Origin of the sequence: Rhodococcus shunpengi, from assembly GCF_048381395.1 — a bacterium.
In the GTDB taxonomy this organism is placed as follows: domain Bacteria; phylum Actinomycetota; class Actinomycetes; order Mycobacteriales; family Mycobacteriaceae; genus Rhodococcus.
This window is the reverse complement of sequence record NZ_JBLWIU010000008.1, coordinates 361,902-417,116: the sequence shown is the minus strand read 5'-3', so window position 1 is coordinate 417,116 and position 55,215 is coordinate 361,902. Positions and strand designations below refer to the sequence as shown.

Sequence of the window (55,215 nt, the reverse complement as noted above, 5' to 3'; positions counted from 1 at the left end):
GGCACCGGTCACGCAATTCGGCGTACGTGCGGCGGACGTCGCCGTCCACCATTGCGAGGTCGTCACGGAAGACCCGGGCGGAACGGTCGAGAAATGCCGTGGGCGTGAGTGTTTCGAAACTGAATTGCTCGGTCACGTCTGTCGGTGCTCCTTCGGATTACGTCGCGCGCGCACTCCCCATCGCGAACGATGATGCGCACACCTCCCCGTGTGCTGTGAGGGCATTGCTCATTCTTCCAAGAGCCGTTACCGATCTTGAACAGGGTCCATCCCTTTGCGTACCGGGTGAACGCTCCGTCGGCCGTTGACCGGACCCGGAATCCGGCGTTCACTGAGAGGCACCGTGCCCGTCCACGAGAGAAGGCGAGCGGTATGAGTGCTCGGCAGAACGAAGCCCGCCGCACCTCCCGTCCGGCGCGGCGGCCGACCGCGACGCGCGCGAGGACCACGAGGACGGAGACTCCCGCCGAGCCTGCGCGGACGCGCAGCCGTCGACCTCGCGAGCCCGAGCCCACCGCGCGGCGCGGCACCCGCGAACCCGACAACACCGCGCGGCGTCGAGATCGCGACCCCGGAACCGGCTCGCGGCGCACCTCGACCCGAACCTCGTCCCGATCGACCACTCGGACATCGACCCGTTCGGACGCCTCGCCCCGCGCTCGTGCGAAGCCGGCGCCTCCGCAGGAGAGGCGACGATCGCGTCCGCCGGTGAACGACGCGCGGACAGGGAAACCGACCCGTCCCGCGCGTGAACGGACACGATCCGAGCAGACACGGCCCGAGCAGGCACCGCCGGAACCCACATCGCTCCTCGAGAGATTGAAGGATGCGCTGCGGGCCGGTGTCCGCACCGCGCTGGCCGGACTCCGGGGACTCGGGGCGAGACTGATCCGGAAGATCCGCGGATGGGTGGACTCGCTCCTCGGCGAGGTCACCAGCGGCGGCGTGGGACTGCAGGCGGTCCTCGCCGGCATCCGGGCGGCGCTGGAGGGTCGCAACCCGGCCCTCGCCGCGCTGGGCGGGCTGATCTCCGGACTCAGCACCAAGGCGAAGATCGGCCTGGCCGTCGTGATCGCGCTGGTGCTGCTGCTCGGACCCGTCCTGCTCGTGATCCTGCTGCTGGCCGTCCTCGTCGCAGCGGTGATCAGCGCCGTCCGGTCCGCGGGGGACTGACCTGCCGGAACGACCGGTCCGTCTGCCGTGAGCAGACGGACCGCCGATTCGCGCCCGCCGGGGGTCAGGCTGGCTGCATGACGACCACCGAACCACTCTCGTACCGGGACCAACTGGCCGACAGACTCTTCCGTCAGCGCATCCTGCGACTGACCGGAGAGGTGGACGACGAGATGGCCGAGCGCGTCTGCTCGGAACTCGTCCTGCTCGCCTCCGCCGACGACCGGCGCGATATCGTCCTGCACATCAACTCACCCGGCGGATCCGTCTTCGCCGGCCTCGCCATCTACGACACGATGCAACTCGTTCCCAACGACATCGTCACCGTGGCAGCGGGATTCGCCGCCAGTATGGGGCAGGTCCTGCTCGCGGCGGGCACCAAGGGCAAACGCGCGAGTCTTGCCCACAGCCGGATCATGATGCACCAACCCTCGGCCGGATTCTCGGGGACGGCCGTCGACATCGCGATCCAGGCCGAGAATCTCGAATACATGAAACTGCAGTCACAGCAGATCCTCTCGGACGCCACCGGACATTCACTCGAGGAGATCGAACGCGACAGCGACCGCGACCGGTGGTTCACCGCCGAAGAGGCACGCGAGTACGGCATCATCGACACCGTCGTCGGGTCGCTCGCCGAACTGGCGCCGTTCGCCACCGGACGGCAGATGGGACTGGGACGATGAGCACCTACACGATCCCCAACGTCATCGAACGCACACCGGCGGGGGAGCGGTCGTTCGACCTCTTCAGCCGGTTGCTCAACGAACGCATCGTCTTCCTCGGCACCGAGATCGACGACGGGGTCGCCAACGTCGTGATGGCGCAAATGCTGCATCTCGAGGCCGAATCCCCCGACCGGGAGATCGGCCTGTACATCAACTCTCCCGGCGGATCGTCCACCGCGATGCTCGCGATCTACGACACCATGCAGTTCCTGCGCCCGAAGGTCGCGACCTACTGCATGGGACAGGCCGCTTCGGCGGCCGCCGTGCTGCTCGCGGCCGGAGCGCCCGGTCGCCGGCACGTGCTCGCACATTCGCGGGTACTGCTGCATCAGCCGTCGGCGCAGGGGCAGGGCACCATCTCCGATCTGGCCCTGCAGGCAGCGGAGGTGATGAGGGTGCGGGCCCAGACCGAGGAGATCCTGGCCGCGCACACCGGACGCGACATCGAACAACTGCGCCGCGACACCGACCGCGACCGGATCCTCTCACCGACGGAGGCGGTGGCCTACGGTCTCGCCGATCACGTCGTCGTCGACCGGGACGGATGACCCGTCACACCGTCACGTGGTCATACCGTCATGCCGCGCACAACTCGACGCCGGCGTGACCCGTGGTCCGGAGTGTGCGGTGCGCGGTCATCCGGCGGATCCCGCGCGCGAGCAGTTGCTCCATCGGAAGCTCCAGCGCATCGCACACGGACCGCAGCATCTCGGACGAGGCCTCCTTGCGCCCACGCTCGACCTCCGACAGGTACTGCTTCGACATCCCGACCGTTCGGGCGACGTCCTCGAGGCTGCGGTCCTGATCGCGACGCTCGTCGCGCAGGATCTCCCCGTAGATCTGGCGGAGCAGCCGGGGCTCGGTGCTGTCGGCTCCCCGCTCAGGGGTCCGCGCAACTCGTGCCGCCCTAACGGCGGTCGCTCGTGCCGACTCCGCGGCGCTGACGAAATCGATCACGCGACCCTGCTCCGGCTCCATGCCGACCATTGTGCCGTCGATCCGGCGGCATCGGACCGGGTTCCGCCGAGGACGAACACCGCTCCGGCAGATGTGTAACGGGCCCGTAACCGCAGTTAACCGAACACATGACCTGGCGCCGATAACGTCGGCGCACCACGACGTATACAGCCGTGGATACAGGACAGGAGTTCGGGTGCCGACAGGATTGCACAGGCTTGCGGCTGCGCTCGACGCGCAGCTCGCGGACACCGACGCGGCATACGCCGCGACCTATCCCGGGACCGACGGTGCCCGCCAACCGGTGCACACCGTCTACGTCCCGGCCGACCGCTACGACGCCGGGATCGCAGCACGGTGGGGAGCCGACGCACTCGACGTCCTCGACACCCACATCGACGGTCCCGCGGACCTCGCCGCGGTCACCGGCATCGAACCCGAACTGGCCGACGCCGTCCTCCCGCTCGTGGAGGTCAAACTGCGCACCGAACCGATCGAGGATCTGCGCATCGACTTCGAGGACGGTTTCACTCGCCCCGGCATTCCCGAGCACGAACGCGACGCCGACGAGGACGCCCACGTCGCCCGTGCCGCCGTCGCGCTCGCGACCGATCCCACCGCGACACCCTTCGTCGGCATCCGGTTCAAGTCCTTCGAGGCCGCCACTCGGCGCCGCGGACTCCGCACGCTCGACGCCTTCGTCGGAGAACTCACCGGAAGGTGCGCTCTCCCGGACGGATTCGTCGTCACACTGCCCAAGGTCACCGCACCCGAACAGGTCGCCGCCATGGTGACGGCCTGCGAACATCTCGAGTCGACCTACCCGCTCGTCGCACCCCTGCGGTTCGAGATCCAGATCGAGACGCCGCAGGCGATCTGCGGACCCGACGGCACCGCGGCCGTCGCCACGATGATCCGAGAGGCCCGGGGGCGCTGTTCGGGGCTGCACTACGGCACCTACGACTACTCGGCCGCGTGCGACATCGCCGCGGAGTACCAGGCGATGGACCACCCCGTCGCCGACCACGCCAAGGCCACGATGCAGGTCGCGGCAGCGGGCACGGGGGTGCGGTTGTCCGATGGGTCCACCAATCGCCTTCCCGTCGGCACCCGCGACGAGATCCGCGCGGCCTGGGGACTGCACGCCCGCCTGATCGACCGGTCGCTGCGCCGCGGCTTCTACCAGGGGTGGGACCTGCACCCGGCGCAGCTGCCCACCCGCTACGCCGCGACCTTCGCGTTCTACCGCCGGTCGCTGTCCACCGCCGCGGGACGCATCGCGGCCTACATCGACCCGGCCCTGTCGTCGGGATATCTCGACGAACCCGCCACCGCCCGTGCTCTCGCCGCCTTCCTCCTGCGAGGAGCGAGTTGCGGAGCCCTCACCGAGAAAGAAGTATGCGATCGCACCGGCACGAATCTCGACCACCTGGCCCGACTTGCGGGTCGACCGACGGTGGTGACGCGATGACCACCGTGATCCGCGCGCGACGCGCCGTGGTGGGGGACGAGGAACGCAGCTGCGCCGTCCATGTGCGCGACGGCCGCATCGTCGCGATCGACGAGTACGACGGTGCCGCTCCGGCCGGTGCGCGGGAGATCGTCCTCGCCGACGACGAGGCGCTGCTCCCCGGCCTGGTGGATACGCACGTCCACGTCAACGAACCCGGCCGCACCGAATGGGAGGGTTTCGCGACGGCCACGCGTGCCGCCGCGGCCGGGGGAGTGACGACGATTGTCGACATGCCCCTCAACTCCATCCCGTCCACCGTCGACATAGCGGCCCTCGAGGTGAAGCAGGAGGTCGCGGCCGAGCAGGTCACCGTCGACGTCGGATTCTGGGGTGGTGCGATCCCCGGTAACCTCGCCGATCTCGAACCGCTCTGGGACGCAGGGGTGTACGGCTTCAAGTGCTTCCTCGCGTATTCGGGTCTCGACGAGTACCCCCCGCTGGACCGCGAGCAGATGATCGAGGCGATGCGCGTGATCGCCGGCTTCGGCGGTCTGCTCATCGTGCATGCGGAGGACGGACCGACCCTCGACGCGCAGGACCCGCCCGCCGGACCGCGCTACGACGACTTCCTGTACTCGCGACCACCGGTCGCCGAGTCCCGCGCTGTCGCCCAGGTCATCGACGGCGCGCGGCAGACCGGATGCCGCGTGCACATCCTGCACCTGTCGGATGCGGGAAGCCTTCCGCTCGTGGCCGCGGCGAAGGCCGAGGGTCTGCCCGTCACCGCGGAGACCTGCCCGCACTATCTGTCGCTGTTCAGTGAGGAGATTCTCGACGGCTCCACACATTTCAAGTGCTGCCCGCCGATTCGCGAGGCCCGTAACCGGGAAGCGTTGTGGCGTGGCCTGGCCGACGGCACGCTCGACTGCATCGTCTCCGATCACTCACCGTGCCTGCCGGAGCTGAAGAAGTTCGTCACCGGCGACTTCGGCGAGGCGTGGGGCGGTATCTCGTCGCTGCAACTCGGACTGCCCATCGTGTGGTCGGAGGCCCGCAAGCGCGGGCACACACTCGTCGACGTGGTGCGCTGGATGGCCGGTCGCACCGCAGACCTCGTGGGGCTGGCCGACCGCGGTGCCATCGCCGTGGGCAACAGTGCCGACCTGTGCGTCTTCGCACCCGACGACGCGTTCGTGGTCTTCCCGGAGCGGCTGCACCACCGCAACGCCGTGACGCCCTACGCCGAACGCGCGCTCGCCGGGGTCGTGCGGCAGACCTGGCTCGCCGGTGAACCGCTCACGGTCACCCTCGGCGCCACCGACCCCGCACCGCGTGGTGCGCTGCTCTCCCGAAAGGAAAACCGTTGACCGAAGCAGATTTCCTGCAACTGCCCGATCTCGTCGCGCGATCGCTGGGCGGGGCCGTCGTCTATGCGAACGACGAGTTCTTCGCGAGTCGCGAGAACCTGATCTCGCCGGGCGCACCCGATTTCGATCCGTCCGAGTTCGGGCACAAGGGAAAGGTCTACGACGGGTGGGAGACCCGGCGTCGCCGCGAACCAGGGCACGACTTCGCGGTGGTCCGGCTCGGCGTGCCCGGTGTCGTCGAGGGCGTGGTGATCGACACCGCCTGGTTCACGGGCAACTACCCGCCCTACGCGTCCGTCGACGGGGTGAACCTCGACGGCTACCCGACCGATCAGGAGTTGCTGGACGCGCCGTGGGAACCGGTCCTCGAGCGCGTGGCCCTGAAGGGCGATACCGCGAACGCCTTCGCGGTGGACGACGACCGGCGCTGGACGCATCTGCGCCTGAACATCTTTCCCGACGGCGGTGTGGCCCGATTCCGCGTGCACGGACATGCCCGCCCGGACCCGGCCTTCCTCACGGGCACGATCGATCTCGCGGCCCTCGAGAACGGTGGCGACGTCGTCGCGTGCTCGAACCGTTTCTATTCGTCGCCGCGCAACATCATCGGCCTCGGTCGCTCGCGGCACATGGGGGAGGGCTGGGAGAACGCCCGCCGCCGCGACGACGGCAACGACTACGTGGTGATCCGCCTCGCCGGGCAGGGCTGCGTCGACCACGTGGAGATCGACACCTCCTATTTCGTCGGCAACGCACCGGGAGCGGCACGCCTGAGCGGAATTCCCAGCGAGGACGCGATGTCCGACGAATCGTCCTGGGTCGAACTCGTGCCGCGGACCACACTGCTGCCGGACTGCCGGCATCGTTTCCGCGTCGATTCGCCGACGCCGGTGGAGTTCGTGCGGCTCGACGTCTATCCCGACGGCGGCATCGCCCGCCTGCGCGTGAACGGACGGCTGACCTAGCTCCGATGCGGGTGCGGTGAGCGGTTTCTTACGCGCACGAAACACGATGACTCGAGCCCGAAAACTTCGGCCCCCAAGCTGTATCCGGCACCGTATACAGCACTGCATCCGAAATGGGAGCGATCACATGACCTCACCGCACCCCGTCGACGCGCGACTGCCGTTCCTCCGGCAGTTCGCGTTCGGCCTCCAGCATGTCCTCATCATGTACACCGGATGCATCACCGTCCCGTTGGTCTTCGGCGCGGCCGTCGGACTCGACCGCGACACCATCGCGATGCTCATCAGCGCCGACCTGCTGATCGCCGGCCTGATCACCATCGTCCAGAGCCTCGGTGTCGGCAAACTCGTCGGCGTCCGCCTGCCCATCGTCTGCGGCGCGACCTTCGCCGGCCTGACGCCGATGATCCTCATCGCGAAGGAATACGGCCTGCAGGCCGTCTACGGCTCCATGCTGATCGGCGGCATCGTCGGTCTCGCCCTGGCCTGGCCGTTCGCCAGGATCATCCGGTTCTTCCCGCCGCTCGTCACCGGTGCCGTCCTCACCGTCGTCGGTATCTCGCTCATCGGCGTGGCAGGTGGGCTGATCGTCGGCACCGACCCGTCGTCTCCCACCTTCGCCTCGCCCACCAACATCGCCCTGGCCGTGCTGGTGATCGTCGTCGCCGTCGGCTTCCTGTGCCTCGGTCGCGGCATCTGGGCGCAGCTCGGGGTGTTGATCGCCCTCGCGGTCGGCACGGTCGTCGCGGTCCCGCTCGGCTTGATCGACCTCGGTGGCGTGGCCGGTTCGTCGTGGGTGGGTCTGCCCGCCCCCTTCCACTTCGGCGCACCCGAATTCCCGATCACCGCGGTCGTCGCCATGAGCATCGTCATGGCGGTGGTCTTCGCCGAATCCACCGCGAGCATGCTCGCCGTCGCCGAGATCACCGGCAAGCGCGTCAGCAAGGGTGACATCGCCCGCGGACTCGCCGGCGACGGAGCGTCCGCTGTGCTCGCCGGTGTCTTCAACGCCTTCGTCGACACCGTCTTCACTCAGAACGTCGGTGCGGTCGCCACCACCCGCGTGTACAGCCGCTACGTCACCGCCACGTCGGGTGTGATCCTCGTGGTCCTCGGGGCGTTGCCGAAGGTGAGCTCGGTGGTCGCGGCGCTGCCGAAGCCGGTCGTCGGCGGTGTCGGCCTGATCCTGTTCGCCACCGTCGCCCTCGTGGGCATCAACACACTGCGTTCGGTGGACCTGTCCGACCGCATCAACTCCACGATCGCCGCCGTCGCGGTGGGTGTGGGTCTGTTGCCGGAACTCGCCGAGGGCATGTTCGAGCACTTCCCGTCCGCCGCGCAGATCCTGCTCGGCAGCGGCATCACGCTCGCCGCAATCGCGGCGTTCTCGTTGAACCTGCTGTTCAACCACACTCGTCTCGGGACACTGGCTCGCGCGTCCCGGTCCGGCACGCCGGCCCCCGTCACCTCGGCCGGTACCACCTCTCCCCACGGAGTTGCCCATGAACCAGTCGCCGTCTGACGCCTTCGTCGTTCCCGCCGTCGACATCGGCCCGTACGTCCGGGCCGGCGGTGACATCGGCCCGGACGTCCGGGCCGGCGAGGATGCCGAACGCGCCCGTGTCGCCCGTGAGATCGACGAAGCCTGCAGCCGTGTGGGATTCGTCCAGATCCTCGGACACGGCATACCCGATCCGGTGGTCGACGGCCTCGCCGGCGCCCTCGACGACTTCTTCGGTCTGCCGATGGACGACAAGCAGCAGTACCGGGTGGTCGGCGCGAACCGCGGATACAGCCCGCCGAAGAGCGAGTCGCTGAGCCTGAGCCTCGGCGTCGAATCCGCCAGCCGCATGAACGATTTCTTCGAGGCATACAACGTCGGCGTGGAGGCCCGGTCGTTCCCCCACCTGGACCTGTCGGAGGACGACTACGGACTCAACGTCTGGCCCGACGTCCCCGGTTTCGAGGACCGCGTGCAGACCTACTTCACCGAGGCCTCGCGGGTCGCGCGGACCCTCACCCGGATCTTCGCCGACGCGCTCGGGCAGGCTCCCGACTACTTCGAACAGCTCACCGACCACTCGATCGACGTGTTGCGCATGAACAACTACGCGCTGCCCGAGGGCACCGTCGACCTCGACGGTGACCTCACCGGCATGGGTGAGCACACCGACTTCGGGATCGTCACCGTGCTGTGGGCCGACCGGGTCGCAGGGCTGCAAGTGCTCGGGTCCGACGGAATCTGGCACGACGTCGAACCGCTGCCCGGGGCTCTGCTCGTCAATCTCGGTGATCTCACCGCCCGCATCACCGACGACCGGTGGATGTCGACGCTGCACCGCGTCAAGCCACCGATCGTCGACGGTCGTATCCGACGCCGTCGTTCGGTGGCGTTCTTCCACGACGGCAACGTCGACGCGGTGGTCTCCACCCTGCCCGAGTATGCGGGCCCGGAACCTTACGAACCCATCCTGATCCGCGATCACATCAAGGCAAAGCTCGCCGGGTCGCGGCACGGCAAGGCCAATACCGCTGCTGTGCGCGAAGCCGCCCGTGTGCTGGCGGCGACGGGGGAGAACCGCGCGTGAGTCATGTCGTGCTCGTGCACGGCGCGTGGGCCGGAAGCTGGGTGTGGGACACGCTGCTCGAACCGCTCCGCCGGTCCGGGCACGTCCCACACCCGCTCGCGCTTCCCGGTGTCGGATCATGGGGCGCCGACGACGTGACGCTCGACGACGTCGCCGCAGTCGTGGCCGACCATGTTGCCGGATTGGATGGTCCGGTGCTCCTCGTCGGTCATTCCGGTGGTGGCATCGTCGTCACGCAGGTCGCGGATATGCTGCCGGAACGTGTCGCCGGGGTCGCCTACGTGGCGGGGATGATGCTCCCGTCCGGGGTCGGCTTCGGGGTGCTCTGTGACGGAATCGGTCTCGAGGCGCCGGTGGGTATCTCGCGGTGGCTCGAACCCACCGACGACGGTCGCGGCACGATCGTGCCCCCGGAGGCCGGCGCCGCGGTGTTCTTCCACGAGGCGGATGCGCCCGACGCGATCGGTGCCGCACGCCGACTCGTGCCGCAACTCGAAACCGCCCGGCTCATGGCACCCAACTGGACGCCGGAACGGTTCGGGCGCCTGCCGCGCCTGTACATCGAAGCGACACTGGACCGTTCGGTTCCCCTCGTCACCCAGCGGGCGATGCAACGCCTCACCCCGGGTGCGCAGGTCGTGTCGCTCGAGTCCGACCATGCACCACAGCTGTCCGCCCGCGACGACCTCGCGGCGGCACTGGTGGAGTGGTGCACCGAGCGCGTCCGGACATAGGCCGGATCTACGGAACGAGACCGACGTTGTGTGCGAAATCCGTTGGGAAATCGCACACAACGTCGGTCTCGTTCGTTCTACAGGAGATACTCCGGGTCAGTCGCCGCCCTTGTACTCGACCTCGAACTCACCGGCCATGATCTTCTCGCGGTACTCCTCGAACAGCGCCATCGCCTCGGGCGAGATCTTGTCGACGAAGGCCGGATTGATGACGACGTCCAGACCGCCCTCGGTGATGTCCACCTCGTAGTACTTCGCCGGGTCGACGTTGCCGGCCTCGACGTCGGCGATCATCGCGCGGAGGACCTCGTCGAGATTCCAGACCACGGAGGAGACGACGCTCTCGGGTGCCAGCGGGGTCTGATCCATCGTGTAACCGGCGACGCCGACTCCGCGCTGCTTGGCGCCCTCGATGGTGGCGGCGTCGACACCGCACGTGGAGAACTGGTCGGCGCCCTGGTCGACGAGGGCGTTGACGGCCTCGAGAGTCTGGGCCGCAGCGTCGGACCATCCGCCGATGTAGGACGGACGCAACTGGATCTCGCCGGGGCCCTTGTAGGTCAGGCGGGCACCGTCCGCGAACGCCTCGATCTGGGCCTTGCACACCGGGATCTCGAAACCGGCGGTGCCGGCGAGGATGCCGGTCTTCGTCAGGTCGCCGGCGAGAATGCCGGTGAGGAACGAACCCTGGTAGAACGGCTGGCTGTAGTCGGCGAGGTTGGCGGTGATGTCGCCGAAGCCCCCGGGATAGGCGAACAGCACGTCGGGGTAGTCGGCGATGATGCCCTTGATGGGTTCGCCGTAGTTGAACGAGTGACCGACGATGAGCTGGTTGCCGTCCTCCGCGAGATCGGTGACGATCTGGGCGATCTGCTCCGAGGTCGCGCCCGAATCCTGCTGTACCACGGTCAGATCGATGAGGCCCTCCGCTTCGAGCTTCTCGGCACCCTCGACCATGCCCTGATTCCAGCCGACGTCGTTGACCGGACCCGAGGTGATGATCGCGGCCTTGACGACCCCGTCGGCCGAGCCGCTCCCACCGGAGTCGGAACTCGAACATCCGGTCACGGCGGCTCCGACGACGGCGGCGGCCGCCACAGCGGTACCCAATTTCTTCACGTGATTCTCCTCGGGGAAGGGAGGGCTCGCGACTACGAGCCCCATGACTGACGGGAAAGCTGACGGAAGGCTATTTCGCGGGGACGAACGGGACGCCGAGCGCCTTCGGGGAAATGCTGCGCGAGAACCACACGGTGGTGGCGATGACCGCGAGCAGCGTCACGGCGTACGGCATGGCCTGGAACAGCTCGTACGGCACCGATGTCGCCTGCCCACCGGAGGCGGCCTGCACACGCAACTGGAAGGCGTCGACGAGACCGAACATGAAGCCACCGGCGATGGCGCCGAGGGGGTTCCACCGGGCGAGAATGACGACACCGAGCGCGATCCAGCCACGGCCACCGGTGATGCCGTCCTGGAAGAAACCCAGGCCGTCGATGACGAGCGCACCGGCCATACCTGCTGTGGCGCCGGAGATCAGCAGCGTGCTCCACCGGGTGCGGGGGACGGAGACGCCCACCGAGTCGGCGGCCTCGGGGCTCTCCCCGGCCGCGCGGATCGATAGGCCGAAAGCCGTGCGGGTGAGCACCCACCACAGGGCGACGACCAGCGCGAGCGCGAGGTAGACGAGCGGCGACTGCGAGAACACGATCGGGCCGAGCACCGGTAGGTCGGACAGCACCGGAAGATCGAGTGCAGTGGTGCCCTGGATGCGCGGCGGTGTGCCGGTCACGCCGAACACCTGCAGGTACAGGAAGGACGCGAGTCCGGTCCCGAGGATCACCACCGAGATGCCCGTGATGATCTGGTCGACGGCCATCGTGATCGTCAGATAGCCGACGAGCGCGGCGATCACCAGGCCCGCGGCGGCACCGGTGACGGCGCCGAGCATCGGTTGCCCGGTGTAGTAGACCGTCACGAACGCGATGATCGCGCCGACCATCATCTGCCCCTCGATACCGAGGTTCATCAGCCCGGAGCGCTCGGCGAGACACGCGCCGGCGGCGGCGAGGATGATCGGCACCGCCAGGCGCAGCGCGGCGGTGAACAACGGGACGAGCGCACCGGCGCCCAGGACGTCGGACCAGTTCATCGGGCACGCTCCACGATTCGGTTGGCGAGCAGCACCGTCACGATCATCACTGCCTGGACGACGGTGCCGATGGACGCGGGGATCTCCTGGGTGCGCTGCACCGCCTGGCTGCCGAGGGTGAGCCCGGAGACCAGCGCCGCGGCGAGGACGATGCCGAACGGATTGCGACGACCGAGCAGCGCCACCACGATCGCGGTGAACCCGATCCCGGACGAGATCGCCAGCGACAGTCGGAACTCGCTGCCCAGCAACATGATCGCTCCGGCGATACCGCCGAGGGCGCCGCTGATCAGAGCGGAAGTCACGACGGTGCGGGCGACGGAGATGCCGTTGGCCTCGGCGACGCTCGGGCTCTCGCCGACGATCTGCGACGCGAAGCCGAACCGGGTCGAGCGCATGAGCCACCACACGAGCGGAACCGCCGCGATCGCGACGAACACACCGATGTGGATGCGGGTGCCGGGGATGGTCGCGAGCGCCGCCCAGTCGGGAATGCGTTCGGACTCGGGGGTGAAACCGTTGGGGTTGGCGAGGGGTTTGCGCACCGCCCACGCCAGTGTGTAGAAGACAAGGTAGTTGAGCATGAGCGACGAGATGATCTCGTTGACCCCGAGCCGCGCCTTCAGCACACCCGCGATGCCGCCGATGCACGCACCTGCGGCCGCGGCGGTGACGGCGACGATGGGGATCGCGATCCAGCTCGTCCCCAGTGGCATGCTCAGCACCACGGCCGTCGCGGTGATGGCGCCGACGTCGTAGTGGCCCTGCGCGCCGATGGTGATGAAGCCCGTGCGGTACGCGATCGCGTAGCCGAGCCCTATGAGCACGAGCGGCGTCATACCGGTGAGCAGGCGGCCGAGCTGTGTGTCGCCGCCGAGCGCGGCGTCGAGCATCGTCGTGTAGGCCTGCCCGGGATTGCCGCCCGCGAGGACGATGAGGATCCCACCCGCCGCGAGACCGACGGCGACGGCGAGCAGCGGCACGCCGATGGTGGTCGCGAGGCCCCGCATCCGCGACGCAGTGGGCGGCTCGGGTGGTGTCGTCACCGGTGGACTGAGCGTGGCGGTCATGCTGCGGCCTCCTGGAATCCGCCCATGGCCGAGCCGAGGGCTTCGCGGTCGAACGGGCCTTCGTCGAATTCGGCGACGATCCGTCCGCGGTAGAGCACGACGATCCGGTCGGCGAGGCTGCAGATCTCGTCGAGATCGGACGAGATGAGCAGGATCGCAGCGCCCCGGGAGCGATGGTCGACGAGGGTGTCCCACACGAACTCGGTGGCACCGATGTCGAGACCGCGGGTGGGCTGGGCGACGACGAGGACGTCGGGCTCACCGTCGAGGACCCGACCGAGCACCACGCGCTGCGCGTGCCCACCGGACAGGGTGCCGGCGAGCGTGCGCGGGCTCTGGGCCTTGACCGACAGTGCGGCGATGATGCGCTCGGCGCGTTCACGAACGGCGGCCCGCGACAGGCGTCCCCAGCGACGCGCGAGCGGGGGATCGGTGTAGCTGTCGATCGCGAGATTGGTATCGATTCCCAGCGACTTGATCAGTCCTCGGGTGTAGCGGTCGGCGGGGACGACGCCGACACCGGCCTCGCGCATCGCGCGCGGCGACGAGGCGTCGATCTCCCGTTCGGCGACGACCACCGCGCCGGTGGAGTCGGGGGCGAGCCCGGACAGGACGTCCTCGAGGGCGGACTGACCGTTGCCCTCGACTCCGGCGACGGCGACGAGCTGCCCGGATGCGACCCGCAGGGTCACATCGTGCAACTGGCCGGGGACGGACACGCCGACCAGTTCGAGCATCCGGCTCCCGGCCGGTTCGGTGGCCGCACGACGGATACCGAGTCCGACCTCGCGGCCGACCATGTCGCGGGCGAGTTCGGCGGTGGTGACGCTCTCGGCGCCCTCCCCGCGGATGGGGCGTTCGGCGACGAGTTGCCCTCCTCGCAGCACACCGACCCGGTCGGCGGCCTCGAGGACCTCCTCCAGATGGTGGGTGATGAGCACGATCCCGACGCCTCGCTCGGTGGCGAGTCGGCGAACCTGTGCGAGCAGTGAATGCACCTCGGCCGGCGCCAGATTCGCGGTCGGTTCGTCGAGCAGCAGGTAGCCGGCGCCCAGGTGCAGGGCGCGCAGGATCTCGACGCGCTGTTGCTCGCCGACCGACAGGTTCTCCACGCGTGCGGTGGGGTCGCAGGCGAGGCCGGTGTCCTCCGCGAGGGCGGCGATCTCGGCCTCGGTGCGCCGCAGTCGTTTCCGGCCGACCACTCCGCGGGAGCGGCCGAGCAGGAAGTTCTCGGCGACCGTCATGCTCGGCACGAGCATGAAGTGCTGGTGGACCATGGCGATCCGCTCCCGGCCTCCGTCGGCGAGCGACTTACCATCCACGGCAATGGAACCGGAGTCCGGTGGGAGCAACCCGGTGAGGATGCGCATCAGCGTCGACTTGCCGGCGCCGTTCTCGCCGAGCAGCGCGTAGACCTCGCCGGGCCGCACATGCAACGACACGTCGCGCAGGACGGTGTTCTCACCGAACGACCGGTGGATACCGCGCATCACGACGCCCTCGGCGGGAACCGATTCTGTCGTTCCCGCAGCGGTGGTGATGCTCACGGGCGAAGTTGCTGTCACCATACGGTGGGACCTTCCGAGTAATCGCTATGTGTTAAGACGAGACGATCCAGGTTCGTAATTGAGCGGCCGTGTCCGATTCATGACGATTGTGTTTCGGGCGTCGGGAAGGGATGAAACTCGTGATGCCGACGGAGAACGCAGTGCCGGAACAGGATCGCGTCGCCCGGGTGGGCAGCGTCATCCGCGCCGTTCGCAGACAGGAGGGACTCACCGCGCGGGCGCTGGCCTCGCGCGCCGGGGTCAGTCAGGCGTTCCTCAGTCAGGTCGAACGGGGCCTCAACGCGCCCTCGCTCGCGACGCTGTACAGGATCGCCGAAGCGCTCGGACGGTCGCCGTCGGCCTTTCTCGATCCGGCCCCTGCCGACGACGTACTGGTGGTGCGTGCCCAGGGACGCCTCGCGCGGGCGGTGACGGGAACCCCTGCGGCACCGGTGACCTGGATGGCCCGCGGCAACGGGACGATCGCCGAGGTGTACCAGTACGAGATCGGTCCGGACGACGACATCGCCGGTTGGTTCCGCCGCTCGGACGATCTCGTGCTGGTGATGACCGGCGGACGGCTCGAGGTGGAGGTACGCGGACGCCCCGCGGTCGAACTCGCGGAGGGGGACTGCCTGTTCGCTGCGGCGGGGACCGAGATGCAGTGGCGCCATCGGGGTTCGGAGACGGCGCGTCTGGTGTTGTGCGTGGGTACGCGGTCCGAGAATCCGTAACACGGTCCTCACCGCATCGAGACGGATCCGCAGTATCGCAGGAATTAACTCATAGCGATCATCCGTCCGCTCTCTCCAGGAGTCACCCATGGAATCCCTGCCCCTCATCGATCTGCGTCCGCTGCGCGATGGGAGCGACCCGCATGCCGTCGCCGACGCGCTCGACGTCGCGTGTACCGACCTCGGCTTCTTCGTCGTCACCGGTCACGGACTCGACCCCGACCTCCGCGCGGCGACGATGGAGCAGGCGCGGCACTTCTTCGCGCTGCCCTTCGAGGAGAAGATGGAGATCGCCATCGCGAAATCCACCTGCCACAGCGGATACGTGCCGCCGAAGACCGAGACACTCGACCCCACCGTCGGAGCCGACGGTAAGGAGGCCTTCGACATCACCACCGACCGTGCGGACGATCATCCGGAGGTGATCGCGGGCACGCCGCTGCACGGTCCGGCACAGTGGCCGGCCTCGCTGATGCCCGGCTTCAAGAGCGTCGCCGACGAGTACGCGAAGGCATGCCTGAACATCAACGCTCACCTCATGCGCGGTCTCGCATTCGCTCTCGGCCTCGACGCCGACGCCTTCGTGCCGATGTTCACCGACCCGCTCGCGTCGCTCCGTATGCTGCACTACCCACCCGTTCCCGTCAGCGACACCGCACTCGGCATCGCGCCTCACACCGACTACGGCTCGTTGACGCTGCTCGCCCAGGACGACATCGGCGGGCTGCAGGTCGCCGCGCGGGGCGGCGGGTGGATCGACGTCGTGACCCCGCCCGACGCGTTGATCGTCAACCTCGGCGACATGATCGCCCGATGGACCAACCACCGCTACGTCTCCACCCGTCATCGCGTGCTCAATCCCACGCACGGACACCGCTATTCGCTGCCCTATTTCGTCACTCCGGACTACCACGCCGTGATCGAGGCGATCCCGACCTGTGTCGAACCGGGTGCGGAGCCGATCCATCCACCGATCGGGGCCGGCGAGTACCTGCAATCGCGGTTCGAAGCGACGCACGCGTACCTCGGGGCCCCGACCGACGGTCAGATCGACAAACACACCGTCTTGGTCTCCAAGTAGTTCTCCAGTCCGGCGGCGCCGTTCTCGTAACCCCAGCCGGACTGCTTGTGGCCGCCCTTGACCAGTTCGGGAGAGAAGTAGGAGTGGCAGTTGATCCACACGGTGCCGGCGCGGATCGCGTCGGCCACCCTGTGGGCCCGCGACAGATCCGACGTCCACACGCTCGCCGCGAGACCGTAGTCGGTGTCGTTGGCCCAGGCGATCACTTCGTCGGGATCGTCGAAGGGGGTCACCGTCACGACCGGACCGAAGATCTCCTCGCGCATCATCGGCAGATCCGGGGCGGCGTCGACCACCACGGTGGGCTCGTAGAAGCTGCCGGTCTCGCCCACCATGCGACCACCCGTCACGACCGTGGCACCCACACGGCCTCCGGCGTCGACGTAGGACGCCACCGTCTCGCGGTGCCGCAGACTGACCAGTGGGCCCAGATCGGTGTCGTCGTCGAGTCCGTGGCCGAGCCGCAGGGTGTCCGCAGCCGCGGCGAGACCGTCGACGACCTGCTCGTAGACGCGCCGCTCGGCGTAGATCCTGGAACCGGCGACGCAGACCTGACCGCAGTTGGCGAAGATGCCGCGCGCGAGACCGGGGATCGTCAGCGGCAGATCGGTGTCGCCGAAGACGACCGCCGGGGACTTGCCACCGAGTTCGAGGGTGAGTCGCGAGAGGTTGCGGGCCCCCGCCGAGGCGACGAGTTTCTTCCCGACCTCCGTGGACCCGGTGAACGTCACCTTGTCCACCCCCGCATGCTCGGCCAGCATGCGCCCGACCTCGCCGCCACCGGTGAGGATGTTGACGACCCCGTCGGGAATCCCGCTCTCCGCGAGCAGTTCACCGAACCGCAGGGCGGTCAGCGAGGTGTCCTCGGCCGGCTTGAGCACGACGGTGCATCCCGCGGCGAGCGCCGGCGCCAGTTTCATCGCAGCCATGAGCAGTGGTGAGTTCCACGGCACGATCGCAGCCACCACACCGACCGGTTCGCGCACGGTGTGCGCGACGACCTTCCGTCCCGGAGGTGCGTAGGTGATCGACGGCGTGACGGTGGTCCCTGTGATCTTCGTGGCCCATCCCGCGTAGTAGCGGAACTGTTCGGCCGCGGACGGGATCTCGGCGAATCGGGAGGTCGCCCAGGTCTTCCCCTGGTCGAGGGTCTCGAGTTCGGCGAGTTCGTCGGCATGGGCGTCGATGGTCTCGGCGATCCGCCACAACACGCGTGCGCGGGCCGCGGGTGTGCACGATGCCCACTCGTTCTGCAGGGCGCGGCGCGCGGCGGCGACCGCGGTGTCCACCTCGCCGGCTCCCGCCGACGCGAGCGTCGCGAGCGGCACACCGGTGGCCGGGTCGATCGTCTCGAAGGGCTCGCCGGAACCGGGAACCCACCGGCCGTCGACGAGCAGCGATTTCGTGCCGTCGCGGAGGAAGTCGGCACAGTACCGGGGGAGGGCGGCGGTGATCACGTGTCTGCTCCTCGGGTATGGACGGGACGGAACGGCAGGGCGCCCCAACGCAGCCCCTTGGCCTTGAGCCAGCGCCGGTAGGTGACCGACGAGGCATCGGCGCGGGTGGGGATCTCGTCGCGCGGATCGAGCGGCAGCAGCAGCGGACGCTGGTTCTCGACGATGATGCGGTCCTGTAGGAAGATCACCTGCTCGAACTGCACCAGTTCGGTGTGCGTGGAATCCGGGTCGACGAGGTACATCACCGGTTGTGCGCGGCACAGGGTTTCGTCGATCGGTTGGATGAACAGGGCGATCGCGTCGAGTCGGGTGGGATCGGAGGGCGAGACGCGGTAGAGCATCACCTGATAGGGATTCGGGACGCGGTAGGTCAGTTGTGCGAACGTGCCTTCGGACGCCGCGGAGATCTGCGGCTGGAAGAACGTGCAGTCGGTGGCCCACACCTCGTCGGTCTCCCGGCGGATCTCCCACGTGTAGCGTGCGACCTCCGTGGCGGCCTCGCCTCCGAGGATGCCGGTGTGCACGAACGGGAAGTGCGCCATGTCGAGGAAGTTCTCGACCACCCGGCCGGGGGACGACCGGAGTGTGACCCACCCGCACGGCACGTAGCGCCGGTCGGGTTCGTCGGCCTCGTCGATGGGGAAGACGTCCTTCTCGGGGGTGCCGAGCGTGGTCCACACGAACCCGTATCGGCGTTGCACGGGAAGCACGGCGTCGCCGTCGTGCACCGTCGGTTCGCCGTCGGCATCGACGCTGCACTCGATGTCGGCGCCGAGCAGGCGGGTGCGCACGACGCCCTCGGCTATCTCCTGTTCGGAACAGACCGGATACCACTGGTTCAGCACGACCGGGTCGTCGCAGCGTGTGGTGATGCTGGTCGTCACGACAGTTTCCTCTCGGTTCCGGTGATCAGCGCGGCCGCGCGCTCGGCGAGGGCGATCACGGGGGCGTTGGTGTTGCACGACGGGAGCACCGGGATGACGGAGGCGTCGACGACGCGCAATCCGTCCACGCCGTGGACGCGCAGGTCCGGGTCGACGACGGCGTCGGGTCCCACGCCCATCGCGCACGTGCCGCCCGTGTGGAAGAAGGTCGCGCAACTCGCGCGGACGAAGGCTTCGGCGTCGGCGCGGCCGAGACGACGGTCCGGTGCGGCGGGTGCTTCGACCAGATCCTGCAAGGCGGAGGTCTCGGCGAGGTCGAAGATGCGGCCGAGGCCGGCGACGAGGGCGTCGAGGTCGCGGGGGTCGGACAGATAGCGCGGGTCGATGATCGGTGCTGTGTCCGGGTCCGCGCACCGCAGCGTCAGTTGCCCGACGCTGTAGGAGCGCATGAGACCCGGGGAGATCGCGAAGACGTCGCCGGTGACGTCGTAGCGTGCGGCGACCTCCGGGGTGGCGTGCGTACCCTGGACGACGAAGGCGTGCAGGTCGGGCAGGTCCAGCGACGGGTCCGAGCGCCAGTTCAGGATCGCGCCGCCGCCGTTGTCGCGGGCCGGTCCGAGCGGGTTGCGGGCCCGGAAGTTCACGCCCATGAGCAGGGGATGGTCCTGGAGGTTGCGTCCGACACCGGGAAGTGCGGTGTGGACAGGGATTCCGTGTTCCTGCAGGTGTGCGGGATCGCCGATCCCGGAAAGCAGCAGCAGATGCGGGCTCGAGATCGCCCCGCCGCAGAGCAGGACTTCGGCGTCGGCACGGACCACGGTGTCTGTGCCGTCACCGCCGTACCGCACACCGACGCACCGGTCGCCGTCGAACATCAGGCCCGACACCGTGACGTCGGTGCGCACGGTGAGATTGGGCCGGGTCCGCGCCGGATCGAGATAGGCACGAGCCGTGCTGACGCGGTGGCCGTCGTCGATCGTGAGGTTCGCCAGAGAAGCGCCCTCGATGTCCGGTCCGTTGCAGTCGTCGAGCACGAACATGCCGAGTTCGGCTGCGGCGTCGAGCAATCCGGTGGCGATGGGATGCGGCTCGGCGGGTCGGGTGATGCGAATCGGGCCTCCGGCGCCGCGGAAGGCGGTGGCGCCGCCCTCCCAGTCCTCGGCGCGGCGGAACCAGGGGAGCAGCGACGCGAAGTTCCAGCCCTTCGCGCCGGCGGTCTCCCACGCGTCGTAGTCCGAGGGGTGCCCGCGATACCAGAGCATCGCGTTGATGCTGCTCGATCCGCCGAGGACCCGGCCGCGGGGGATGGGCACGGCGCGACCGTCGAGCAACGGGTTGGGCGCGTAACTGTGCCCCCAGTCGTAGTCGCCGCCGAGCAGTCCCGCCCAGGTCGCCGGCGCGTCGATCGAGGGGAGACCGGCGTGGTCCGGTCCTGCCTCGAGGAGCAGCACGGTGGTGTCGGGATCCTCGGTCAGGCGGGCGGCGAGGACGCACCCCGCCGACCCGCCGCCGACGACGACGTAGTCGAATCCGTCAGTTGTGTTCACTGGGACCCATGATGGTGATGCCCTCCGTCGCCTCCACGTGGCGAACGAAGATGTACTTGTCCTCCCGGCCGTCGCTGTGCTTGCGCTTGATGCCCGGCTGCACGACGCTCGAGACCTTCGCGACGAGCACGTACGGCTCGTCGGCGGACAGCCCTGCGACGCAGTGCTTGTCGAACTCTTCGAGGGTCTCCGCGGTGTAGGCCTTCTCGATTCCCGCTCCGCGGGCGATCGCGGCAATGTCGACCTTGCCCTTCGCCGTGTGGGTCGGCGGCCCACCGATGGACTGGTAGCACTCGTTGTCCCACACCACCGTGAACAGGTTGCGGGGCTGCTCGTTGGCAAGGGTTGCGAGGATGCCGAGGTTGAACAGCATGCCGCCGTCGGTGTCGAGCGAGACGATGCGGCGGTGCGGCAGGCCCACCGCGAGACCGAACGCCTGCGGGGTCACGCAGCCGAGCTGCTGCTGGAACAGGCTGGCCTCGCGCATGTGCGGGGCGGCGTTGTACCACTCGTCGACGCTCGCGCCGAGGGAGAGGATGACGAGTTCGTTCTCGAGCCGGGCGGCGAGTGCCTGCATGCACTCGAATCGGGTCATGCGCATGGTGGTCATCGGACGAGTCCTCCTCCGAGGGCGATGGCGGAATGGTGGTAGGCGGAATAGGACCACTCGAACGCGTCGTGGATGGCGCGTTCGATCGCGTCCTCCTCCCGCACGATGCGGTACGGGATGCGCAGGGCATCGAGGATCGGCTCCATCGTGATGCCGTGCGGCACGGCCCACCAGTTGTTCTCGCCGAGCTCGCCGCGGTAGCTCATGAGCATGATCACCGGGATGCCGGCACCGAGGCCCATGCGGGCGAGGGGTTCGACGGACGCACGCAGGCCGGAGTTCTCCATGATGAGCGCGGCACGCTTGCCGGACAGGAAGATTCCGCCGCAGATCGCGGCGCCCTCACCCTCGTTGGTGACCTGGATGGTGCGGATCGTGGGGTGCGCGTCGAGGGCGGGGTAGAGCTCCTTGAACAAGGAGTCGGGCAGGTAGCACACGGTGGTGACGCCGGCCTTCTCCAGGCCGCGGATCACCGCGTCGACGGTGGACTGTTGCATGTGGCGTCCTTTCGGAATGTGGGCGGTCGGAAAGATCACGGGAAGACGGGGATTCCGGGCATCTCCACGAAGCCGGGAAGTTGCTTGATGCGCCGGATCCAGCTGCGCAGGGCCGGGTAGCGGTCGTGGTCGATCCCGACGTCCCGGCTCAGGGCAGCGGCGGGGAACAGGGCGATGTCGGCGACGGTCGGCCGGTCGGCGGCCACCCACGCGTCGTCCGTCGTGCGGGACGCGAGGAGGTCGTCGAGCGACTGCGCCACCGCGCGAGCGGCCGTGGTGTCGACGGGATCCGTTGTGTACAGCGACTGTTCGCGGCAGGAGTAGAACAGTTCGAGCGGTCCGGTCATGAAGTCGATCCAGTCGCCGGACGGTGCGGCCCATGCGGTTCCGTCGGAGAGGTGAACGAGGACGTCTACGGATCCGACAAGGGTCGCCGTTCCGGTCTCGAACACCGGAAGTTCGCCGGTGGGGGTGAGCTCGCGGTAGGGCGGTTCGAGGTGGGCGCCACCGGGGAACACGTCGACCGGTTGCACCCGATGCTCGACGCCGAGCAGCGCCAGTGCCAGTCGTACGGAGTAGCACCGCGGATCGAGCGGAAAGTCGTGCAGGACGGGAATGCTCACGAGACCACTACCTCTCGTGCGGACGACACGGAGTCGCGGAACTCGTGCACTCGTAGGACGAGGGCGTTCACGGTGTCGGTCGGGACGACGCCGGCGGCGACGACGTGCACGGCCGTGGTGTGCGCGTCGATCGTCTGGATACCGGCGATCACGTCGGTTCCGTCGATCGTGCCGGTGACGAGGGCGCCGGTTCTGTCCGGGCTGAGGAGGGAAAGGACGGTGTCCCGGTCGCCGTCGATCCACACCGATCGCACCGGGGTGATCGCCGTGTCGGGAACGTCGGGTGTGCCGTCGGCATCGGTGGGTGCCACCCACACGAATCCGGCGCTCTCGACGGTCCGATACTGCTGCGGCCTAACGGTTTTCGGCGGTTCCATCCGTGGGTGGGCGGGGACGTGCCTGCACGCGCCGGCACCGTCGAACTGCCACCCGTGGTAGAGGCAGACGAGGCGGTCCTCGCGGACGAATCCGAAGGACAGGCGCATGCCGCGATGCGGGCAACGGTCTGCCCACGCGTGCACGGCGCCGTCGGTGCCACGCCACAGCGCGACGGAGTCCCCGTCGACGGTGGTGCCGGTCGCGGTGCCGGGCTCGATGTCGCGGGCGAGAGCGACGGGAGTCCAGACGGTCATGGGGTCGAGTTCCTCTCGGTCGAAGTGAGATCGAGGACGACATTGGTGCCGGGGGCGAGAGCGCAGGCCGTTTCGAGGGCGTCGACGAGGTCGGGTTCTCCCTCGGTGCGCAGTTCGACGAGATGCCGGGTCGCCGTGACGACGGTGGCGCGTACCTGCAGCAGATCGGCGCGGGCGGCGACGAAGTGCGCCATGGCTCCCGGATCGAATCGTCCTACCAGCGTGAGGGTGGACGAGATCGTGCCGCACATGTCAGCAGTGGGTGCGCCGGCCGTGGAAGGGGCTCGGTGTCGGGGAACATCGCATGGAAACCTCCGGGGACGTGGGGTGCTTCGTCTGCGACGGCCCTCGCGCCCGTCACCGGAGAGTCCTCCTCCGGAGGGGAGCTCCGGATCGTTCACCGGCCCTGGGCCGGACGGACATCATCGGTTCGATTCCCGATGTGGTTCAGTACTTTACACAGCGCGATGGGTCGAATCGACCCTGCTGCATCAACTTCGTGTTACGGCTGCGTTGCGTGTCCGGCCGTACAACGAACGAGACCGATGTCGTGTGCGAAATCCGGCCGGAAATCGCATACAACACCGGTCTCGGCGGGTCGGGGTCACTGCATGAGGCGCCAGATACGGTCGCGGGAGAGCGGCAGCTCGTGCGGTCGCACCCCGATGGCGTTGCGCACGGCGTTCGCCAACGCCGGGGCCACCGGATTGAACGGGGCCTCGCTCATCGACTTGGCGCCCATCGGCCCGAGTTCGTCGTAGGTGTCGGCGAAGTAGACCTCGGTACGCGGGACGTCCGCGAACTGCGGAATGTGGTAGTTGCGCAACACATCCGTCGTCACGCGACCCGCGTCGTCGGTGATGATCTCCTCGTACATCGACGCACCGAGCGCCTGCGCAGCGCCGCCTTCGATCTGCCCGCGGCACTGCTCGGGGTTGAGGACGGTGCCGGCATCGGCGGCCTGGACCGAGCGGAGGATCCGCACCTCGCCGGTACGGGTGTCGACGGCGACGCGGAATGCCTGCACGTTGAACGACAACGACCGCGGCAGACCGCCGTGCCGGCCCTCGGCGCGCAACAGGCCACCCGCGACCTGCAGCAGCTCACTGGGAGGGACGAGACGATCGCCGCACCGCACGCCGTCGGCCTGCAGTTCGGCCTGCTCCGGGTCGAGGCCGGTCAGCTCCGCAGCGGCCTTGGTCATCCGGCGTCGCAGTTCGTGGGAGGCCGCCAGCAGGGCCTTCGACGCGACGACCGTGCCCGACGACCCGAACGCGCCGGTGTCGTGGGTGGTGACGTCGGTGTCGGACTGGTGGACGACGATCCGGTCGGGGGTGGTGCCGAGCGCGGTAGCCGCGATCTGGGTGTGGACGGTAGTGGTGCCGTTGCCGAACTCCGCCGTGCCCACCCGGGCGAGATACCGGCCGTCGGGCAGAAGTTCGATCGACACCTCGGAGATGTGCCCGTTGGGTGGGTTGGTCGCGATCATCGCGAGCGCCATGCCCTCGCCGATCCGCCAGTGATCACCCGTCGGCGCGGGCCGGCCACCCGTGCGCGCCATCGCCCGTTCGGCAAGATCGAGGCACTCGTCGAGTCCGTAACTGCCGTACGTCAGGTCGGCGCCCTCGGGATGCGCGGCAACCAGCGGGTCTCCCGGCACGATGATGTTGCGGCGCCGGAACTCGTACGGATCGATGCCGAGTTTTCCGGCGAGTTCGTCCATGGCCGACTCCACGGCGAAGATCACCTGGCCGAGGCCGTAACCGCGGAAGGCACCCGACGGCCGGTTGTTCGTGTACACGGATTCGGCGTCGACCCGCTTGTTCGGGCACCGGTACACCGCGATCGACTCTGTGCAGCCGTGGAACATCACCCCGGGGCTGTGGTTGCCGTAGGCGCCCGCATCGGCGAGCACGTCGATCGCGAGGGCGGTGAGGACACCGTCGGCGTCGGCGGCGAGGGTGACGTCGACCCGCATGGGATGCCGGCACGGAGCGACGGTGAGCTGATCGGAGCGGGTGAACTCCCACTGCACCGGGCGCCCCGTCTTCAGGACCGCCGCCGCGACGACATCCTCGACCAGCATCTCCTGCTTGGCACCGAAACCGCCGCCCACCCGGGCCGTGTGCACGCGCACCCGATCCCGGTCGAGTCCGAAGATGTGGCACAACTCGTCGCGCACCAGGAAAGGCACCTGTGTGGAACTGCGGATGACGAGCCGACCGGTCTCGTCGAGATGCCCGATGGCTCCGTGTGTTTCGAGGTGGGTGTGTTGGACGCGGTGGGTCTGCCAGCGTCCCTGCACCACCGCCGCAGCGGAGGCGACCGCCGCGTCGACGTCCCCGCTGCTGCCGTGGATCGCGGCGACGACGTTGCGTCCGGGATCGGCGATGCGCGCGTCGGCGGACTTGTCGGCGTGCAGGAGGGGAGCCCCGGGTTGCCGGGCCTCGTCGGGATCGAGGACGAAGGGCAGTTCCTCGTACTCGACGTGGATCGACGCGAGCGCCTGGTGCGCGATCGCCGGGCTCTCAGCGACCACCGCGGCGACCCGCTGTCCCCGGAAGCGCACGACCCGGTCGAACAGGTAGGTGTCGTCGGGATCGTCGTTGCGGTTCTCGTGACGTGCGGTCGAATAGGCGGTGGTGGCCGGGGCGTCACGGTGGTACAGCACCGCGTGGACACCGGGGAGTGCCTCGGCGGCCGAGACGTCGACGGAGAGGATGCGCGCATGGGTGTGCGGGCTGCCGAGGACGGCGATGTGCAGCAGGCCCTCGACGGTGGTGTCGAGGGTGTACGGCTCGGTGCCGCTGACGACACGCGTCGCGGCCGGCGCGCGCTGCGAGCGACCGCACGAGGGGCCTTCGACCTGTTCGACGTTGGTGCGCGACCGCAGGGCGTCCTCGATCGAACGGTAGCCGGTGCACCGGCACAGGTTGCCCTTCAAACGTTTCGGCAGGTCGTCGAGATCCTCGTCGGTGAAGGTGGACGCGGTGACGATCATGCCTGCGGTGCAGAAGCCGCATTGGAAACCGGCGGCGTCGGCGAATCGCTGTTGGACGGGATGCAGGTCGTCGGGGGTGCCCAGTCCGGCGACCGTGGTGACCTCGCGGCCCTCGACCCGCACGGCCGGGACCACGCACGAGTGGACGGGTTCGCCGTCGAGCAGGACCGAGCACGCGCCGCAATCGCCGGCGTCGCAGCCCTTCTTGACCTCGAAGTGTTCGGTCTCGCGCAGCAGGGTGCGCAGGCACTGGCCGGGCCGGGGGTCGACGTCGCGTTCGCGGCCGTTGACGGTGAGTTTCACGGCTGGACCTCCGTATTCGACAGCGCAGCATTCGACAGCTCGGTGCGGATCTCTTCGGCGAGAATCGCGGTGACGGCACGTCGCCAGTCGGCGGCGCCATGCGCATCGGTGTAGTAGCTCGTTGCCGGGACGAGACGGGCCAGTGCGTCGGACAACGCCTGTGCCGACGGGATCTCCGTGAACCGCAGGAGACAGGGACGCACCGTCGACGCGGTGATCGACAGCGTGACACTGCCGTCGTCGTCGCGGCGCCCGATCACGACCGCTCCCGAGCGCCCCAGCGGCGACAGGGCGATCTTGCGGAAGGCCGTGCGGGAATTCAGAGCATGCAACGGGATCCGGATGCTCCGCAGGAGCTCTCCAGGTGCGAGGGCGTTGGAGGCGACTCCGAGAACGAAATCGGCCACCGGGATCCGCCGTTCGCCGCCGTCGATCGTCCAGATCACCGCGTCCGCGTCGAGCGCGGTCGCCAGCGAGATCATGGCGCCGGCGGGGAAGGACAGGCAGATGTTGCCACCGACCGTGGCGCGCTTCCAGATCTTCCACGACGCCAGCAACGCCTCGGCGCACTGCCGGAACAGCGGTGCCGCACACCATTCCGGTTCGTCCGAGAGTGCAGCCAGGCGTTCGACCGTGCAGGTCGCGGCGATCTCCAGGGCGTCGGGATGCCGGGTCACCGCGGGCCAGTCGAGGCCGGACAGATCCACGAGTCGGTGCAGGTGCGGTTGCGGTTCGGAGAACAGCCAGGTGCCGCCGCCGAGCGGGGCCGCGCCGTCCTCGAAGGTCAGATCGGCGCGGTCGCGGGCGATGTCGTAGGCGGTGATGTTGTGCAGATCCATCGCCTTCACCCCGCCTTGGCGACCAGCGCGGCGTGTTCCGCCGCGACCTGCCGTGCCACGACGTCCTCGTCGACGGTGCGGACCTCGTCACGGACGACCACCTCGCGACCGTTGATCAACAGCAGTTCGAGAGGCGGGGTGCTGCCGAGGACGAGGGCCGCGACCGGATCGGCGATGCCGGAGTGGGCGAGGCCGTCGATCCGCCACAGCGCCAGATCGGCGAGCTTGCCGGCCTCGATCGATCCGATCTCGTTCTCGCGCCCGAGGACCCGGGCACCGCCGATGGTGGCGAGTTCGAGACTCTGCCGCACCGTCATGGCGCGGGGGCCGCTGCGGGCACGGGCGAACAGGGCGGCGTGGTGGGCCTCTTCGAGCATGCAGCACGACTCGTTGCTCGCGGCACCGTCGACACCGAGGCCGAGCGGCACGCCCGCGGCGTAGAGGTCGGCGGCGCGGGCGATGCCGGCACCGAGCCGGGCGTTCGAGGTGGGGCAGTGGGCCGCACCCGTACCCGACGCGGCGAGCACACCGATGTCACGGTCGTCGAGGTGCACCGCGTGCGCGTACCAGACGTCGGGGCCGGTCCAGCCCAGCGACTCCATGTACTGCACGGGCTTGCATCCGAACTTCTCGAGGCAGAAGTCCTCCTCGTCGAGGGTCTCGGCGAGATGGGTGTGCAGCCGCACCCCGAGGTCGCGGGCGAGCAGCGCGGACTGCTTCAGCAGCTCGCCGGTCACCGAGAAGGGCGAGCACGGCGCGAGCGCGACCCGCAGCATCGAATCGAACGACGGATCGTGCCAGCGCTCGACGGTCTCGCGGCTGCCCTCGAGGATCGCGTCGATGTCCTCGACGATGTGATCGGGCGGCAGACCCCCGGCGCTCGCACCGAGGTCCATGGACCCGCGGCAGGGATGGAAGCGGATACCGACCTCGGCCGCTGCGGCGATCTCCGCGCCGAAGACGTCACCGCCCTCGCGGGGCACGACGTAGTGGTGGTCGGTGCTGGTCGTGCAGCCGGTGCGCACCAGATGCGCGAGTGCGCCCTTGGCCGCGACGTGCACGGCGTCGGCGTCGATGCCACCCCAGACGGGATAGAGGGTGGTGAGCCATTCGAACAGCGTGTGGTCGGCGGCGAGCCCACGCGTGATCCATTGGTACAGGTGGTGGTGGGTGTTGATCAGGCCGGGGGTGAGCACGCACCCGGTGCCGTCGACGATCTGCGCGTCGTCGTAGCCGGTCGGTTCGCCCGACCCGACCGCGACGATCCGGTTGCCGGAGACGACGACATATCCGTCGCGGTGTTCGGCGCGGGCGGCGTCCATGCTCACCACATGTGCGCCGCGGATGACGAGCGGCCGGGTGGTGGGATGCGCGTGCATAGTCGACTCCTCGGATCGTCGGGAGTCTTCAGTCAACTGCGGCGAACAGATGTACCTCTGCGGCAGCACGCACGAAACACCTCGGAAATCCGCGGCTCGTACTGTGCGATCGTCCAAGACCGTCACCAGGAGGTGAACATCGTGCTTCTTCGAGATGTGGTGGAGGCGCCGGGGCTCGGAATCGGTGTACTGCACGGCGACGCGGAGGCCCTGAGCCGTCCGGTGCTGCGCGCGTGCACCACCGACATGCCCGACCCCACACGCTATGTCAGCGCAGGCTCGCTCGTGTTCACCGGCCTGGTGTGGCGGCGCTCCGCCGAGGACTCCGACCTGTTCGTCAAACGGCTCGTCGGAGCGGGGGTGACGGCGATGGCGGCCGGCGAGGCCCTGCACGGCCGGGTACCCGACGACGTGGTCGAGGCGTGTGCACGACACCGCATGCCGCTGCTGGTCGTGCCCGACGAGGTGCCGTTCAGCCGGGTCATCGAATACATGACCGGGCGGATGGCCGGGGCCCGGATGGATCGTCTGCAGACGGGGCTGGCGCGGCAGCGGCAATGGCTCGCCGCCGTCGCCGACGGTCGAAGTGTGGGGGAGCTGCTCGACGGACTCGCGCAGCAGCTCGGGGTGGAATCGGCGCTGATCACCTCCACGGGAGTGACCGTCGCGGGAGGCGCCGAACTCGACGAGACCGAACTCGACCGGATCACCGCAGCAGCGCTGACCGCCGACCGCTTTCCACTGCGGCTCGCGGACGACCTCACCGTCCTGCCGGTAGGACGCGGACTGACGGACCGGATCGACGCGTGGTTCCTGGTGATCCGGCACGATGAGAGCGGACCGGAGTGCGTCGAGGCGTTCTCCGAGCTCGCCGCGGTGGTCGCTCTCGATCGGATCCGGCGCGACGAACGGCGCCGGGTGGCATGGGAGATCACCGACCGGACCACGACGGTGCGCGCTGCGGACTCGCGGGTCGCGGTGGTGGCCGAGGCCGAGGGCCGGATCTCGTCGGATGTCCTGCGCGGTCTCGTCGAGGACGTCCTGGACGGAGCGGTCACGTCGATCGACGCGGCGAACAGGGTGGTCGCCCCGGCGATCGGCAGCGACGTCGACGTGGCACGGCTGTTGAGCCGACGGCTCGGCCGTCTCGCGCCGGCACTGCGCGGCGACCGGATGTTCGTCGGTGTCGGCGGGCAGAGTTCCGACGACGACCCAGCGGGCGCGGTCCGCGCGGCAGCGTCGGCATGCGCTGCCGCACACAATGATCCGGGTCCGGTGTCGGTGCGGCGCGCCGAACTCGATTCGGCGCTCGACCTGCTGTCGACCCTGCCCGACGAACTGCGTCGCGCCTACGCCGACCGGCTGCTCGGGGACGTCGTCGAACACGACCGGCGCACCGATGCGGGTCTGCTCGCGACCCTCGAGGCATTCCTCGACTGCGACGGATCGTGGCGGCGCACGGCCGATCGACTGCACGTGCACCTGAACACGGTCCGCTACCGCATCGGGCGGGTCGAAGCGCTCACCGGGCGTTCCCTCGCGCGCACCGGTGACCGCTTCGACCTGTATCTCGCGTTGCGTTCCTTGGAACCCGCTCTCGCGTGAGCGGTATCCGTTGTCGTGCCGCGTGAGTGGTCACATGGCGCCGGTGTAGGGCTCCCAGGAGATGCCGGCATCGGGGGCGTCCTCGCGCAGCACGCTCGCCTGGATCAGTCCGTAGGGCCGGTCGTCGGCGTGGAAGACCTCACCGGCGTTCTCCACTCCGAAACGTGTCAGGTCGTAGAGGAAGTGGTGCTTGTTCGGTGCGGACAGGCGGATCTCGGCGATCGACGGGTAGCGCTCGAGCACGGCGCGGCCCATCTCGTACAGGCTCTGTTGCAGGGCCTTCGAATGCAGGTTCGCGAACACCTCGAGGAGGGTGGCGCGCACGCCCGCGTAGACGGCGTCCCAGTCGACGTCGGTCGACGCGAACCGCCAGCGTGCCTGGAGGCTCGTCGCCATGATGCGATCCTCTGCCGGTTCGAGGACCGTGTACGGGTCGGTGAGGAAGCCCTGGAACTCCGAGCCGGTGGACTTGAGGACGACGAGGTCCTTCAGGCCGCCGACCACCCATTCGCGGCGGTCGGTCCCGGTGTCCTCGACGGTGATCGCGGCGGTGCGGACCTCGGATCCCTTGCGGGTCCAGGTGTGGTCGTGCCCGGCGCCGTCGACGACGACCCGCTCCCAGGCGTACTCCTCGATCTCGATGCGTGCCGAGCGGACGGGTTCGACGTCGTCGACGAAATGCCGTGCGAGCGCGAGACCGTACTCCTCGACGAACTCGACGCCCTTCTCCTTGGCGTAGGAGTAGATGGTCTGCTTCTGGCTGTCGGTGGGCAGCACCGTGCCCTGATCACCCTCCAGGTGTGCGGCGTCGAAATCGCCGTGCAGGCAGGACGAGACGTTCAGGTCGCGGATCTCGTGCCGGTCGGTGTCACGCACGATGCGCACCACCCGGTTCTCGGCCTTGCCGTAGCGGTGCGGTCCGAGGACGATCTTGCCGGTCAGTTCGGTCATGGTGGTCAGCTCCCGCGGTAGGTGGAATACGAATAGGGCGACAGGAGGAGCGGCACGTGGAAGTGGCTGCTGCCTTTCGGGATACGGAAGGTGACGGTCACCTCCGGATAGAAGGACGCGACTCCACGGCTCGAGAACCAGTCGCCGGTGGCGAAGGTCAGGTGGTAGGTGCCCTCGGGCAGCGCGTCGGTGAAACCGGTGAGGCGGCCGTCGTCGTCGGTGACGCCGGCGCCCAGCGAGGTTCCGTGCGTGTCGGTGAGGGTGACGTGCAACCCCACCGCGGGTGCACCGGCCGTCGCGTCGAGCACGTGGGTACTCAGGGTGTTCATGCGCGGCTCCCTGCGGTCTCGGTGACGATCCGCTCGAGGCGGAGTCGGGTGATCTCGGCGAGCGCCGCTCGCATCTCGGCCTTCTCGGTCTCCGGGTCGTTGCCGAGGCGACGTTCGAGGATCTCCAGCAGTTCCGGTGCCGTGCGGCCGGCGGCGCGGACGAGGTAGACGTGCCCGAACCGTTCCTCGTATTCGCGGTTGCCGGCGGCGAGCCGGTCGAGGATGTCGGCGTCGGCCGTGGTGACGGCGGACTGCTCGCGGCGGGAAGCAGCGTGTTCGCTGCGTTCGCCGATGCGCGGGTGGCCGGCGAGGGCGTCGGCGAGGTCGTCACCGTCGAGGTTCTCGGCCGCCGCGGCAGCGGTGGTGAGCAGCACGGTGCGCGAACCGAACGGGCGCGCCGCGACGACGGAGTGCGCCCATGTCCGGCTCGAACAGCAGTCGAGCAACAGAGCGACGGCCTCGTCCTCGGGCATCGCATCGAACCGGGCCGTTGTGAGCTGCACGGACCCTCCTTTCGTCGGTGCATTCGATACTGTCCGGTGGGCGTGCGGCGGGGGAGGTGCAAGCGCTACAGAGTTCGGTTCGCCGCGGGTGCGTCGGTTGGATGATCGACCAACGAGGTGGTTGCGTCTCGAACGTTTTTCTGGAATAGTTCCAGTTATTGGATTTATTCCAGAAAAAGTGGGCGACCCGGATGGGGTCGCAGGGGTTGAAGGAGTGATCACATGTTCACCGCCGACCGTCCTCGAGCAGTGACGCTTCCGCCGGTCGTGCTCGGCGGACTGCGGCCTCTCTACCGGCAGATGGTCCGCAACAACGTTCCGGCCGCATCGTTCGAGCACACCGCCGGTCGGGCCGTCTTCGACGTCTGCCTGATCGCGGGGGAGCACGGTCCGCAGCTGCAGGTCCGCGCCCGCGACTTCGGGATCGACTTCACGCTCGCGATGACCACGCACTTCCGTATCGCGCCCGTGATGAGCGACGACCAGTACCGCGCACTGTGCTCGGTGCTCGCACCCGGCGCCGAACCGGCACCGGGCGTCGTCCTCGACTTCCTGCAGCAGGTGGTCGTGCAGTCGCCCGCGGTGCTCGCGCGGACGCACACCTGCGCTGCTTGAGTCCGAATTTGCTCGTCCTGTGGACATGAGCACACGCTTCGGCAGCGTGTTTCCGTCCGCACGGTGCGCACATCCACCCGAACGCGAACGGCCCGGCAGGAATCCTGCCGGGCCGTTCGGGGTAGTGCGTCTACAGCGAGTCGGGTCTACAGACCGGGGCGCTTGCCGACCGTGAGCGTGACCTCGCCGGTGTGCGCGAAGAAGTCGTTGCCCTTGTCGTCGACGACGATGAAGGCGGGGAAGTCCTCGACCTCGATCTTCCAGACCGCTTCCATGCCGAGCTCTTCGTACTCGACGATCTCGACGTTCTTGATGCAGTCGAGCGCCAGGCGCGCGGCCGGGCCGCCGATGGAACCGAGGTAGAAGCCGCCGTACTTGTGGCAGGCGTCGGTGACCTGCTTCGAGCGGTTGCCCTTCGCGAGCATCACCATCGAGCCGCCGGCGGCCTGGAACTGGTCGACGTAGGAGTCCATGCGACCGGCCGTCGTCGGGCCGAACGAACCCGACGCGAGGCCCTCGGGGGTCTTCGCCGGACCGGCGTAGTAGACCGGGTGATCCTTCAGGTACTGCGGCATCTCCTCCCCGCGGTCGAGGCGCTCCTTGATCTTCGCGTGCGCGATGTCGCGCGCGACGACCAGCGGACCGGTGAGCGACAGTCGCGTCTTGACCGGGTGCTTGGACAGCTCGGCGAGGATCTCCGGCATCGGCCGGGTGAGGTCGATCTTGACCGCGGCGCCCTTGCCGGTGCCCGAGACCCCCGACGTCTCGGAGTCGAGCTGGCTGTCGGTGACCTCGGGCAGGAACCGACCGGGGTTGAACTCGAGCTGCTCGAGGAAGACACCCTCGGGCGTGATCTTGGCCTTGGCCTGGCGGTCGGCCGAGCAGGAGACGGCGATCGCGACGGGCAGCGACGCGCCGTGGCGCGGCAGGCGGACGACGCGGACGTCGTGGCAGAAGTACTTGCCACCGAACTGCGCGCCGATGCCGATCTTCTGGGTGAGCTCGAAGACCTTCTTCTCGAGTTCGAGATCGCGGAAGCCACGGCCGGTGATGGCACCCTCGGTGGGCAGCTCGTCGAGGTAGTGCGCCGAGGCGTACTTGGCCGTCTTGAGCGCGAACTCGGCGGAGGTGCCGCCGACGACGATCGCGAGGTGGTAGGGCGGGCACGCCGCGGTGCCGAGCGACCGGATCTTGGCCTCGAGGAACTGCATCATCGAGTCCGGGTTCAGGATGGCCTTCGTCTCCTGGTACAGGTACGACTTGTTGGCCGATCCGCCGCCCTTGGCCATGAACAGGAACTTGTAGGCGTTCTCGTGGCCCTTCGCGGTGTCCGCGTACAGCTCGATCTGCGCCGGCAGGTTGTTGCCCGTGTTCTTCTCGTCCCACATCGTCAGCGGGGCGTTCTGCGAGTACCGCAGGTTCAGCTTCGTGTACGCGTCGTACACACCGCGCGCGATGGACTCCTCGTCGTCGCCCGGAGTGAGTACCTGCTGGCCGCGCTTGCCCATGACGATGGCGGTGCCGGTGTCCTGGCACATGGGCAGCACGCCGCCGGCGGCGATGTTCGCGTTCTTCAGGAGGTCGAGCGCAACGAACTTGTCGTTGTTCGACGCCTCGGGGTCCTCGAGGATGCTCGCCAGCTGCTTCAGGTGATCCGTGCGCAGGTAATGGGAGATGTCGTGCAGCGCGGTCTCGGTGAGCAGGCGCAGGGCCTCGGGCTCCACCTTCAGGAAGGTGCGGCCGTCGGGTCCTTCGACGGTGGACACCCCCTCGGTGGTCAGCAACCGATACTCGGTGGGGTCTTCCCCGATCGGCAGCAGGTCCTCGTAGAGGAAGTCGGCCATTGTTTCTCCTGGAAGAGGGCTGATGATCGCCGTACACGTTAGCGGCGCCGACGCAAGGCCTTGACAACGGGGCATGTGACGGACTCGACCTGCAGACTGAATGTGACCTGCGTCTCGGTACTTTCGGCGGCGTGTTTATGTCGCCGACGACCGGAAATCCCGGAAGGAAGTCGAGGCCGGAGTGTTCGCCGTCACGGCGGCCGGCAGGCCCCGATCCGTACACTTGACCGGATGTTCGAGAGTTTCCGGAGGGATCGCACGTGACCGTAGAAATCGAACGGTTGCCCTCGCCCGAGACCGGACGCCTGCCGTCGCTGGCCTGGCTTCCCCGTTTCCACGCCTGGATCGATCTTGCCGTCGTGATCGCGGTGCTCGTCACCACCAACCTGATCGCCCACTTCACCACCGCGTGGGCGTCGATCGCGACCGTGCCGATCGCAGCATGCGTGCTGGTCGCGATGATGCGTCGACGCGGCATGCGCTGGTCGGAACTCGGACTCTCACCTCGGCACTGGAAGAAGGGGACGCTCTACTCGGTAGCAGCCGTGGCCCTCGTCCTGGCGGTCGTCGCGATCGGTATCGCCCTGCCGTTCACCAGGCAGTTCTTCCTCTCCGAGCGCTACGCCACGATCTCCGGTGCCCTCGTCGCCTCGATGATCATCATCCCGCTCCAGACCGTCATCCCCGAGGAACTCGCCTTCCGCGGGGTGCTCCACGGAACCCTCGAGCGGGTGTGGGGCGCACGCGGGGTCTTCGCCGCGGGATCCCTGCTGTTCGGCCTGTGGCACGTCGCCTCGTCGTTCGGTCTCACGGCGGGCAACGCCGGCCTCAGCGCCTTCCTCGGCGCCGGACTGCTCGCGCAGATCGCCGGCATCGTCGGCGCGGTGATCGCGACCGCCGCCGCGGGCTTCGTGTTCACGTGGCTGCGTCGTCGCAGCGGCAGCATCCTCGCGCCCATCGCGCTGCACTGGTCGCTCAACGGCGCCGGTGCCCTCGCTGCCGCGCTCGTCTGGCACGCCACACTCAACTGATGGCGCTGGCGGTCTGTCTCCTGTTCGACACCGAGACCGACCGCGCGATCCGGCGACTGTGGGGCCGGCTCGAGGAGAGCGGCATCCCGACCCTGCTCACCCACACGCACCGCAAGCACGTGCCGCACCTGTCGTACGCGGTACTGCGGACCTACGATCTACCCGCCGTCGTCTCGGCCCTCGAGAACATGCCCGACGGGGGACCCGTCCCGGTCTACATCGACACGCTCGGGCTGTTCCGGCGCGGCCGGGCGTCGCTCGTGCCTGCCCCCTCGTCCGAACTCGTGCAGCGGCAGGACCGCGTCGTGCAGGTCGTGGAGACGACGGGTGCGGACCTGCACCGCTACTACGTCCCGGGACGCTGGACCCCGCACTGTTCGCTGAGTCCCCGAACCCGGCGCGAGGAACTCGACCGCCTGGGCGCGGTCGTCTACGACGTGCTGCCCATCGAAGCGACACTCGATCGCGCGGTGCTGATCGATACCGCCACCGGCGAGCACACGCCGCTACGGATGATCCCGTGAGGGAAACTCACTCCTCGGGGTTCTCCACCCACGGTCCGTACGGGGGTGGGCCCTCGCTCTGGATCTGCAGGCCGAAGTGCGGACAGTGCTTCCACACGTAGCCGTGCAGGACGTGTTCTTCCGACGTCGCGGTGTTCATCAGGACGAGGTCGCCGCTGGGGCGGTGTTCGAGGGCGAAGCCGGACTCCCGCTGATCGAGAACCCACCATTTCGCAGTGCTCATGTCGGTGTCCTCCGCATGATCCGCTCGGCAGACGCGCACCTCCCACGTTAGCGCGGAAACCGTTCGTGATCGGCCGATTCGGCGATCACGCTCCGCTCAGCGTCCGGGCCGTCGCCTCGTCGGCGGGATAGAACGCCTCGATCGCCAGTTCCGACACCGTCACGTCGAGCGGGGTCCCGAAGAGGGTCGTCGTGCTGAAGAACGACAACTCACCGGCCTCGGTCCGCAACCGCATCGGCACGACCAGCGAATGCGGTTCGACCTCGTCGACCGGATCGTCGCAGGGATACCCGGCGAGTTCGTCGTACAGGCGCAGCAGGACGGGGTCGGCGGTCGCACCGATCTGGTGTTGCAGCCGGGCGAGCAGATGACCGCGCCACTGCCCGAGATCGACGATGCGCGGCGCCAGTCCCCGCGGGTGCAGGGTCAGGCGCAGCACGTTGATCGGCGGTTCCAGCAGTTCCGGAGCGCACCCCTCGACGAACACCCCGACGGCGTCGTTGGAATCGACCATCGTCCAGTGCCGGTCGACGACAAGTGCGGGAAAGGGGTGGTGCGACGACAGGATTCGCGTGATCGCGTCGGAGATCGCCGCCATCGGCATGTCGCCGAGGTGATGCTCGGGGTAGACGGGCGCGTGGCCCGCCGCGACCAGGATGGTGTTGCGTTCGCGCAGCGGGATGTCCAGCCGGTCGCTCAGCTTCAGCACGGTCGCTCGTGACGGGCGGGACCGGCCGGTCTCGACGAAGCTGAGATGCCGCGACGAGATGCCGGCGGTGTGGGCCAGGGCGAGCTGGCTCAGGCCGCGGCGCTCGCGCCATGCCCGCAGCAGGGCTCCGGCGTGGGGAGTGTCGACCGTGGTCATGCACCCGACAGTAGAGCCGGCGGGGAACGGTCACCATTACTTCCGGGGTAATCGATTCCGTGCACGACGAGGCGCAGGGTGGTCCCCATGAACGCATACGCAGTGGCTCATCTCCGCAACGTCGACCTCAACGACGACATCGTCCGGTACATCGAGACCATCGACGACACCCTCGCCCCGTACGACGGACGCTTCCTCGTCCACGGCGTCGACCCCGAAGGGATGGAAGGACCCTTCGAGGGAAACCTCGTGATCATCGAATTCCCCGACGTCGACCGTGCCCGATCATGGTACGAATCCCCGGAGTACCAGGCGATCCTCCCGCTCCGCACCGAGAACTCCGAGGGATGGGCGGTCGTCGTGCAGGGCACACCGCCCGGCTACCGCGCCACACACTTCCTCGGCAAGGTGTTCGGCGCTCAGCGGTAGTTCAGGACAGGATGCCGGCCGCCCGGGCCGGTTCGGCGTAGGCCCGCGCCAGCGACTCCACCGTCTCGTGGGCGTTCAACCCGCTCGGATTGGGCACCACCCACAACGGGACGTCGCCGATCGTGTCGTCCTGCCGCCCGGCCTTCGCCTTGCGCCGGCCGAAGGCCGCGCGGTAGGCGGTGATGCCCGCGACCGCCACGGCACGAGGGCGGAACTCGGCCACCACGTTCGCCAGATGGCGTCCGCCCTCACGCAGTTCTTCGTCGGTGAGCTCGTCGGCGCGGGCCGTCGCGCGCGGCGCCAGGTTCGTGATGCCGATACCCCGCTCGAGCAGGTGATCGCGGTCGGCGTCGCTCATGCCGGACGACGCGTCGATCAGCCGGTCGACGATGCCGGCGCGGAACAGGGCGGGGTAGAAGCGATTTCCGGGCCGTGCGAAGTGGGCTCCCGTTGCCGCGGTCCACAGTCCCGGATTGATGCCGACGAACAACAGGCGGCAACCGGGCGCGACGAGATCGGGGATCACCGCATCGCGGAAGGACTCGAGTTCGGCTCGTGTGAAACCCATCCACCCAAACTAGCCGGAGCGACGCTCAGTCCGGCGGGAGCCAGGCTCCGTGCAGGCCGGCCGGGACACGGATCGGCAGACGGACCCGCGCGATCGGGCCCGACGCCGGGTCGGTCTCGGGGAAGACGAGGAACCAGCTCGTCATGTCCGCCCGGTCGGTCGCGATCGCGCCCCAGTAGCCGCCCGAATCACCCGAGAGATAGGCCGGTTCGCCGGGGGAGAGGGTCTCGTGCGCCCAGACCGATTCGGTTCCGGACGCCACATCGAACCAGAAGAGCGAATCGGCCGCTCCCGCAGGGAGTTTCTGCGACCTGCTGCGCCCGATGGTCGCGACGACGGAGTGGCCGAGGGTCATCGACCGATCGTCGATGCGGGGGAACTCGATGTCGCGTTCGTGCAGAGTCGTGCGGGTGATCCCGTGGCGACCGATCACGGCGCGTCGTAGGACGGACCGGTTCGGACCCGTTTTCTCGGTCAACGCGCCCGGATACGCCCACTCCACGTAGTCGAGTGCGACATCGTCGTCGGGCAGGTCGAACGCGTTGGCGGTGTGCCACATCCAGAAGGTGTCGGTCGAGAACCACCGCACCGCCCCGCCGTCGCGGGGGACGAGTGCGACACGCGTTCCGAGCTCCGGCTTCCAGTCGAGCGGCGACCCGCCGGAGAAGATCTGCGAGAGGTCGAACACGAGCGGGGCCAGGACCAGAACGACATAAGTCGGTGTCAGCGCCATGTCGTGGATCATCAACGGCCGGTCGACGCCGTCGATCGGGGTCGGCGCGCGCGTCACCGTCCCGTCCGGTGCGACCACCGACCAGGTCAGATACGGCGGGTCGAGCATATAGCAGAAGGCGACCATCTCGCCGGTGTGCGGATCGATCTTCGGGTGCGCCGTCAGCCCGACCGGCAGGGTTCCGTCGAAGGTCTCGCGTCCGAGCGTCTCGAGGTCGGAACCCAGGGTGTACGGCGGTGACGCCTCGGCCATCGCCATGAGCCGCCCGCCGTGCCGGACGATGTTGATGTCCGGCAGTTCGCGCATGGTGTTCGCGAGGTCGGGCCCGACCTCCTCTTCGGGAGGGAAGTACGGATCGGTGATGCCGGCCCACAGCGCGCGGCCGGCCTTCTCCTCCGCGACGACCTGCGGGGTCCGCACGAACCGGTTCGTGTAGCGGGCGGTGCCCTCGGAGATCTGCACGCGATGGACCATGCCGTCGCCGTCGATCGGGTAGACGTAGTGGCCGATCGGGTCGAAGCGCGGATTGGGTCCGTTGCGGAGATAGCTTCCGTGCAGATCTGCGGGAAGTTCCCCGTCGACCTCCAGCTCGCGGACGTCCACTTCCTCGCGTTGAGGCGCGAACAGGCCACTGAGATGCGGATGGTGTGCCAGATCGACAGGCGCCGGACGTTGCATGGCGACTCGCTTCGGTGGAGGCGAAATTCTTCCGTGGGGAAATCGTAGGACCGGGAAGGGCGATCGGTTCGTGATTCGGCGCGCCCGATCCGGCACCCGCGGACAGGGGCCGTGCATCGGATAGGGTTGTTGCCTACGTGCAGGACCGATAGTGCGGCCGCACGGCCGCGACGTTAGGGGAAGGTGTGCAGCGCCGGAACGCGATCGGAAACTCCGTCCGGAACACCGGAGGTGGCGAGGCCACGTTGCCGCCGTACACGGATCTTCTCTGGCCGACCGTGCAGGCGGTGATCGAGCTCGGCGGATCCGGCGTCATCGAGGAGATCGATTCCGCCGTGATCGCCCGGACCGGACTGTCCGAGGAAGCACGGGCAGTACTCCACGGCGACGGCCCCGGAACGGAGATCGAATACCGGCTGGCCTGGGCCCGGACGTACCTCAAGGGCATGGGCCTGCTGTCGAACACCCGCCGCGGTGTGTGGAGCGTGACCGACCGCGGCCGCGCTGTGCGCGAGTCGGAGATCAAGCCCATGCAGGTCGCGTACACGGCCGAGAAGCGCCGCAAGCGCATGGTGCGGAACGTCTCGCAGGGCGCCCAGGTCGTGCCGCTCGCAGCCGCCCCCGAGGATCCCGAACTGTGGCGCGAACCGGTCCTCGGCGCCGTCGCCGACCTGTCGGAGGACGGTTTCGAACGGCTCGCCACCGCGGTGCTGCGCGCGGCCGGATTCACCACCCTGACGATTCCGGCGCCGGGCGGATCCCACGCCCCCGAGGGCCACGTCGAGGGCACCGGAGTCCTGCGCGTGTCGCTGCTGAGCTTCTCGGTGTTCTTCCGTTTCCTGCGGGCACCGGAGAAGGCGGGTGCCGACGTGGTCCGCGAGTTCCGCGCCGCAATGGTCGGGCGGGGCGAGAAGGGCCTGCTCGTCACCACCGGATCGTTCACCGAGGACGCACGCGCCGAAGCCCACCGGCACGGTGCCCCGCCGATCGATCTCGTCGACGGCGACGGGTTGTGCGATCTGCTCAAGGAGCACGGTCTCGGTGTCCGCTCCACGGTGCGGACGATCGAGGACGTCTCCCTGGTGCCGGCCTTCTTCGCCGAACTGTCCGGCCGCTGACCTCGTAGCGCCGTCGCGATATCGGCTGCCGCGACCTGTCGAATTCCCCGTGTGGCCGGTGGGACACCTGTGATTGTGATGCAATACGGCGGACGTACGGACGGCAATACGAAGGACAGGTGGCGATGACCTTTTCGCGGCGGGACATGTTGCGGTACGCGACGCTCGGATCGGGCGTCGCGTTGATCTCTGCGCTCGGCGCGCCGGGCCTGGCCCAGGGACGCCCGGTGCTCGGGACGATCATCGACTACTCGGCCGCCGTGCCGTCGCCCTCGTCGATCCGCGCCGCCGGCCATATCGGCGCCATCCGGTACGTGTCCGACGCGCGGCCCGACGCGGCGTGGATGCGCGCCAAGCCGCTCACCGGACGGGAAGCGGACGCGCTGGTCGACAGCGGCCTCGAAGTGGTCTCGTGCTACCAGTACGGCAAGGCCGAGACCGCCGACTGGCTCGGTGGTTACGAGGCCGGTCTGAAGCACGCCCGGCGCGGCCTCGACCTCCACTACGCGGCCGGTGGCCCGGAGAACCGGCCGATCTACGCCTCGATCGACGACAACCCGACCTTCGAGCAGTTCACGCTCCAGGTCGTGCCGTACCTGCTGGGCTGGCAGGAAGTGGTCGGCGCCGGAAATCTCGGTGTGTACGCCAACTCGCCGACCATCGACTGGGCGTCGGCGGTCTCCCTCGGGTCCTTCTACTGGCAGCACGACTGGGGCACGCCCAAGGGGTACGTGCATCCGCGGGCGAACCTGCACCAGATCCCGGGCGAGGTCCGGATCGACGGCATCGGCGTCGACATCAACCACGTGCTCACGCCCGACTACGGCCAGTGGTCGCTCGCCGGCAGCGCACCGAGTTCCGCCCCGGGACTCCTGGGAAGTTAGCGCTCGGGTCGGGTCTCGTCGACGGGTCGCACGGAGCGGCCCGGCGGCGGGATGAGGATCGTGAAGACCAGCGCCACCACTGCCGCGCCCACCGCCACCAGGAAGCTGGCGCGGAACCCTTCCAGGGCGGGCACCACGGCGTCGCCGATGCGCTGGGTCATCGCCGCCAGCATCACACCTACCACCGCTGCGGCGCTCGTCGTGCCGATCGACCGCATCAGGGTGTTGAGGCTGTTGGCCGCGGCGGACTCGCGCAACGGCACGGCGCCCATGATGAGCGCGGGCATCGCGGCGTAGGCGAGACCCACACCGGCGCCGATGAGCATCGAGGCGCCGACGATGTGCCAGACCTCCTGGTACAGCACGTACGCCATCAGATAGCCGAGGCCCACCAGTACCGCGCCGCAACCGAGGGTCACGCGAGCCCCGAACCGCGTCGTGATGCGCGCCGAGACGGGGGACAGCGCCATCATGACGAGCCCCGCGGGAGCGAGCGCGATCCCGGCGGTGACCATCGTCTGCCCGAAACCGTAACCGGTCTCCGTCGGCGCCATCAGTAGCTGCGGGAACGCCAGGATGTTCGAGTACATCGAGAAGCCGAGTGCGACCGACGCGAGATTCGTCATGAGGATCGGCCGGCGGGCGGACAGCCGAAGGTCCACGAGCGGTCGCGGTATCCGCAGTTCGTACAGGCCCCAGCCGACGAACACCACGAGTGCCCCGGCGAGCATTCCGAGGGTGGCCGGGGCGGTCCATCCCCAGTCGTTGCCCTTGGTGACCGGCAGGAGCAACAACACGAGGGCGACGGAGAGCAACAGTGCCCCGGCGACGTCGAAGCGTCCCGGATTGCGTTGCGACGACTCGGGCACGACGAACAGGATCGCGGCGATCCCGATGAGTCCGAGGGCCAGCGAGGCGACGAAGAGCATATGCCAGTCGGTCGCCTGGGCGACGAAGGCCGCGGCGGGCAGGCCGATCGCGCCGCCGACACCCATCGTGGCGCTGATGGTGGCCATGGCGCCCGGGAGTCGCCGGGCGGGCAACTCGTCGCGCAGAATCGCGATACCGAGCGGGATCGCGCCCATCGCGGCGCCCTGGAGTGCCCGACCGACCACGAGCGGAACGAGGGTCGTCGCGAGCGCGCAGACCGCCGAACCGAGCACCATCAGCGACAGCGAGGCCAGCAGCATCCGGCGTTTGCCGAACATGTCGCCGAGGCGACCACTGATCGGAGTGACCACCGCGCCGGCGAGCAGAGTCGCCGTCACGGCCCAGGACGTGTTCTCGGGCGTCGCGCCGACGAGCACCGGCAACCGGGGGAGGAGCGGAACGATCAGGGTCTGCATGAGCGCGACGCTGATACCGACGGTCGCGAGGACCGGCACGATCCCGCGCGGGGCAGGAATCTCCCGGGTGGAGAGCGGTGTCTCTACGGCCATGCGGCTCCTCGGTCCGGGGCCGGGGTGACGCGGCCTACGACGACAATTTGTGCGCAATACGAACGACGCTGCCATCGTGTCTAACATGACGGGCCCGTCGATCCCTAGTGACCTTCCGCCTTCCGGTCCTGCGTGGTCGTTCGACCGGCTCCCGGTGTCAGGACTGACAGTGCTTGTCGGGCTCGGATTCGTCGACGGTGATCGAGAGCGGCGGATGCTCGTCGGGTGCGGAATGATCGCCCCGCCACGCCAGCAGCGACCAGCGCGACAGTCCGGACAGCGCCGAGCCGAGACTCGCGAACGACAGTGACGACAACGCCGAACCGAACGATCCGACGGAGCCGATGGACAGGACCGACCCGCAGCTACCGATCGACAGGATCGAGTACGAGGAACCGATCGACAGGATCGACCGCTCCGAGGCGATCGACAGGATCGAGCGGTGGGAGAGGAGCGAACGGCGGGAATTCACGGACGCGGCGCCGGCTCGGTGCCGCAGACGACGCTGCTTCGACGGGATGCGCGACGCGGGGAAGGCCATGCTCCGGTCTATCACGCCCGACAGCGACGGGGGAAGAGACGCGAAGGCCGCCGGGAGAAACTCCCCGGCGGCCTTCGGTACGTTCGACGTGATCTGCGTTCGACGTGATCAGGGCACGGCGACGAGACCCACGGTGGGCAGGAAGGTGCACGAACGCGGATCGGCGCCCTCGTCCTGCGTGGTGATTCCACCGGAGATCACGGCGAGGACCTGACCCGAACCGGTGTCGGCGATCGCGCTCAGCGTGGTCGGGCCGTCGGGGTTGATCTTCGCGTCGTTGGTGAGCGGCTGCGTTCCCGTGCGTCCGTTGGAGACGTTGACCCAGCTCAGGGTGAGCGGCTGCTGCTGTTCGCCGGCGGCGGGGGCGGTGCCCAGCGCGGTGAAGACGAAGCCGGTCTGGCCTGCGGCCGGTCCGGGAGGGGGAAGGTGGGACGGACCCGCGACCGCGAGGGCGGTGCCCACGGAGTCCTGGCTGTCGCCGATGCAACCCTTGCCGATCGTCGGGTAGAGGAACTGCGAGATCACCACGGCGCCGGGCTCGGGGATCTCGGGTCCGCCACCGCCGCTGCCGTCGAGGAAGGTGATGACGCGCTGGAGGGTGCTCTTCACGGACTCGGGGAGCTCGGAGTTCGCGAGCAGTTCCTTGGCCTGCGCCAGCAGGTCGTTCTTGCCGTCGGCCGCGTCGGCGACATCGGCGGGGCCTGCGGCCGCACCGATGATCGCGGGCGCGAGGGAAGCCAGGGCCTCGACCTCTTCGGGGTTCGCCCGGACCCCGGCGAGGAGGTCGGTCAACGACTCGACGGAAAGATCGGCGGGAATCTCGAACCGGGGCAGTTCGACGAGCCCTGCCAGATCCGGCAGCGCGGGTGGCGCCGGTTGCGCGACGGCCTGCGTAGGCACGGCCAATCCCGCGGTGGCGGCGAGTGCGCACAGCGTGAGCACCCGTCGCATTCCTCGAGTACGAAGCACTGTTCCCCATCCTTGTCGTTGAAGCATCCGGTTGTTCGGGACGAACGACCGGATGCTGACGGCTCGAGGGGACACTCTATGGACCCCCCGCACACGGGACAAGCCTGCCGTTTCGGAACGGCGCGCCCATCGCTGGTTCGGGATTCTAACCACGGGGTGTTCCGTCCCTCGGTTCCTGTCGAACATAACGCGTCCGACCTGAGAAGATTGTGACTGTAGATGAAATCGTTACGGGAGTGAACTCCGGTTCGTTTGCATGCCTATCGGAACGGTAATCTCCTTCGCCGGGTCCGGTTCACCGGACGGACGTTCGACGGGAGAGGCCGCACCGTAGTGCCACGAGGGTTTCCTTCGCACCGGATGTGGTGGTGCGCGGCGTTACTGGCGCTGTCCGTCGTCGTCCGGCTCGCCTGGGGATTCATCACTCCCAACGGCATGAACCTCGTCGACCTGCACGTCTACGTCGAGGGATCGGCCGCTCTGCTGCAGGGCGACCTCTACGGGTTCACCTATTCGGAGGACACCCCCGACTTCCCGCTGCCGTTCACCTATCCACCCTTCGCCGCCCTCGTCTTCCTGCCCCTGCACCTGATCCCGTTCGGGGTCCTGGGCGTGGCCTGGCAGCTGCTGACGGTCGCGGCGCTGTTCGCCGTCGTGTGGATCTCCCTCGAACTCGTCGTGGGCGCGCGGGCGCGGAACCGGTCGTGGATCGGTATCGCGATGCTGTGGACGGCTGCGGGCATATGGACCGAGCCGGTACGCACGACCCTCGACTACGGCCAGATCAACGTCTTCCTCGTCCTCGGCGTGATGCTCGCGGCCCGCAGTTCCCGATGGTGGCTGTCGGGTGGACTCGTCGGCGTACTCGCCGGGATCAAGCTCACGCCCGCCATCACCGGGCTCTACTTCCTCGCGCAGAGGCGCCGGCGGGAGGCGGTGTTCTCCGCGGTCGTCTTCGTAGGGACCGTCCTGGTGAGCCTGCTGGTGCTCGGCTCCCAGGCCGCCACCTACTTCGGGTCTCTCTTCGGCGACGCGGACCGGATCGGACCTGTCGTCTCGGTGTGGAACCAGTCGCTGCGCGGAGCGCTGGGTCGTCTCGCGGGTGAGGACGTCGGGCTCGGTCCGGTGTGGCTGGTCGGCGTCGTCGTCTGCGCGGTCCTCGCGTTCGCGGCGTGGCGGTCGCTGGGACCGCTGCCCGACGGAACGCACGACCGTCTCGGCACGCTGCTGATCGTGCAGCTGTTCGGTCTGCTCGTCTCGCCCATCTCGTGGGTCCACCACTGGGTGTGGGTCGTCCCGTTGCTGCTGTGGCTCGTCTACGGGCCACTCGTGCGGTCGCTCGGAGCCCGCATCGTGGCCGCGTGCTGGGCCGCGGTCACGCTGATCGGCGTTCCGTGGGTGCTGAGTACGGCGCAGAACTCGATCTGGGACGTCGAACGTCCCGCTCCGCTCGCCTGGCTCGGCGCCGTCAACGTGGTCGGTGTCCTCGCCGTCTACGTCGTCGTGATCCTCGCCGCCCGGGGGCGCGAGGAGCAGGACGAACGGGCGACTACAGACCCGAGCGCCGTGCCTCCTCGTCGATCCGACGCGCAAGAGCCGGATCCGACTCCGTGATGCCACCGGCGGAATGCGTGCTCAACGCGAAGGTCACCTTCCGCCACCTGATGTCGATGTCCGGATGGTGATTCGCCTCCTCGGCGACGACGGCCACCCGGTCGACGAGCGCGATCGCGTCGGGGAAGGTGGGCGCCTCGATGGTGCGGACCAGCGACTGTCCCGCGCGGTGCCAGTGCGGCAACTCGGCGAGCGCGGCGTCGATCTCTCCGTCCGTCAGCAGCTGGGACATGACTCATTCTGGGACGATGCAGGTCATGTCTGCAAGCGCATCGTCTGCGAGTACACCGGCGCCCGATGGGCACGTCGTGGCCGGCGCCGTCATCCGGGACGGACGCGTGCTGCTCGCCCAGCGCACGCGGCCCGTCGACCTCGCGGGCCTGTGGGAGTTGCCCGGCGGCAAGGCGGAACCGGGGGAGAGCGTGGAAGCGGCGCTCGTGCGGGAGCTGAGGGAAGAACTCGGTGTCGAGGTGCGCGGTGCGGAGCGGCTCGGGGTCGCGGTGCCGTTGGCCGGAGGCCGCGAGTTGTGTGCCTACAGGGTCGAACTCGTCTCGGGTGATCCCGAGCCGCTGGACCATGCGGCGTTGCGGTGGGTCGACGCGGACGAACTCGAGCAGGTCGATCTCGTGCCGGCCGATCGTGCGTGGATCCCGGACCTACGCGAACATCTGCGGCGCTGAGGTCATACGGCGCATGCCTTGTGGTCAGGCGGCGCGTGCCTTGTCGAGATACTTACGCAGTTCCTTCTTGCTCAGGCCGTCGTTCTCGACCTTCCTCATGCGCATGACGACGACGGGGCATTTGAGGCACCGCGTCTTCTTGCGGCAGCACTTCTTCTTCGGCTTCAGGCCTGCGACCTTGCTCGCCTTCACCTTCCCCATACGTTCCGCCTGCCTTCCACGGTCCTGCGTGCGGCGAATCCACCGGCGGGCGAAGGTTAGCATCCCCTTACTTGTGAGCCAAGGGGTGCATGTGGTGCCGGATTCGGTGCTTACGTCTCCCGTGGGAGTGTCGAGCGTCACCCCGATCGTCGCCGACCTGCGGGTATCGGATGAGGTAGAAGCGGCGACCGACAAACGGCCTGTAAAGTGTATTGACGGCCGCAGTGCCTGCACGCCGAGAATCGGACGGGGCAGGTAGCTCGCAATCTCGCGTCGCGGCCATCGAGACGAACGCCGTACGGGCGAGGTGCCGACCGGGTCCAGTGCCGTGTGGCCGGACTACAGCCAGGAGAGCTATCGCGTGAGCACCGCTGATTTTCGGAACGTCGCCATCGTGGCGCACGTCGACCATGGAAAGACCACTCTCGTCGACGCCATGTTGCGCCAGTCGGGCGCGTTCGCCGAACGTGCGGAACTCGTCGACCGGGTCATGGACTCGGGCGACCTCGAGCGCGAGAAGGGCATCACCATTCTCGCGAAGAACACCGCGGTGCACCGTCACCACCCGGACGGCACCGTCACTGTCATCAACGTCATCGACACCCCCGGCCACGCCGACTTCGGCGGTGAGGTCGAACGCGGCCTGTCCATGGTCGACGGCGTCGTCCTGCTGGTCGACTCCTCCGAGGGCCCGTTGCCGCAGACCCGCTTCGTGCTCCGCAAGGCGCTCGCCGCGTCGCTGCCGGTGATCCTCGTGGTCAACAAGACCGACCGCCCGGACGCCCGCATCGCCGAGGTCGTCGAGGAGAGCCAGACCCTGCTGCTCGACCTCGCGTCCGACCTCGACGACGAGGCCGCGGAAGCTGCCGAGCTCGCTCTCGAGCTGCCCGTCCTCTACGCCTCCGGTCGTGAGGGCAAGGCGTCGAAGAAGCAGCCCGAGAACGGCCAGGTCCCCGACGCCGAGAACCTCGACGAGCTCTTCGAGGTCCTCATGGAGTGCATCCCCGCACCCAAGGGTGATCCGTCGGCGCCGCTGCAGGCGCACGTCACCAACCTCGACGCCTCCGAGTTCCTCGGTCGTCTCGCGCTGCTGCGCATCCACCAGGGTGAGCTGCGCAAGGGCCAGACCGTCGCGTGGATGCACGCCGACGGCGTCAAGAACGTCAAGATCACCGAGCTGCTCAAGACCGTCGGTGTCGAGCGGCAGCCGGGCGAGGTCGCGGTCGCCGGCGACATCGTCGCCGTGGCCGGTATCCCGGAGATCATGATCGGCGACACGCTCGCCGATCCGGAGAACCCGGTGGCGCTGCCGCGCATCACCGTCGACGAGCCGGCCATCTCGATGGTCATCGGCACCAACACCTCGCCGCTCGTCGGCCGGGTCAAGGGCCACAAGCTCACCGCCCGCATGGTGAAGACGCGGCTCGACTCCGAGCTCGTCGGCAACGTCTCGCTGCGCGTCCTCGACATCGGACGCCCCGACGCGTGGGAGGTGCAGGGCCGAGGCGAACTCGCCCTGGCCATCCTCGTCGAGCAGATGCGCCGTGAAGGCTTCGAGCTGACCGTCGGCAAGCCGCAGGTGGTCACCCGCACCATCGACGGCAAGCTGCACGAGCCCTACGAGGAGCTGACCATCGACAGCCCCGAGGAGCACCTCGGCGCCATCACCCAGCTGCTCGCGAACCGCAAGGGCAAGATGGTCCAGATGACCAACCAGGGCACCGGTTGGGTTCGTATGGAGTTCATCATCCCGTCGCGCGGTCTGATCGGTTTCCGTACCGACTTCCTCACGGAGACCCGCGGCACCGGCATCTCGAACGCCATCTTCCACGGTTACGCGCCGTGGGCCGGCGAGATCCGCGCCCGCCACACGGGTTCGCTCGTCTCCGACCGTGCCGGTTCGGTCACCCCGTTCGCGATGATCCAGCTCGCCGACCGCGGCACCTTCTTCGTCGAACCGGGCAGCGACACCTACGAGGGCCACGTCGTGGGCATCAACCCGCGCGCCGAGGACCTCGACATCAACGTCACCCGCGAGAAGAAGCTCACCAACATGCGCTCTTCGACCGCCGACGTGATGGAGACCCTCGCCAAGCCGATCGAGCTGACCCTCGAGGCAGCGCTCGAGTTCTGTGCTGCGGACGAGTGCGTCGAGGTCACGCCGGAGGACGTGCGCGTGCGCAAGCTGCACCTCTCGCAGACCGACCGTGCGCGTGCGCGGTCGCGGGAGAAGGCCCGTAACAAGTAGTCCAGGTGTGGGGTGGCCCCGGCGAGCGCATGCTGGCCGGGGCCACCCACGTACCACCTGCCTCACGGAAGGAGCCCGAGTGTCGCGTACGCGCGCTCGTCGCCGACTGATCGGGGCGACGGCCGGCCTGGCCGTGGCTGCGCTGGTCCTCACCGGTTGCACCGCCGACCCGCCGCCGCCCATCGAGCAGACGGAGCCGACCACGACCCCGGCTCCCGCTCCGAAGCGCAGCACGGTGGTGGTCGCGATCGACGAGGTCGGTTCGGGCTTCAACCCCCACCTGCTCGCAGACCAGTCGCCCGTCGCGAACGCCGTCGCCGAACTCGTGCTCCCGAGTGCTTTCCGAGCCGTGCCCGATCCGGAGAATCCCGCTGCAGCACTGTGGGTTCCGGACGACTCGCTGCTGCTGTCCGCCGAGGTCACCGACGAGGCGCCGTTCACCATCACCTACCGCCTGCGCGACGAGGCCCAGTGGTCGGACGGAGCGCCGATCGCCGCCGAGGACTTCCGGTATCTGTGGCGGCAGATGGTCACCCAGCCCGGCGTGGTCGATCCCGCCGGCTACCGCCTCATCGACGACATCCGATCGTCGGGCGGAGGCAAGACCGTCACCGTCACCCTGCGCGAGCCGTATCCGGCCTGGCGCGAACTGTTCACGAATCTCCTGCCCGCGCACCTGGTCAAGGACACTCCGGGTGGCTTTTCCACCGGCCTGTCCGAGACGATTCCCGTGTCCGGCGCGCGATTCCACGTCGACAACGTCGACCGAGGGCGCGCCGAGGTGCTGCTCGAACGCAACGACCGGTTCTGGGGCACCCCGGCCGGACCCGACGAACTGATCATGCGCCGCGCCGGCACCGACGCTCAGGTGACCGAATCGGTGCGCAGCGACGACGCCCAGGTGGTCCAGAGCGCGGGCGGTGTCGCTCTCGAGGCGCAGCTCGCCGCCGTGCCGGGTGTGCGGACCGGCGTCCAGCTCCAGCCGCGCACCCTCGAGCTGACCCTCAACACACGCACCGCCGAACTCGCCGACCCCGGAGTCCGACGAGGCGTTATAGACCTGCTCGATCCCGAGCTGCTCGGGCTCGTCGCGACGGCCGACAGCACCGAGGTCGTGCGAGCCCGTGCCCAGGTGCTCGCGCCGTCCGATCCGGGATACACCGACACGATGCCGGCGCGTCTGCCCCGGGAGCAGGCCCTCGGACGTCTCGCCGAGGCCGGATATCTGCCCGTCCCGCCTGTCGTGCCCCCGGTGTCGGCAGACCCTGACGCACCCGGCCCCGAAGCACCGGAGGCCGCTGCACCGGAGACCGAGGCATCCGCGACGGAGGCATCCGAGACGGGGGCATCCGAGACGGGGGCATCCGAGACGGCGGCGCCGACGAGCGCGACTCCCGGACCGAGAACCCCCGACGGACCGGCCCTGCCCGAGGGCGCCCTGGCCCGGGCCGGCGTGCCGTTGACGCTGGTCGTGGGCGTGCCGGAGGGCGACGAGACCGCCCGCGCCGTCGCACGCACCGCCGTCGACGTGTGGCGTGGCGCCGGGATCGATGCGTCGGTCGACGCACTGCCTCCCGACGAGCTGTACGGCGAAGCCCTCGTCGAGGGCAGTGTGCACGCGGTCGTCGGCTGGATGCGTGCCGGTGGAGACCCTGCCACCGCCGCGCTGTCCCGATTCGGATGCGTCCCGGTGGCCGCAGCACCCACGGCAGCGGGGGAGGATCTGCCGACCGCGCCCGGGCCCGACCTGCCGGCGCAGCCCGACGCCGCCGGGACGACGGAGGCTGCCCGACCCTCGGACTCCGCGACCACCACGCTCGACGAGGACGACGTCGAGGAACGTGAGGACGCGCTCGCAGCGCAACTCGAGGCTCCGAGCAACCTCTCGGGAGCGTGCGATCCGGGTCTCGAACCCGATCTGCTGGCAGCGCTGAACGGCACCACCGACCCGGCGAAGGTCGTCGCCGACGCGCAGGCCAGGCTGTGGGATCTCGCGGTGAACCTGCCGATCCTGCAGGACCGGGCCGTCGTCGCCGCCGGTCCGGGCGTCGAGAACGTCTCGCTGACAGCCGCTGTCGCCACCGGTATTCTCGGCGACGCCCATCTGTGGGGAAGGACCACACCGTGACCGATGCTCCGGGAGCTCTCCCCGACGTTGCGGATCGACGACTTCTGCTCGTCCACGCCCATCCCGACGACGAGACCCTCACGACCGGCGGCACCATCGCCCGGTACGTCGCCGAGGGCGCCGAGGTCACCGTCGTGACCTGCACGCTCGGCGAGGAGGGCGAAGTGATCGGCGACGAGTGGGCCCAGCTCACCGCCGACCGCGCCGATCAGCTCGGCGGATACCGCATCCTCGAACTCACCCGGGCGCTCGACGCGCTCGGCGTCGACCGACCGCGTTTCCTCGGCGGTGCCGGGCACTGGCGCGACTCCGGGATGGCGGGCACACCGTCCGCCGACAATCCTCGTGCCTGGGTCAACGCCGACCACGATGAGGCGGTCGAAGCGCTCGTCGCCGTGATCCGCGAGACGCGTCCGCACGTGGTCGTCACCTACGACCCGTTCGGTGGCTACGGGCATCCCGACCACATCGCGGTGCACGAACGGGTGACCGCGGCCGTCGAAGCGGCCGGCACCGAGGACTATCCGTCCGCCGGGGCGGCGTGGACCCCCGCGAAGGTGTACTGGACCGTCACCGAACGATCCGCGCTCGAACGCGGCATCGCCGCCATGGGCACGCTGCCCGAGGGCTGGCGCCGACCGGATGCCGGCGAACTGCCGAGCGTGCCCGACGACGAGGTCACCACCGTCGTCGACGTCCGCTCGGTTCTCGACGCGAAGCGGACCGCGATGGCCGCGCACGCGACCCAGGTGCTGGTCGCGGAGGACGGCGAGCAGTTCGTGCTCTCCAACCTCGTCGCCCAGCCCGTCTTCGACCAGGAGCACTTCGTGCTCGTGCGCGGGCAGCTCGGCCTGACCGACTCCACGGGACGAGAGGACGACCTCTTCTCCGGCATCGGCTAGTGTGATCCGAGTCATCAACGAGGCTGTAGGTGGTTCGCGTCACCCGGCCTCGCGCATCACGCAGGCACACCGTGCAGGGGGTTGTCGATGTACAACTGGTCCGTCCAGAACCAGATCGTCGCGTTCGTGGATTCGTTGAGGCCGTACGCCGACGAGATCCGGGCCGACTACTGGCACGCCCTGTACTCCTTCGCCGACCAGCAGAGCGCGCTGCTCACGATGCTCGGATACCCGCCGGTTCCCTGACGTCCCGTGCGTGGGTCGCGGATGGTTCCGCGGACCCCGGTTGCGCTCGGGCGCGTCCGGTAGCGCACCATCGAAGCATGACGGTCGATCCAGCAACCGCTGCACCCCTCGCGTCACCGGCGGACATCCAGCCCCGCCGGGGGCTCGTCGCGCTGCTCGTGCTCGACGGTGCGCTGTGCGCCCTGTTGTCGGTCTTCTATCTCGGCGTGTACATCGCCGGGGTGCCCTTCCCGATCACCATCCTGCTGGCCGGCGTCGTCAACCTGCTCCTCGTGATGGCGGTTCGCGCCGAGACCGGATCCCTGCGCAGCGCGGCTCTGCCGCTGCTGGCCTGGGCCGTCGTCTTCCTCGTCTGCCTCGTGGGTGGGCCGGGCGGCGACCAGCTCGCGCTCGGCGACTGGCGGACCCTGCTGCTGCCCGTGGCCGCGCTCGCCCCCGCCGGCGGGTACCTGTTCTCGGCCCGCATCAAGGAGATCACCCGGGCAGTGGGAGGGACGCAGCCCGCGCCGCGTCCCTGAGCACCTCGGTCACCATCTCCTTCGTCAACCGGCCGGTGAAGGTGTTCTGCTGGCTGACGTGATAGCAACCGAACAGGTGCAGCGGGTGCTCCCGTGCCTCGGTGGAGGCCAGCAGCGCATGCGCGCCGTGCCCGAACTTCGGGCGGGGAACCGGGATCGTCCACCCCGCCGCCGACAGGACCGGTAGCAGCGCCTGCCACCCGAATCCGCCGAGCACGACGACCGACCGCAACGTGGGGGAGAGCAGGTCCAGTTCCTGTTCGAGCCAGTGCCGGCAGGTGTCGCGTTCGACGACCGTGGGGCGATTGGCCGGTGGCGCGCAGTGCACCGGCGACGTGATGCGCGTGCCGAACAGCTCGAGGCCGTCGCCGATGTGCGTCGCGGTCGGTTGCGACGCGAGTCCCGCGTCGTACAGGGCCGCGTACAGCACGTCACCCGACCGGTCTCCCGTGAACATCCGTCCCGTGCGGTTCCCGCCGTGCGCGGCGGGCGCCAGCCCGACGATCAGCAGCGACGCATCGGCCGGGCCGAAGCCGGGGACGGGCCGGCCCCAGTACTCCTCGTCGCGGAAGGCTGCTCGTTTCTCCCGCGCGACCTGCTCACGCCATGCGACCAGCCGCGGACACGCGTGGCAGTCGACGAGTGCGTCGTCGAGTTCGGCCAGCGTCGCCGGGGGAGTGCCGTGCAGGGGGCCTTTGCCGGAAGAGGGCTTCATCGGTCGATCCATGCTTCTCCCATACCCGGTGTGACCTCCTGGACAAGCGCCCACGCCTCGTCCACGGGGATGTCGATCACCTCGTAGCGTCCCGCACCCGCCGGGGTCGCCGCGACGACGGTCGCGAGACCCGCACGGCGCTGGAAGAAGGTCTGCCGCACCGTCCAGCCGATCACACCGTCCGCGTCGAGGCAGATGCGCTGCCGGTCGATCGAGCCGCTGCGGGCGACGAGATGCCCGTCGACGACGGCGTGGCCGAGACCCCGGTAGCGGTCCTGCGCCAGCGAGCACGCCCCCGCGACCAGCACCACGACCACCGTGGCGATCACAGCGAACGGCACGTGCCGGTCGGTGACGGACAGGGCGACGAGCCCGGCGGCGACCACGACGGCCACCGGCCACAGCGTCCGCGTGTAACGGCGACGACGTGCACGGGGGCCGTGGCTGCGCAGCGGAACCTCGAGTGGCAGCCGTCCGGTGAGCACCTCGGCCGCGACCCGCCGGACCTCCTCGTCGGGCGCCGACGGCAGGACCAGCGACGAACCGCCCTGCTGCGCGGTCCTGCCCGTCATGACGGCGTCGAGCCGTGCGGCGCCGACGAGTCGCAGCGCCAGCGGTTCGTGCAGCGCGACCCCGCGCAGCCGCGCCCGGTCGAGGGTGGTGTGACGGGTGGTGAGCAGGCCGTGCGCGATGCGCAGGACCCGGTGGTCGTCGGTCACCCGCAGATCGCCGTAGAGCAGCAGATACCGCACGCACGCGGCCGGGCTGGCGACGAGCACGACGACCAGCACGAGGATCACGAGCGCGACCACCAGGCCGAGGTCCTCCGCGGTCTCCACCGCGCGGCGGACGACCTGCGATTCGGCGATCCACCGGCCGAGCCCGAACTGGAAGGCGGCACCGGCGATGGCCGCGACGGCGAGCAGTCCCGTCGTGGAGAACGGCGCGTAGCGCACCCAGGCCGGGTCGAATCGTGCCAGCTGACGCTCGGCGACGGCAGCAGTCGAGGTCGTCTCGGCCGGCATGTCGTCCTGCTGCCCACCCCTCAGGAGAACGGCACGGAGCTCGGGGACTGCTGCGATCGGGAGGCCGTTGAGTTCGAACCGGTTGCGATCGGCGCCCCCGCTCTGGCCCGTGCCGATCTTCACGACCGCGAGGCCCAGCACGCGATGCAGGAGGCGCTGCTCGACGTCCACCGACCGGATGCGGCTGCGGGGGATCGACAACTCGCGTCGTTGCAGCAGGCCGCGGCGGAGTTCGACGTGCTGCGGTCCCACGCGGTAGGTGGTGGTGAACCAGCGCAGCAGACCGACCAGCACGAGCACGCCCGTCGCTGCGAGGCCCCACACGGGATTGCCGCTGGTGGTCCCGATGACGAACGAGCCGGCGAGGACGGGCAGCAGACGCAGGATCTCCTCGATCGGGTGGATCAGCAGCATCCGGCGATCGAGGCGCGACCACGGCACCTCCTCGTCCGTCCCGGTCCCGGGTGCGACGGCCTCGTTCATGTCGCGTCCGCCTCCGAGCTTGCGGCGAGCGTGGTCAGACGGGCGACGGTCTCGTCGGCGACCCGGCTGTCGAGCCCGACGATCTCCACCGCACCCGCCGCTGAGGCGGTGGTGACGGTGACGGTGGTCAGGTCGAGCCACCGGTCGAGCGGACCCCGCTCGGTGTCGACGGTCTGGATCCGGGAGATCGGTGCGATGCGGTGTTCCTGCGTCCACCAGCCCGAACGCGTGTAGACCGCGGTCTCGTCCATCTCCCAGCGATGGACGCGGTATCGCCAGACCGGC

At 68.9% G+C, this 55,215-nt stretch carries 58 protein-coding genes and 1 pseudogene (2 of these 59 running past the window's edge); 25 read left to right on the top strand and 34 right to left on the bottom strand.

The window, feature by feature from the left end:
* A protein-coding gene (locus ACNJ7K_RS02790) for an acyl--CoA ligase family protein (protein ID WP_487041160.1) crosses the window boundary here: on the bottom strand, window positions 1-136 show its start. 1,391 nt of this gene lie to the left of the window's left edge; the window shows 136 of its 1,527 coding nt (coding positions 1-136); the start codon lies at window positions 134-136; the stop codon falls past the left edge of the window.
* A gap of 683 nt (window positions 137-819) precedes the next feature.
* Here ACNJ7K_RS02790 and ACNJ7K_RS02785 point away from each other — a divergent pair.
* The 3 genes from ACNJ7K_RS02785 (at window position 820) to ACNJ7K_RS02775 (ending at window position 2,449) form a co-directional block, all read left to right on the top strand.
* Entirely contained in the window at window positions 820-1,173 is a 354-nt protein-coding gene (locus ACNJ7K_RS02785) for a hypothetical protein (RefSeq protein ID WP_120284048.1), read from the top strand.
* 77 nt (window positions 1,174-1,250) lie between these two features.
* Window positions 1,251-1,859: a ClpP family protease gene (locus ACNJ7K_RS02780; protein WP_120281821.1), complete on the top strand. Its 609-nt coding sequence runs from the start codon at window positions 1,251-1,253 to the stop codon at window positions 1,857-1,859.
* Window positions 1,856-2,449, top strand: coding sequence for an ATP-dependent Clp protease proteolytic subunit (locus ACNJ7K_RS02775; protein ID WP_487041159.1), 594 nt, complete (start codon window positions 1,856-1,858; stop codon window positions 2,447-2,449). The genes ACNJ7K_RS02780 and ACNJ7K_RS02775 overlap by 4 nt, the downstream gene beginning before the upstream one ends.
* 28 nt (window positions 2,450-2,477) lie before the next feature.
* On the opposite strand, the gene ACNJ7K_RS02770 is transcribed toward ACNJ7K_RS02775, so the two are convergent.
* Entirely contained in the window at window positions 2,478-2,888 is a 411-nt protein-coding gene (locus tag ACNJ7K_RS02770) for a helix-turn-helix domain-containing protein (protein WP_120281823.1), read from the bottom strand.
* 166 nt (window positions 2,889-3,054) lie between these two features.
* Here ACNJ7K_RS02770 and ACNJ7K_RS02765 point away from each other — a divergent pair, with 166 nt between their 5' ends.
* From ACNJ7K_RS02765 to ACNJ7K_RS02740, 6 genes are all read left to right on the top strand, one after another.
* Entirely contained in the window at window positions 3,055-4,329 is a 1,275-nt protein-coding gene (locus tag ACNJ7K_RS02765; protein WP_487041158.1) for a DUF6986 family protein, read from the top strand.
* On the top strand, window positions 4,326-5,678 hold the full coding sequence (gene allB / locus ACNJ7K_RS02760) for an allantoinase AllB (protein ID WP_301847521.1): 1,353 nt from the start codon (window positions 4,326-4,328) through the stop codon (window positions 5,676-5,678). Before ACNJ7K_RS02765 ends, allB begins: the two co-directional genes overlap by 4 nt.
* The gene (gene alc, locus ACNJ7K_RS02755; RefSeq protein WP_487041157.1) at window positions 5,675-6,643 is read left to right on the top strand and encodes an allantoicase; all 969 of its coding nucleotides are present in this window, start codon (window positions 5,675-5,677) and stop codon (window positions 6,641-6,643) included. Before allB ends, alc begins: the two co-directional genes overlap by 4 nt.
* Before the next feature lie 127 nt (window positions 6,644-6,770).
* A complete protein-coding gene (locus tag ACNJ7K_RS02750) occupies window positions 6,771-8,165 on the top strand; it encodes a uracil-xanthine permease family protein (RefSeq protein ID WP_230790862.1) in 1,395 nt (464 codons plus the stop codon).
* Window positions 8,146-9,231, top strand: a complete 1,086-nt coding sequence (locus ACNJ7K_RS02745; protein ID WP_487041156.1) for an isopenicillin N synthase family dioxygenase — start codon at window positions 8,146-8,148, stop codon at window positions 9,229-9,231. Before ACNJ7K_RS02750 ends, ACNJ7K_RS02745 begins: the two co-directional genes overlap by 20 nt.
* On the top strand, window positions 9,228-9,965 hold the full coding sequence (locus tag ACNJ7K_RS02740) for an alpha/beta fold hydrolase (RefSeq protein WP_487041155.1): 738 nt from the start codon (window positions 9,228-9,230) through the stop codon (window positions 9,963-9,965). Before ACNJ7K_RS02745 ends, ACNJ7K_RS02740 begins: the two co-directional genes overlap by 4 nt.
* 96 nt (window positions 9,966-10,061) lie before the next feature.
* On the opposite strand, the gene ACNJ7K_RS02735 is transcribed toward ACNJ7K_RS02740, so the two are convergent.
* From ACNJ7K_RS02735 to ACNJ7K_RS02715, 5 genes and pseudogenes are all read right to left on the bottom strand, one after another.
* Window positions 10,062-11,084 (bottom strand): BMP family protein, encoded by a 1,023-nt coding sequence (locus ACNJ7K_RS02735; protein WP_230790858.1) that lies wholly within the window; start codon window positions 11,082-11,084, stop codon window positions 10,062-10,064.
* A gap of 70 nt (window positions 11,085-11,154) precedes the next feature.
* Window positions 11,155-12,117, bottom strand: coding sequence for an ABC transporter permease (locus tag ACNJ7K_RS02730; protein ID WP_487041154.1), 963 nt, complete (start codon window positions 12,115-12,117; stop codon window positions 11,155-11,157).
* Window positions 12,114-13,187, bottom strand: coding sequence for an ABC transporter permease (locus ACNJ7K_RS02725; protein ID WP_487041153.1), 1,074 nt, complete (start codon window positions 13,185-13,187; stop codon window positions 12,114-12,116). The genes ACNJ7K_RS02730 and ACNJ7K_RS02725 overlap by 4 nt, the downstream gene beginning before the upstream one ends.
* Window positions 13,184-14,227 (bottom strand): ATP-binding cassette domain-containing protein, encoded by a 1,044-nt coding sequence (locus tag ACNJ7K_RS02720; protein WP_487041243.1) that lies wholly within the window; start codon window positions 14,225-14,227, stop codon window positions 13,184-13,186. Before ACNJ7K_RS02720 ends, ACNJ7K_RS02725 begins: the two co-directional genes overlap by 4 nt.
* Window positions 14,216-14,626, bottom strand: a pseudogene (locus ACNJ7K_RS02715) (ATP-binding cassette domain-containing protein); the annotation flags it as partial. The pseudogene ACNJ7K_RS02715 and the gene ACNJ7K_RS02720, both read right to left, overlap by 12 nt.
* 269 nt (window positions 14,627-14,895) lie before the next feature.
* On the opposite strand from ACNJ7K_RS02715, the gene ACNJ7K_RS02710 reads away from it, so the two are divergent.
* Together ACNJ7K_RS02710 and ACNJ7K_RS02705 are read left to right on the top strand one after the other, a co-directional pair.
* On the top strand, window positions 14,896-15,468 hold the full coding sequence (locus ACNJ7K_RS02710) for a helix-turn-helix domain-containing protein (RefSeq protein WP_487041152.1): 573 nt from the start codon (window positions 14,896-14,898) through the stop codon (window positions 15,466-15,468).
* A gap of 88 nt (window positions 15,469-15,556) precedes the next feature.
* Window positions 15,557-16,549, top strand: coding sequence for an isopenicillin N synthase family dioxygenase (locus tag ACNJ7K_RS02705; protein WP_487041151.1), 993 nt, complete (start codon window positions 15,557-15,559; stop codon window positions 16,547-16,549).
* On the opposite strand, the gene ACNJ7K_RS02700 is transcribed toward ACNJ7K_RS02705, so the two are convergent.
* From ACNJ7K_RS02700 to ACNJ7K_RS02650, 11 genes are all read right to left on the bottom strand, one after another.
* The gene (locus ACNJ7K_RS02700) at window positions 16,513-18,006 is read right to left on the bottom strand and encodes an aldehyde dehydrogenase family protein (RefSeq protein ID WP_487041150.1); all 1,494 of its coding nucleotides are present in this window, start codon (window positions 18,004-18,006) and stop codon (window positions 16,513-16,515) included. The genes ACNJ7K_RS02705 and ACNJ7K_RS02700 overlap by 37 nt on opposite strands.
* Window positions 18,003-18,890: an aromatic ring-hydroxylating oxygenase subunit alpha gene (locus ACNJ7K_RS02695; RefSeq protein ID WP_230790850.1), complete on the bottom strand. Its 888-nt coding sequence runs from the start codon at window positions 18,888-18,890 to the stop codon at window positions 18,003-18,005. The genes ACNJ7K_RS02700 and ACNJ7K_RS02695 overlap by 4 nt, the downstream gene beginning before the upstream one ends.
* A complete protein-coding gene (locus ACNJ7K_RS02690; protein WP_487041149.1) occupies window positions 18,887-20,437 on the bottom strand; it encodes a GMC family oxidoreductase in 1,551 nt (516 codons plus the stop codon). The genes ACNJ7K_RS02695 and ACNJ7K_RS02690 overlap by 4 nt, the downstream gene beginning before the upstream one ends.
* Window positions 20,424-21,047, bottom strand: a complete 624-nt coding sequence (locus ACNJ7K_RS02685) for a thiamine pyrophosphate-dependent enzyme (RefSeq protein WP_016693650.1) — start codon at window positions 21,045-21,047, stop codon at window positions 20,424-20,426. Before ACNJ7K_RS02685 ends, ACNJ7K_RS02690 begins: the two co-directional genes overlap by 14 nt.
* The gene (locus ACNJ7K_RS02680) at window positions 21,044-21,544 is read right to left on the bottom strand and encodes a thiamine pyrophosphate-binding protein (RefSeq protein WP_016693649.1); all 501 of its coding nucleotides are present in this window, start codon (window positions 21,542-21,544) and stop codon (window positions 21,044-21,046) included. The genes ACNJ7K_RS02685 and ACNJ7K_RS02680 overlap by 4 nt, the downstream gene beginning before the upstream one ends.
* A 35-nt stretch (window positions 21,545-21,579) precedes the next feature.
* Window positions 21,580-22,167 (bottom strand): glutathione S-transferase family protein, encoded by a 588-nt coding sequence (locus ACNJ7K_RS02675; protein WP_487041148.1) that lies wholly within the window; start codon window positions 22,165-22,167, stop codon window positions 21,580-21,582.
* Entirely contained in the window at window positions 22,164-22,799 is a 636-nt protein-coding gene (locus ACNJ7K_RS02670; RefSeq protein ID WP_487041147.1) for a Rieske 2Fe-2S domain-containing protein, read from the bottom strand. The genes ACNJ7K_RS02675 and ACNJ7K_RS02670 overlap by 4 nt, the downstream gene beginning before the upstream one ends.
* Window positions 22,796-23,050, bottom strand: a complete 255-nt coding sequence (locus ACNJ7K_RS02665; RefSeq protein ID WP_120281838.1) for a hypothetical protein — start codon at window positions 23,048-23,050, stop codon at window positions 22,796-22,798. Before ACNJ7K_RS02665 ends, ACNJ7K_RS02670 begins: the two co-directional genes overlap by 4 nt.
* Before the next feature lie 353 nt (window positions 23,051-23,403).
* Window positions 23,404-26,103 (bottom strand): molybdopterin-dependent oxidoreductase, encoded by a 2,700-nt coding sequence (locus ACNJ7K_RS02660; protein ID WP_487041146.1) that lies wholly within the window; start codon window positions 26,101-26,103, stop codon window positions 23,404-23,406.
* Entirely contained in the window at window positions 26,100-26,942 is an 843-nt protein-coding gene (locus tag ACNJ7K_RS02655; protein ID WP_230790837.1) for an FAD binding domain-containing protein, read from the bottom strand. The genes ACNJ7K_RS02660 and ACNJ7K_RS02655 overlap by 4 nt, the downstream gene beginning before the upstream one ends.
* Before the next feature lie 5 nt (window positions 26,943-26,947).
* Entirely contained in the window at window positions 26,948-28,321 is a 1,374-nt protein-coding gene (locus ACNJ7K_RS02650; RefSeq protein ID WP_230790825.1) for an 8-oxoguanine deaminase, read from the bottom strand.
* Window positions 28,322-28,462: 141 nt separating this feature from the next.
* Here ACNJ7K_RS02650 and ACNJ7K_RS02645 point away from each other — a divergent pair, with 141 nt between their 5' ends.
* A complete protein-coding gene (locus tag ACNJ7K_RS02645) occupies window positions 28,463-29,926 on the top strand; it encodes a helix-turn-helix domain-containing protein (RefSeq protein ID WP_487041145.1) in 1,464 nt (487 codons plus the stop codon).
* A 30-nt stretch (window positions 29,927-29,956) separates the two neighbouring features.
* On the opposite strand, the gene pucL is transcribed toward ACNJ7K_RS02645, so the two are convergent.
* Genes pucL through uraD form a run of 3 tightly spaced genes read right to left on the bottom strand, consistent with a single transcriptional unit; the run spans window position 29,957 to window position 31,709 of the window.
* On the bottom strand, window positions 29,957-30,877 hold the full coding sequence (gene pucL / locus ACNJ7K_RS02640) for a factor-independent urate hydroxylase (protein ID WP_120281843.1): 921 nt from the start codon (window positions 30,875-30,877) through the stop codon (window positions 29,957-29,959).
* A gap of 5 nt (window positions 30,878-30,882) precedes the next feature.
* Window positions 30,883-31,206: a hydroxyisourate hydrolase gene (gene uraH / locus ACNJ7K_RS02635; protein WP_120281844.1), complete on the bottom strand. Its 324-nt coding sequence runs from the start codon at window positions 31,204-31,206 to the stop codon at window positions 30,883-30,885.
* The gene (gene uraD / locus ACNJ7K_RS02630; RefSeq protein ID WP_230790822.1) at window positions 31,203-31,709 is read right to left on the bottom strand and encodes a 2-oxo-4-hydroxy-4-carboxy-5-ureidoimidazoline decarboxylase; all 507 of its coding nucleotides are present in this window, start codon (window positions 31,707-31,709) and stop codon (window positions 31,203-31,205) included. Before uraD ends, uraH begins: the two co-directional genes overlap by 4 nt.
* A 222-nt stretch (window positions 31,710-31,931) precedes the next feature.
* On the opposite strand from uraD, the gene ACNJ7K_RS02625 reads away from it, so the two are divergent.
* Complete coding sequence (locus ACNJ7K_RS02625; protein WP_120281846.1) at window positions 31,932-32,324, top strand: hypothetical protein; 393 nt, start codon at window positions 31,932-31,934, stop codon at window positions 32,322-32,324.
* A 146-nt stretch (window positions 32,325-32,470) separates the two neighbouring features.
* On the opposite strand, the gene ACNJ7K_RS02620 is transcribed toward ACNJ7K_RS02625, so the two are convergent.
* On the bottom strand, window positions 32,471-34,168 hold the full coding sequence (locus ACNJ7K_RS02620) for a fumarate hydratase (protein ID WP_487041144.1): 1,698 nt from the start codon (window positions 34,166-34,168) through the stop codon (window positions 32,471-32,473).
* Window positions 34,169-34,449: 281 nt separating this feature from the next.
* On the opposite strand from ACNJ7K_RS02620, the gene ACNJ7K_RS02615 reads away from it, so the two are divergent.
* On the top strand, window positions 34,450-35,199 hold the full coding sequence (locus ACNJ7K_RS02615; protein ID WP_085989295.1) for a CPBP family intramembrane glutamic endopeptidase: 750 nt from the start codon (window positions 34,450-34,452) through the stop codon (window positions 35,197-35,199).
* Window positions 35,199-35,723 carry a 2'-5' RNA ligase family protein gene (locus tag ACNJ7K_RS02610; protein ID WP_487041143.1) on the top strand — a complete coding sequence of 175 codons (525 nt, stop codon included), beginning with the start codon at window positions 35,199-35,201 and terminating at the stop codon, window positions 35,721-35,723. Before ACNJ7K_RS02615 ends, ACNJ7K_RS02610 begins: the two co-directional genes overlap by 1 nt.
* 7 nt (window positions 35,724-35,730) lie before the next feature.
* On the opposite strand, the gene ACNJ7K_RS02605 is transcribed toward ACNJ7K_RS02610, so the two are convergent.
* The gene (locus ACNJ7K_RS02605; protein WP_026061451.1) at window positions 35,731-35,946 is read right to left on the bottom strand and encodes a hypothetical protein; all 216 of its coding nucleotides are present in this window, start codon (window positions 35,944-35,946) and stop codon (window positions 35,731-35,733) included.
* Between the two features lie 85 nt (window positions 35,947-36,031).
* Complete coding sequence (locus ACNJ7K_RS02600) at window positions 36,032-36,811, bottom strand: helix-turn-helix domain-containing protein (RefSeq protein ID WP_487041142.1); 780 nt, start codon at window positions 36,809-36,811, stop codon at window positions 36,032-36,034.
* Window positions 36,812-36,898: 87 nt separating this feature from the next.
* Between ACNJ7K_RS02600 and ACNJ7K_RS02595 the strand changes: the two genes are divergently transcribed.
* Window positions 36,899-37,240 carry a DUF1330 domain-containing protein gene (locus ACNJ7K_RS02595; protein WP_487041141.1) on the top strand — a complete coding sequence of 114 codons (342 nt, stop codon included), beginning with the start codon at window positions 36,899-36,901 and terminating at the stop codon, window positions 37,238-37,240.
* Window position 37,241: 1 nt separating this feature from the next.
* On the opposite strand, the gene mug is transcribed toward ACNJ7K_RS02595, so the two are convergent.
* Together mug and ACNJ7K_RS02585 are read right to left on the bottom strand one after the other, a co-directional pair.
* The gene (gene mug / locus ACNJ7K_RS02590; protein ID WP_487041140.1) at window positions 37,242-37,808 is read right to left on the bottom strand and encodes a G/U mismatch-specific DNA glycosylase; all 567 of its coding nucleotides are present in this window, start codon (window positions 37,806-37,808) and stop codon (window positions 37,242-37,244) included.
* Window positions 37,809-37,833: 25 nt separating this feature from the next.
* Window positions 37,834-39,219, bottom strand: a complete 1,386-nt coding sequence (locus ACNJ7K_RS02585; RefSeq protein WP_487041139.1) for a carotenoid oxygenase family protein — start codon at window positions 39,217-39,219, stop codon at window positions 37,834-37,836.
* Between the two features lie 185 nt (window positions 39,220-39,404).
* Here ACNJ7K_RS02585 and ACNJ7K_RS02580 point away from each other — a divergent pair, with 185 nt between their 5' ends.
* Window positions 39,405-40,337, top strand: a complete 933-nt coding sequence (locus tag ACNJ7K_RS02580) for a restriction endonuclease (protein ID WP_060651722.1) — start codon at window positions 39,405-39,407, stop codon at window positions 40,335-40,337.
* A 125-nt stretch (window positions 40,338-40,462) separates the two neighbouring features.
* Complete coding sequence (locus ACNJ7K_RS02575) at window positions 40,463-41,221, top strand: DUF1906 domain-containing protein (RefSeq protein ID WP_174247071.1); 759 nt, start codon at window positions 40,463-40,465, stop codon at window positions 41,219-41,221.
* Here ACNJ7K_RS02575 and ACNJ7K_RS02570 read toward each other — a convergent pair.
* From ACNJ7K_RS02570 to ACNJ7K_RS02560, 3 genes are all read right to left on the bottom strand, one after another.
* Window positions 41,218-42,660 carry an MFS transporter gene (locus ACNJ7K_RS02570; protein WP_230790817.1) on the bottom strand — a complete coding sequence of 481 codons (1,443 nt, stop codon included), beginning with the start codon at window positions 42,658-42,660 and terminating at the stop codon, window positions 41,218-41,220. The two genes, ACNJ7K_RS02575 and ACNJ7K_RS02570, sit on opposite strands and share 4 nt — an antisense overlap.
* A 157-nt stretch (window positions 42,661-42,817) precedes the next feature.
* Window positions 42,818-43,201, bottom strand: coding sequence for a hypothetical protein (locus ACNJ7K_RS02565; protein ID WP_120281854.1), 384 nt, complete (start codon window positions 43,199-43,201; stop codon window positions 42,818-42,820).
* A 108-nt stretch (window positions 43,202-43,309) separates the two neighbouring features.
* Complete coding sequence (locus ACNJ7K_RS02560; RefSeq protein WP_159419303.1) at window positions 43,310-44,152, bottom strand: Rv1157c family protein; 843 nt, start codon at window positions 44,150-44,152, stop codon at window positions 43,310-43,312.
* Between the two features lie 378 nt (window positions 44,153-44,530).
* Between ACNJ7K_RS02560 and ACNJ7K_RS02555 the strand changes: the two genes are divergently transcribed.
* Window positions 44,531-45,784: a mannosyltransferase gene (locus ACNJ7K_RS02555; RefSeq protein WP_487041138.1), complete on the top strand. Its 1,254-nt coding sequence runs from the start codon at window positions 44,531-44,533 to the stop codon at window positions 45,782-45,784.
* On the opposite strand, the gene ACNJ7K_RS02550 is transcribed toward ACNJ7K_RS02555, so the two are convergent.
* Window positions 45,720-46,016 (bottom strand): 4a-hydroxytetrahydrobiopterin dehydratase, encoded by a 297-nt coding sequence (locus ACNJ7K_RS02550; protein ID WP_006550586.1) that lies wholly within the window; start codon window positions 46,014-46,016, stop codon window positions 45,720-45,722. The two genes, ACNJ7K_RS02555 and ACNJ7K_RS02550, sit on opposite strands and share 65 nt — an antisense overlap.
* 25 nt (window positions 46,017-46,041) lie before the next feature.
* Between ACNJ7K_RS02550 and ACNJ7K_RS02545 the strand changes: the two genes are divergently transcribed.
* Entirely contained in the window at window positions 46,042-46,464 is a 423-nt protein-coding gene (locus ACNJ7K_RS02545; RefSeq protein ID WP_487041137.1) for a (deoxy)nucleoside triphosphate pyrophosphohydrolase, read from the top strand.
* Between the two features lie 24 nt (window positions 46,465-46,488).
* Here ACNJ7K_RS02545 and ACNJ7K_RS02540 read toward each other — a convergent pair whose 3' ends face one another.
* Window positions 46,489-46,665 (bottom strand): hypothetical protein, encoded by a 177-nt coding sequence (locus ACNJ7K_RS02540; protein ID WP_095092009.1) that lies wholly within the window; start codon window positions 46,663-46,665, stop codon window positions 46,489-46,491.
* 361 nt (window positions 46,666-47,026) lie between these two features.
* Here ACNJ7K_RS02540 and typA point away from each other — a divergent pair, with 361 nt between their 5' ends.
* From typA to ACNJ7K_RS02515, 5 genes are all read left to right on the top strand, one after another.
* Window positions 47,027-48,913 carry a translational GTPase TypA gene (gene typA, locus ACNJ7K_RS02535; RefSeq protein ID WP_006550583.1) on the top strand — a complete coding sequence of 629 codons (1,887 nt, stop codon included), beginning with the start codon at window positions 47,027-47,029 and terminating at the stop codon, window positions 48,911-48,913.
* Between the two features lie 79 nt (window positions 48,914-48,992).
* The gene (locus tag ACNJ7K_RS02530) at window positions 48,993-51,041 is read left to right on the top strand and encodes an ABC transporter family substrate-binding protein (RefSeq protein WP_487041136.1); all 2,049 of its coding nucleotides are present in this window, start codon (window positions 48,993-48,995) and stop codon (window positions 51,039-51,041) included.
* Window positions 51,020-51,943, top strand: coding sequence for an N-acetyl-1-D-myo-inositol-2-amino-2-deoxy-alpha-D-glucopyranoside deacetylase (mshB, locus tag ACNJ7K_RS02525; protein WP_159418907.1), 924 nt, complete (start codon window positions 51,020-51,022; stop codon window positions 51,941-51,943). Before ACNJ7K_RS02530 ends, mshB begins: the two co-directional genes overlap by 22 nt.
* Window positions 51,944-52,030: 87 nt before the next feature.
* Window positions 52,031-52,189 carry a hypothetical protein gene (locus ACNJ7K_RS02520; protein WP_016693616.1) on the top strand — a complete coding sequence of 53 codons (159 nt, stop codon included), beginning with the start codon at window positions 52,031-52,033 and terminating at the stop codon, window positions 52,187-52,189.
* Window positions 52,190-52,266: 77 nt separating this feature from the next.
* On the top strand, window positions 52,267-52,707 hold the full coding sequence (locus ACNJ7K_RS02515) for a hypothetical protein (RefSeq protein WP_120281859.1): 441 nt from the start codon (window positions 52,267-52,269) through the stop codon (window positions 52,705-52,707).
* On the opposite strand, the gene ACNJ7K_RS02510 is transcribed toward ACNJ7K_RS02515, so the two are convergent.
* The 3 genes in view from ACNJ7K_RS02510 to ACNJ7K_RS02500 are tightly spaced (each overlapping or abutting the next) and all read right to left on the bottom strand, a layout consistent with a single transcriptional unit that may run on beyond the window.
* Entirely contained in the window at window positions 52,664-53,422 is a 759-nt protein-coding gene (locus ACNJ7K_RS02510; protein WP_120281860.1) for a uracil-DNA glycosylase, read from the bottom strand. The two genes, ACNJ7K_RS02515 and ACNJ7K_RS02510, sit on opposite strands and share 44 nt — an antisense overlap.
* Window positions 53,419-54,930, bottom strand: a complete 1,512-nt coding sequence (locus ACNJ7K_RS02505; RefSeq protein ID WP_487041135.1) for a PH domain-containing protein — start codon at window positions 54,928-54,930, stop codon at window positions 53,419-53,421. Before ACNJ7K_RS02505 ends, ACNJ7K_RS02510 begins: the two co-directional genes overlap by 4 nt.
* A protein-coding gene (locus tag ACNJ7K_RS02500; RefSeq protein WP_487041134.1) for a PH domain-containing protein crosses the window boundary here: on the bottom strand, window positions 54,927-55,215 show its 3' end. Its footprint extends 317 nt past the window's final position; only the last 289 of its 606 coding nucleotides appear in the window; the start codon falls outside the window, past its right edge — the gene reads right to left on this strand; the stop codon is at window positions 54,927-54,929. Before ACNJ7K_RS02500 ends, ACNJ7K_RS02505 begins: the two co-directional genes overlap by 4 nt.

Coding starts and splice junctions, on each gene's coding strand:
- uraH (WP_120281844.1), bottom strand. CDS start 31,206: ATGAACACCCTGAGTACCCACGTGCTCGACGCGACGGCCGGTGCACCC.
- ACNJ7K_RS02550 (WP_006550586.1), bottom strand. CDS start 46,016: ATGTCCCAGCTGCTGACGGACGGAGAGATCGACGCCGCGCTCGCCGAG.
- ACNJ7K_RS02585 (WP_487041139.1), bottom strand. CDS start 39,219: ATGCAACGTCCGGCGCCTGTCGATCTGGCACACCATCCGCATCTCAGT.
- ACNJ7K_RS02750 (WP_230790862.1), top strand. CDS start 6,771: ATGACCTCACCGCACCCCGTCGACGCGCGACTGCCGTTCCTCCGGCAG.
- ACNJ7K_RS02730 (WP_487041154.1), bottom strand. CDS start 12,117: ATGAACTGGTCCGACGTCCTGGGCGCCGGTGCGCTCGTCCCGTTGTTC.
- ACNJ7K_RS02560 (WP_159419303.1), bottom strand. CDS start 44,152: ATGCGACGGGTGCTCACGCTGTGCGCACTCGCCGCCACCGCGGGATTG.
- ACNJ7K_RS02570 (WP_230790817.1), bottom strand. CDS start 42,660: ATGGCCGTAGAGACACCGCTCTCCACCCGGGAGATTCCTGCCCCGCGC.
- ACNJ7K_RS02600 (WP_487041142.1), bottom strand. CDS start 36,811: ATGACCACGGTCGACACTCCCCACGCCGGAGCCCTGCTGCGGGCATGG.
- ACNJ7K_RS02625 (WP_120281846.1), top strand. CDS start 31,932: ATGTTCACCGCCGACCGTCCTCGAGCAGTGACGCTTCCGCCGGTCGTG.
- ACNJ7K_RS02670 (WP_487041147.1), bottom strand. CDS start 22,799: ATGACCGTCTGGACTCCCGTCGCTCTCGCCCGCGACATCGAGCCCGGC.
- ACNJ7K_RS02545 (WP_487041137.1), top strand. CDS start 46,042: ATGTCTGCAAGCGCATCGTCTGCGAGTACACCGGCGCCCGATGGGCAC.
- allB (WP_301847521.1), top strand. CDS start 4,326: ATGACCACCGTGATCCGCGCGCGACGCGCCGTGGTGGGGGACGAGGAA.
- ACNJ7K_RS02610 (WP_487041143.1), top strand. CDS start 35,199: ATGGCGCTGGCGGTCTGTCTCCTGTTCGACACCGAGACCGACCGCGCG.
- ACNJ7K_RS02745 (WP_487041156.1), top strand. CDS start 8,146: ATGAACCAGTCGCCGTCTGACGCCTTCGTCGTTCCCGCCGTCGACATC.
- ACNJ7K_RS02780 (WP_120281821.1), top strand. CDS start 1,251: ATGACGACCACCGAACCACTCTCGTACCGGGACCAACTGGCCGACAGA.
- ACNJ7K_RS02620 (WP_487041144.1), bottom strand. CDS start 34,168: ATGGCCGACTTCCTCTACGAGGACCTGCTGCCGATCGGGGAAGACCCC.
- ACNJ7K_RS02665 (WP_120281838.1), bottom strand. CDS start 23,050: ATGTGCGGCACGATCTCGTCCACCCTCACGCTGGTAGGACGATTCGAT.
- pucL (WP_120281843.1), bottom strand. CDS start 30,877: ATGACCGAACTGACCGGCAAGATCGTCCTCGGACCGCACCGCTACGGC.
- ACNJ7K_RS02655 (WP_230790837.1), bottom strand. CDS start 26,942: ATGGATCTGCACAACATCACCGCCTACGACATCGCCCGCGACCGCGCC.
- ACNJ7K_RS02770 (WP_120281823.1), bottom strand. CDS start 2,888: ATGGTCGGCATGGAGCCGGAGCAGGGTCGCGTGATCGATTTCGTCAGC.
- ACNJ7K_RS02565 (WP_120281854.1), bottom strand. CDS start 43,201: ATGGCCTTCCCCGCGTCGCGCATCCCGTCGAAGCAGCGTCGTCTGCGG.
- ACNJ7K_RS02510 (WP_120281860.1), bottom strand. CDS start 53,422: ATGAAGCCCTCTTCCGGCAAAGGCCCCCTGCACGGCACTCCCCCGGCG.
- ACNJ7K_RS02650 (WP_230790825.1), bottom strand. CDS start 28,321: ATGCACGCGCATCCCACCACCCGGCCGCTCGTCATCCGCGGCGCACAT.
- ACNJ7K_RS02775 (WP_487041159.1), top strand. CDS start 1,856: ATGAGCACCTACACGATCCCCAACGTCATCGAACGCACACCGGCGGGG.
- mug (WP_487041140.1), bottom strand. CDS start 37,808: ATGGGTTTCACACGAGCCGAACTCGAGTCCTTCCGCGATGCGGTGATC.
- ACNJ7K_RS02705 (WP_487041151.1), top strand. CDS start 15,557: ATGGAATCCCTGCCCCTCATCGATCTGCGTCCGCTGCGCGATGGGAGC.
- ACNJ7K_RS02505 (WP_487041135.1), bottom strand. CDS start 54,930: ATGAACGAGGCCGTCGCACCCGGGACCGGGACGGACGAGGAGGTGCCG.
- ACNJ7K_RS02680 (WP_016693649.1), bottom strand. CDS start 21,544: ATGCAACAGTCCACCGTCGACGCGGTGATCCGCGGCCTGGAGAAGGCC.
- ACNJ7K_RS02575 (WP_174247071.1), top strand. CDS start 40,463: ATGACCTTTTCGCGGCGGGACATGTTGCGGTACGCGACGCTCGGATCG.
- ACNJ7K_RS02605 (WP_026061451.1), bottom strand. CDS start 35,946: ATGAGCACTGCGAAATGGTGGGTTCTCGATCAGCGGGAGTCCGGCTTC.
- ACNJ7K_RS02685 (WP_016693650.1), bottom strand. CDS start 21,047: ATGACCACCATGCGCATGACCCGATTCGAGTGCATGCAGGCACTCGCC.
- ACNJ7K_RS02725 (WP_487041153.1), bottom strand. CDS start 13,187: ATGACCGCCACGCTCAGTCCACCGGTGACGACACCACCCGAGCCGCCC.
- ACNJ7K_RS02515 (WP_120281859.1), top strand. CDS start 52,267: ATGACGGTCGATCCAGCAACCGCTGCACCCCTCGCGTCACCGGCGGAC.
- ACNJ7K_RS02540 (WP_095092009.1), bottom strand. CDS start 46,665: ATGGGGAAGGTGAAGGCGAGCAAGGTCGCAGGCCTGAAGCCGAAGAAG.
- ACNJ7K_RS02595 (WP_487041141.1), top strand. CDS start 36,899: ATGAACGCATACGCAGTGGCTCATCTCCGCAACGTCGACCTCAACGAC.
- ACNJ7K_RS02555 (WP_487041138.1), top strand. CDS start 44,531: ATGTGGTGGTGCGCGGCGTTACTGGCGCTGTCCGTCGTCGTCCGGCTC.
- ACNJ7K_RS02520 (WP_016693616.1), top strand. CDS start 52,031: ATGTACAACTGGTCCGTCCAGAACCAGATCGTCGCGTTCGTGGATTCG.